The sequence below is a fragment of the Streptomyces sp. NPDC058877 genome, from assembly GCF_042742855.1.
Lineage (GTDB): Bacteria > Actinomycetota > Actinomycetes > Streptomycetales > Streptomycetaceae > Streptomyces.
This window is the reverse complement of the sequence record NZ_JBHYMF010000040.1, coordinates 1-47,699: the sequence shown is the minus strand read 5'-3', so window position 1 is coordinate 47,699 and position 47,699 is coordinate 1. Positions and strand designations below refer to the sequence as shown.

44 protein-coding genes and 1 pseudogene are annotated in these 47,699 nt (G+C 72.8%); 23 read left to right on the top strand and 22 right to left on the bottom strand.

Features of this window, described 5'->3' with window-relative positions; all coding sequences use genetic code 11:
• Positions 1-202: 202 nt before the first annotated feature.
• The gene (locus ACFW2Y_RS12650) at positions 203-1,420 is read right to left on the bottom strand and encodes a serine hydrolase domain-containing protein (RefSeq protein ID WP_384877069.1); all 1,218 of its coding nucleotides are present in this window, start codon (positions 1,418-1,420) and stop codon (positions 203-205) included.
• Positions 1,421-1,758: 338 nt separating this feature from the next.
• Here ACFW2Y_RS12650 and ACFW2Y_RS12645 point away from each other — a divergent pair, with 338 nt between their 5' ends.
• Complete coding sequence (locus tag ACFW2Y_RS12645) at positions 1,759-2,817, top strand: hypothetical protein (RefSeq protein ID WP_384877067.1); 1,059 nt, start codon at positions 1,759-1,761, stop codon at positions 2,815-2,817.
• A 51-nt stretch (positions 2,818-2,868) separates the two neighbouring features.
• Here ACFW2Y_RS12645 and ACFW2Y_RS12640 read toward each other — a convergent pair whose 3' ends face one another.
• Together ACFW2Y_RS12640 and ACFW2Y_RS12635 are read right to left on the bottom strand one after the other, a co-directional pair.
• Positions 2,869-3,489: a HEAT repeat domain-containing protein gene (locus ACFW2Y_RS12640; RefSeq protein ID WP_384877065.1), complete on the bottom strand. Its 621-nt coding sequence runs from the start codon at positions 3,487-3,489 to the stop codon at positions 2,869-2,871.
• A 34-nt stretch (positions 3,490-3,523) separates the two neighbouring features.
• Positions 3,524-3,937, bottom strand: coding sequence for a hypothetical protein (locus tag ACFW2Y_RS12635; RefSeq protein WP_384877063.1), 414 nt, complete (start codon positions 3,935-3,937; stop codon positions 3,524-3,526).
• Positions 3,938-4,849: 912 nt separating this feature from the next.
• On the opposite strand from ACFW2Y_RS12635, the gene ACFW2Y_RS12630 reads away from it, so the two are divergent.
• Positions 4,850-6,718, top strand: a complete 1,869-nt coding sequence (locus ACFW2Y_RS12630; RefSeq protein ID WP_384877073.1) for a potassium channel family protein — start codon at positions 4,850-4,852, stop codon at positions 6,716-6,718.
• A 308-nt stretch (positions 6,719-7,026) separates the two neighbouring features.
• Positions 7,027-7,284 carry an SHOCT domain-containing protein gene (locus tag ACFW2Y_RS12625; protein WP_384877061.1) on the top strand — a complete coding sequence of 86 codons (258 nt, stop codon included), beginning with the start codon at positions 7,027-7,029 and terminating at the stop codon, positions 7,282-7,284.
• Between the two features lie 133 nt (positions 7,285-7,417).
• Here the strand turns inward: ACFW2Y_RS12625 and ACFW2Y_RS12620 are convergent, their stop codons facing one another.
• The 3 genes from ACFW2Y_RS12620 to ACFW2Y_RS12610 all read right to left on the bottom strand — a co-directional run bounded on the left by ACFW2Y_RS12620 (position 7,418) and on the right by ACFW2Y_RS12610 (position 9,781).
• Positions 7,418-8,275, bottom strand: a complete 858-nt coding sequence (locus ACFW2Y_RS12620; RefSeq protein ID WP_384877059.1) for a universal stress protein — start codon at positions 8,273-8,275, stop codon at positions 7,418-7,420.
• Positions 8,272-8,952, bottom strand: a complete 681-nt coding sequence (locus ACFW2Y_RS12615) for a CBS domain-containing protein (protein ID WP_384877057.1) — start codon at positions 8,950-8,952, stop codon at positions 8,272-8,274. The genes ACFW2Y_RS12620 and ACFW2Y_RS12615 overlap by 4 nt, the downstream gene beginning before the upstream one ends.
• 151 nt (positions 8,953-9,103) lie before the next feature.
• Complete coding sequence (locus ACFW2Y_RS12610; RefSeq protein WP_384877055.1) at positions 9,104-9,781, bottom strand: CBS domain-containing protein; 678 nt, start codon at positions 9,779-9,781, stop codon at positions 9,104-9,106.
• A 170-nt stretch (positions 9,782-9,951) separates the two neighbouring features.
• On the opposite strand from ACFW2Y_RS12610, the gene ACFW2Y_RS12605 reads away from it, so the two are divergent.
• Positions 9,952-10,245, top strand: a complete 294-nt coding sequence (locus ACFW2Y_RS12605; RefSeq protein ID WP_384877053.1) for a DUF1918 domain-containing protein — start codon at positions 9,952-9,954, stop codon at positions 10,243-10,245.
• Positions 10,246-10,376: 131 nt separating this feature from the next.
• Here the strand turns inward: ACFW2Y_RS12605 and ACFW2Y_RS12600 are convergent.
• The 3 genes and pseudogenes from ACFW2Y_RS12600 to ACFW2Y_RS12590 form a co-directional block, all read right to left on the bottom strand.
• Positions 10,377-10,757, bottom strand: a pseudogene (locus tag ACFW2Y_RS12600) (IS1182 family transposase); the annotation flags it as partial.
• A gap of 264 nt (positions 10,758-11,021) precedes the next feature.
• Positions 11,022-11,597, bottom strand: coding sequence for a GNAT family N-acetyltransferase (locus tag ACFW2Y_RS12595; protein ID WP_384877050.1), 576 nt, complete (start codon positions 11,595-11,597; stop codon positions 11,022-11,024).
• A gap of 75 nt (positions 11,598-11,672) precedes the next feature.
• Positions 11,673-12,272 (bottom strand): CBS domain-containing protein, encoded by a 600-nt coding sequence (locus ACFW2Y_RS12590; RefSeq protein ID WP_384877048.1) that lies wholly within the window; start codon positions 12,270-12,272, stop codon positions 11,673-11,675.
• Positions 12,273-12,543: 271 nt separating this feature from the next.
• On the opposite strand from ACFW2Y_RS12590, the gene ACFW2Y_RS12585 reads away from it, so the two are divergent.
• Both ACFW2Y_RS12585 and ACFW2Y_RS12580 read left to right on the top strand, forming a co-directional pair.
• Positions 12,544-13,446 (top strand): universal stress protein, encoded by a 903-nt coding sequence (locus ACFW2Y_RS12585; RefSeq protein WP_384877046.1) that lies wholly within the window; start codon positions 12,544-12,546, stop codon positions 13,444-13,446.
• Positions 13,443-14,198, top strand: coding sequence for a helix-turn-helix domain-containing protein (locus tag ACFW2Y_RS12580; RefSeq protein ID WP_384877044.1), 756 nt, complete (start codon positions 13,443-13,445; stop codon positions 14,196-14,198). The genes ACFW2Y_RS12585 and ACFW2Y_RS12580 overlap by 4 nt, the downstream gene beginning before the upstream one ends.
• 208 nt (positions 14,199-14,406) lie before the next feature.
• Here the strand turns inward: ACFW2Y_RS12580 and ACFW2Y_RS12575 are convergent, their stop codons facing one another.
• Entirely contained in the window at positions 14,407-15,264 is an 858-nt protein-coding gene (locus ACFW2Y_RS12575) for a universal stress protein (protein WP_384877042.1), read from the bottom strand.
• A gap of 217 nt (positions 15,265-15,481) precedes the next feature.
• Here ACFW2Y_RS12575 and ACFW2Y_RS12570 point away from each other — a divergent pair, with 217 nt between their 5' ends.
• The 8 genes from ACFW2Y_RS12570 to ACFW2Y_RS12535 all read left to right on the top strand — a co-directional run bounded on the left by ACFW2Y_RS12570 (position 15,482) and on the right by ACFW2Y_RS12535 (position 22,223).
• A complete protein-coding gene (locus tag ACFW2Y_RS12570) occupies positions 15,482-16,387 on the top strand; it encodes a universal stress protein (protein ID WP_384877040.1) in 906 nt (301 codons plus the stop codon).
• Positions 16,384-17,367, top strand: a complete 984-nt coding sequence (locus tag ACFW2Y_RS12565) for a universal stress protein (RefSeq protein ID WP_384877038.1) — start codon at positions 16,384-16,386, stop codon at positions 17,365-17,367. The genes ACFW2Y_RS12570 and ACFW2Y_RS12565 overlap by 4 nt, the downstream gene beginning before the upstream one ends.
• Positions 17,368-17,461: 94 nt before the next feature.
• Positions 17,462-19,885, top strand: a complete 2,424-nt coding sequence (gene ppsA / locus ACFW2Y_RS12560; protein ID WP_384877036.1) for a phosphoenolpyruvate synthase — start codon at positions 17,462-17,464, stop codon at positions 19,883-19,885.
• A 2-nt stretch (positions 19,886-19,887) separates the two neighbouring features.
• Positions 19,888-20,073, top strand: a complete 186-nt coding sequence (locus ACFW2Y_RS12555) for a hypothetical protein (RefSeq protein ID WP_384877034.1) — start codon at positions 19,888-19,890, stop codon at positions 20,071-20,073.
• Positions 20,074-20,128: 55 nt separating this feature from the next.
• Positions 20,129-20,542: a CBS domain-containing protein gene (locus ACFW2Y_RS12550; RefSeq protein WP_384877032.1), complete on the top strand. Its 414-nt coding sequence runs from the start codon at positions 20,129-20,131 to the stop codon at positions 20,540-20,542.
• Positions 20,543-20,624: 82 nt separating this feature from the next.
• Entirely contained in the window at positions 20,625-21,083 is a 459-nt protein-coding gene (locus ACFW2Y_RS12545) for an Hsp20/alpha crystallin family protein (protein WP_384877030.1), read from the top strand.
• Positions 21,080-21,583 carry a flavodoxin domain-containing protein gene (locus tag ACFW2Y_RS12540; protein WP_384877028.1) on the top strand — a complete coding sequence of 168 codons (504 nt, stop codon included), beginning with the start codon at positions 21,080-21,082 and terminating at the stop codon, positions 21,581-21,583. The genes ACFW2Y_RS12545 and ACFW2Y_RS12540 overlap by 4 nt, the downstream gene beginning before the upstream one ends.
• A gap of 43 nt (positions 21,584-21,626) precedes the next feature.
• Positions 21,627-22,223: a hypothetical protein gene (locus tag ACFW2Y_RS12535; RefSeq protein ID WP_384877026.1), complete on the top strand. Its 597-nt coding sequence runs from the start codon at positions 21,627-21,629 to the stop codon at positions 22,221-22,223.
• Between the two features lie 99 nt (positions 22,224-22,322).
• On the opposite strand, the gene ACFW2Y_RS12530 is transcribed toward ACFW2Y_RS12535, so the two are convergent.
• The 4 genes from ACFW2Y_RS12530 to ACFW2Y_RS12515 form a co-directional block, all read right to left on the bottom strand.
• Positions 22,323-22,982, bottom strand: a complete 660-nt coding sequence (locus ACFW2Y_RS12530; RefSeq protein WP_384877024.1) for a DUF4389 domain-containing protein — start codon at positions 22,980-22,982, stop codon at positions 22,323-22,325.
• Between the two features lie 5 nt (positions 22,983-22,987).
• Complete coding sequence (locus ACFW2Y_RS12525) at positions 22,988-23,593, bottom strand: CBS domain-containing protein (RefSeq protein ID WP_384877022.1); 606 nt, start codon at positions 23,591-23,593, stop codon at positions 22,988-22,990.
• Between the two features lie 71 nt (positions 23,594-23,664).
• The gene (locus ACFW2Y_RS12520; protein ID WP_384877020.1) at positions 23,665-24,318 is read right to left on the bottom strand and encodes a CBS domain-containing protein; all 654 of its coding nucleotides are present in this window, start codon (positions 24,316-24,318) and stop codon (positions 23,665-23,667) included.
• 102 nt (positions 24,319-24,420) lie between these two features.
• Positions 24,421-25,848, bottom strand: a complete 1,428-nt coding sequence (locus ACFW2Y_RS12515) for an MBL fold metallo-hydrolase RNA specificity domain-containing protein (protein WP_384877018.1) — start codon at positions 25,846-25,848, stop codon at positions 24,421-24,423.
• A gap of 164 nt (positions 25,849-26,012) precedes the next feature.
• Between ACFW2Y_RS12515 and ACFW2Y_RS12510 the strand changes: the two genes are divergently transcribed.
• Both ACFW2Y_RS12510 and ACFW2Y_RS12505 read left to right on the top strand, forming a co-directional pair.
• Positions 26,013-26,801, top strand: a complete 789-nt coding sequence (locus ACFW2Y_RS12510) for an HAD family hydrolase (RefSeq protein WP_384877016.1) — start codon at positions 26,013-26,015, stop codon at positions 26,799-26,801.
• Positions 26,798-29,188, top strand: a complete 2,391-nt coding sequence (locus ACFW2Y_RS12505; protein WP_384877014.1) for a glycoside hydrolase family 65 protein — start codon at positions 26,798-26,800, stop codon at positions 29,186-29,188. Before ACFW2Y_RS12510 ends, ACFW2Y_RS12505 begins: the two co-directional genes overlap by 4 nt.
• A gap of 36 nt (positions 29,189-29,224) precedes the next feature.
• On the opposite strand, the gene ACFW2Y_RS12500 is transcribed toward ACFW2Y_RS12505, so the two are convergent.
• Positions 29,225-30,175 carry an Acg family FMN-binding oxidoreductase gene (locus ACFW2Y_RS12500; protein ID WP_384877071.1) on the bottom strand — a complete coding sequence of 317 codons (951 nt, stop codon included), beginning with the start codon at positions 30,173-30,175 and terminating at the stop codon, positions 29,225-29,227.
• A 61-nt stretch (positions 30,176-30,236) separates the two neighbouring features.
• Entirely contained in the window at positions 30,237-30,854 is a 618-nt protein-coding gene (locus ACFW2Y_RS12495) for a CBS domain-containing protein (protein WP_384877013.1), read from the bottom strand.
• Between the two features lie 249 nt (positions 30,855-31,103).
• On the opposite strand from ACFW2Y_RS12495, the gene ACFW2Y_RS12490 reads away from it, so the two are divergent.
• Genes ACFW2Y_RS12490 through ACFW2Y_RS12475 form a run of 4 tightly spaced genes read left to right on the top strand, consistent with a single transcriptional unit; the run spans position 31,104 to position 37,265 of the window.
• Positions 31,104-32,000, top strand: coding sequence for a universal stress protein (locus ACFW2Y_RS12490; protein ID WP_384877011.1), 897 nt, complete (start codon positions 31,104-31,106; stop codon positions 31,998-32,000).
• Positions 31,997-32,854, top strand: coding sequence for a universal stress protein (locus ACFW2Y_RS12485; RefSeq protein WP_384877009.1), 858 nt, complete (start codon positions 31,997-31,999; stop codon positions 32,852-32,854). Before ACFW2Y_RS12490 ends, ACFW2Y_RS12485 begins: the two co-directional genes overlap by 4 nt.
• Before the next feature lie 7 nt (positions 32,855-32,861).
• Positions 32,862-35,480: a cation-translocating P-type ATPase gene (locus ACFW2Y_RS12480; protein ID WP_384877007.1), complete on the top strand. Its 2,619-nt coding sequence runs from the start codon at positions 32,862-32,864 to the stop codon at positions 35,478-35,480.
• Positions 35,481-35,531: 51 nt separating this feature from the next.
• Positions 35,532-37,265 carry a GAF domain-containing protein gene (locus ACFW2Y_RS12475; RefSeq protein ID WP_384877005.1) on the top strand — a complete coding sequence of 578 codons (1,734 nt, stop codon included), beginning with the start codon at positions 35,532-35,534 and terminating at the stop codon, positions 37,263-37,265.
• Positions 37,266-37,335: 70 nt separating this feature from the next.
• Here ACFW2Y_RS12475 and ACFW2Y_RS12470 read toward each other — a convergent pair whose 3' ends face one another.
• The 4 genes from ACFW2Y_RS12470 to ACFW2Y_RS12455 form a co-directional block, all read right to left on the bottom strand.
• Entirely contained in the window at positions 37,336-38,022 is a 687-nt protein-coding gene (locus ACFW2Y_RS12470) for a response regulator (protein ID WP_384877003.1), read from the bottom strand.
• Between the two features lie 181 nt (positions 38,023-38,203).
• A complete protein-coding gene (locus ACFW2Y_RS12465; RefSeq protein WP_384877001.1) occupies positions 38,204-39,469 on the bottom strand; it encodes an MFS transporter in 1,266 nt (421 codons plus the stop codon).
• A 2-nt stretch (positions 39,470-39,471) separates the two neighbouring features.
• The gene (locus ACFW2Y_RS12460; protein ID WP_384876999.1) at positions 39,472-40,857 is read right to left on the bottom strand and encodes a GH1 family beta-glucosidase; all 1,386 of its coding nucleotides are present in this window, start codon (positions 40,855-40,857) and stop codon (positions 39,472-39,474) included.
• 106 nt (positions 40,858-40,963) lie between these two features.
• Positions 40,964-41,647, bottom strand: a complete 684-nt coding sequence (locus ACFW2Y_RS12455; protein ID WP_384876997.1) for a TetR/AcrR family transcriptional regulator — start codon at positions 41,645-41,647, stop codon at positions 40,964-40,966.
• Between the two features lie 220 nt (positions 41,648-41,867).
• On the opposite strand from ACFW2Y_RS12455, the gene ACFW2Y_RS12450 reads away from it, so the two are divergent.
• Positions 41,868-42,539 (top strand): helix-turn-helix transcriptional regulator, encoded by a 672-nt coding sequence (locus ACFW2Y_RS12450; RefSeq protein WP_384876995.1) that lies wholly within the window; start codon positions 41,868-41,870, stop codon positions 42,537-42,539.
• Positions 42,540-42,571: 32 nt separating this feature from the next.
• Positions 42,572-43,069: a DUF3291 domain-containing protein gene (locus tag ACFW2Y_RS12445; protein ID WP_384876993.1), complete on the top strand. Its 498-nt coding sequence runs from the start codon at positions 42,572-42,574 to the stop codon at positions 43,067-43,069.
• Between the two features lie 139 nt (positions 43,070-43,208).
• Here the strand turns inward: ACFW2Y_RS12445 and ACFW2Y_RS12440 are convergent, their stop codons facing one another.
• The gene (locus tag ACFW2Y_RS12440; RefSeq protein ID WP_384876991.1) at positions 43,209-44,027 is read right to left on the bottom strand and encodes an SDR family NAD(P)-dependent oxidoreductase; all 819 of its coding nucleotides are present in this window, start codon (positions 44,025-44,027) and stop codon (positions 43,209-43,211) included.
• Between the two features lie 125 nt (positions 44,028-44,152).
• The gene (gene katG, locus ACFW2Y_RS12435) at positions 44,153-46,339 is read right to left on the bottom strand and encodes a catalase/peroxidase HPI (RefSeq protein ID WP_384876989.1); all 2,187 of its coding nucleotides are present in this window, start codon (positions 46,337-46,339) and stop codon (positions 44,153-44,155) included.
• A gap of 347 nt (positions 46,340-46,686) precedes the next feature.
• Between katG and ACFW2Y_RS12430 the strand changes: the two genes are divergently transcribed.
• On the top strand, positions 46,687-47,481 hold the full coding sequence (locus ACFW2Y_RS12430) for a polysaccharide deacetylase family protein (RefSeq protein ID WP_384876987.1): 795 nt from the start codon (positions 46,687-46,689) through the stop codon (positions 47,479-47,481).
• The last annotated feature ends 218 nt before the right edge of the window (positions 47,482-47,699 follow it).

Sequence of the window (47,699 nt, the reverse complement as noted above, 5' to 3'; positions counted from 1 at the left end):
GGGTGCGGGAGCCGTCGCCCCGGATGCCGCGCCCCGGCGTGGACGTCCCCGCGGCGGGAGGGATCTCGACGGGCGGCTCCCGTGCCCTGCCCGGTGGCCTCGTACGCCCACCGCCCGGCATGCGGTGCACGGGCTTCGATGTTGCGCGAGCAGCGGCCGGTACGGGGGAGGGGGCGTCCGACTCCCTTCCCGCGGTGCTCCGTCAGGCGAAGAGCGGATGGCCCGGAGCCAGGGCGGCGGCGATGCGCGACGCCACCGTCTGTGCGGTGTTGCCCTGGGGGGACTCCGGTCCCGTGGTCGTTGCCACGGCGATCGCCAGACCCTCGGCGGGCAGGTAGGCCATCACTTCGCCGTAGCCGGAGAACAACGGATTCTGGAAGATCCAGCCGTCCTTGACGACCACCCCGAGTCCGTAGTGCGCCTCTGCGGTCTGCGCCCGGCACACCGTCGCGGGGCAGGTGGCGGTGGGGCCGCCCTTCCCGACGGTGCCCGGATCGAGGAGCGTCCGGTACGACGCCGGTGAGATCAACCGGCCCGTGCCGATGGCCTCGGCGGATCGGCCCAGATCACAGATGTCCGAGGTGAGCACCGCGCCCGGCGCGATGGTCCAGGAGGGGTTCCAGAAGGTGGACTCCTCGTACGTGCCTCGCTCGTCGGTGAAGGCGTGCAGCACGGGCCGCGGCATGGCGGGGGTGAAGGAGTTGCGGGTTTCCCGCAGGCCCAGCGGGCGGAAGACGCGCTGTTCGAGGAGCCGGTCCAAGCGGGTGTCGGTGATCCGCTCCAGTGCGGCGCCCAGGATCACGAAGTTGGCGTGGGAGTAGTTCCAGTTGGTGCCCGGCTCGTACCACAGCGGCTCCCCGGTCGAGATGGCGAGGAGTTCGCGCGGGCTCCACTGTCGGAACGGGTCCTCGTGGAGTGCGGCGAGGAAGCCGGGGTCGGTCACGTAGTCGTACAAGCCGGAAGTGGAGCTGCCGAGCATGCGCAGTGTGATCTCGTCGCCGTGCGGCAGCCGGGGCAGCCACCGGGACACCGGTGCGTCGAGGTCGACGCGGCCTTCGTCGACGAGTTGCAGCAGGACGTTCGTCAGATAGGGGATCGCCACCCCGCCGGCACGGAAGTGCATGTCGGTCGTGGCGGGCACTCCGGTCATCGACTCGCCGGCCGCCGTGGTGACGACCTCGCGCCCGTGCACGGTCACCTTGGCCAGTACGGCGTTCAGCCCCAGGTCCTTGCGGGTCTTCCGTACGAGGTGGGTGATGCGCGCCGCCTGTCCGTCGACGCCCCGGGGCGTCGACGGACAAGCACGGGGAGGGTGGGTGGTGGCGGTCCCGGCCGGTGGGGCGGAGAGGGCGGGGGCGGCGGCCGACACCAGCGCGAGGAGGGCGGCGGTGACCAGGCCGGCCGTACGGGTACGTGTCATAGCGGCACTCTGCGCGCCGTCCGCCCGGACCGTGCGGGGCGACACGCCCCGCTACCGTTCGGGCCGACTTCTTGGGGCCGAACGGCCGCAGGCCCCCGTGGCGACGCACGAGCCCATGCGGCCGGGGTCAGCCCACCGACGTCGCGTGGCCCTTGGGCGACGCGAAGTCCTGGGCGTGGGCGTCGTGCGGTGCCGCACCCTCAAGACGGATCGCGCGACATCCCGTGAGTTGCGCTGAGGGGTGCTGAGTCCACGACCCCGTGGTCAGGGGGTTCGTCTTCTCCCCGGCAGTTGTTCGCGGGCTGACGTGGCTTCGGGATTCCTGAAGCGTTCTCACCGTGTCCGATCGGTTCGCGATCTGGCTGAAGGTGAGGGGGCTCGGGTTGGCGCCGGCTGTCGTACGGGACCTGTGCGTTGTCCGGCCGTTGGCGACGGCGGAGGAGCTGGAGCGGTTCGAGACCGACGTGCTGGCGGGGTTCGTGCCGGCGCGGGCCTCGGCGGGGCCGGCGGACGGCACGGTTCGTGGGGGCGTCGGGCCCCTGGAGCAGACGCGGTCCTGGTTCGGCCGGCCGCTGTGGGAGATGGAGCCGTCTGACGCCGACGCGTCCTTCGGGAAGGTGCTGCGGGCTTCGCCGAGCGGCACCCGGCTGGGGCGCTCCCAGGCGCTGACCACGTACTTCCTGTTCCTGGAGCTGCGGCACAGGGCCGGGGTCCACCGGATGACCGGTCGGGTGATCGAGTGCCCGATCGACGAAATGAGCCGGCTGCGCGGGTCGAAGGACGCGGCGCTGCGGACTCCGCACGAGCCCGGCTGGAACAGGCCGCTGAACAGCGCCTTCGATGGAATCTGGTCGACCTGGACGCACCGGGGAGGGAATCATGAGCGAGTGACGTCGACCGAGGCAGCAGCAATCGCTCTCCAGGACCATGCCGCTCTCTGGAGCATGGGGGAAATCCGCGCGAGCGACGTGGTGAATGCCGCCTGTGGTGCGCTCGTCGCCGGACTCGACACCCCGGGCCTTCGCATGCTCGCCGCCTGCACGCGCGCCGAGGCGGACTACGACGTGCACGACCTGCTTCCCGCCGCACTCGACGAACTCGACCTCGCCTTCCATCCGGTCGGTAGCGAGGCCGGTCAGGAAGCCGCCGCCCGAGCCCTCGCACGCCGCGTGCTCGCCGGAGAGCTCACGCCCCGGGAGTTCGCCTTCCGGATCCACCAGCGCCACGGACATGACCTGCCCCTGACCGAGCGTCTCGCTGAGCTCGACGACGAGTACGACATCCTCGAATACGGCGACAGGACCGTGGACCAGGTCAATGCCGAGGTCACCGCGGAAGCCCGCCGCCTCGCAGTCCACCCCACGGATCCGGCCGAACCCACGGATCCGCCCGGCTGATGCACACGGACCGACCCGCGAGTTCCCGCCGAACCTGGGGTGCGGGGCCAGCTACAGAGGTCGGTGGGTGCCGTAGTTCCCGGCGAGGGAGTCAGTGGCGGCTTCGGCGACATCGGATCGGGGGCCGGTGATGCATGCAGTGAGGAAGTCGTGCACTCGCTGCCCCGTCCAGCCGGCCGCGGCGACTGCGGGCCAGAAGTAGATCCCGTCGTGTGGGGGTCTGGCTTCGACGAAGTCGAGGACGCGGGTCACGGTTTCCTGCTTCGGCACAAGTCGGAGCACGGCCACAGCCTGCAACGCTCCGCCCACAAGCGTCTCGTCACCGGTGCTCAGGCACCAGCCGATGGCCTCGTCGTGGGAGTGCTCCCCGTAGCTCAGCCGGACGATGGCATCACCCCCGGCCGTGTGAACCGCATGGAGGGTTTCGCGCTGAAGGACGAGGTCTCGCAGGTGGGGGAGGTCGGACGGGGAGCCGCAGGTACCGAGTGCCATCGTCATCTGGTACTGGGTTTCCCAGGTCCGCGAATCCCTCACCTCATTCTTCAGGGCTTCGAGCAGGGCAGGACCAGCGGACGGGTCGCCCAGCTTTCGAAGTCGCTTCGCGGCCGAGCGGCGCTTGGCGGAACTTGGGTCTTGAAGCTGACTGATCGCCTCAACGGCGTCGAGGGCCACGGTCTCCCCTCCTTGATGCGGACGTCACCGGACTCTATCCGGCGTCTCTGACGGTCCCACCGGGGTTTTCACCGGGCGAGGCCAGAAGCAGCTGACGGGCCGAGTCGGCGTGGCGCACGGCGATCTTCTCGTCGAGCCCGAAGACCTCGGCGAGGTGGAGCCGATCCGGACCCTGGGGCATTGTTTCTTCGAGCTGTCGGTCAACGTGGAGCCGCTCCAGCGTTGCGGCCTGTCCGCGCATCGCGGCGCTGATCCGGTGATTGCTGGCTCGGGTGGTCCTGTTCGCGGTCTGGTTGTTGATCAACAGGTGGAGGTTCGCCGTGTTCGGCCAGCGGGTGCGCCGGTGCTCCAGCCAGTCCAGCAACGGCTTCGGGGTGAGGTCGTCGAGGGGACGGACGCGGCCGGCGATGGCCAGCCACCGGTTGCCGATGTCGAAGTCTTCGAGCATGAGCGTGCCGATCTGGGCGACCCGGGCGGCGTGGACCGCGGCAAGAGCCAGGAGGGAGGCGCCCGTGCGGCGCCCGGTGCGTCGGTGCGCTGTGGCGAAGGTCGGGACCGCTCCTCGTCGTCGACGGACTCGTGCGCGACCCGCACGAGAACGCCCGTGCGCGTCGCGGCGTCAGGGTGGGGTGGGGAGGGCCGGCAGTGGGTGCGGTTCCTGAACGCTCGTTCAGTGCGGGGTTGTGCGGAGTGCTGTCCTCGGCGCGGCCCGAGGCTTCGACGACGACTCCCCGCGGTCCCGACGTTCCACGGTCCGGAGCAGGTCCCGCTCGGCCGGTCGGGCGCGGACCGCTTTGCCTGGAAGGGGCGGATGTCGTTCACGGCCTCCTGGGCCGCCGCGGAAGGAGACGGTGCGTCACCGGGCCGGACGTGGAACAGCGTTCGACGTTCGGCCGGTTGGCGCCCGCTCCCTGCCGTTGTTCCCGCGGTGGGGCGGAACGGCGCCGGCATGCGGCAGGGAGGAGCGCGGAAGTGTGCCGAGGACCTGTAGTGAACGCCCGTGCCGGCCGGTGGAACGATGGTGGGCAACAAGGGTGGTGGGGCTCCGGTGGGCTCCGCGCGGGTTGGTCTCCCGGTCCCCACAGGGCGGGTCCGGTGCTGGCCGTCCGGTGCGAAGTGGTCGCCTAAGAGCCGGAGTTCGTCACCAACGGGACGGGCCGTCGGGGTCGGGGCATCCCCGAGGCGCGGGGACGCACGGGGGGCGTCGCCCTCCACCCCGCAGAAGGGTGGTGACGGTCGAGGAGCAACGATGATCGACACTTGATCCGCCCGTGCCATCGGGCGGGTCCCATTCGACACCGGGGGAATCGTGACCGTGCTACCGCACCAGCACATCGGACAGCCACAGGAGGGCGGCCACATGGTCGTCTGCGGCGACGACGGTCTCGCACACCGTCTCGCCGCCGAACTGCGGGACGTGTACCGCCAGCGCGTCGTGCTCGTCGCCCCCGGCGACCCGGCCGGAGCGACCGGCCGCTCCGCCGTGCTGATCCGGGCGGCCCGACTGCTGCGTCGGACCGACGAGCCGGTCACCGGCGCCCCGCACCCGCGTGACGTCATGTCCTCCTCCCCCACGGAAGCGGCGCTGTTGCGGGCCGGAGTGGACCGGGCGGCGGCCCTGGCCCTGCTCTACGAGGACGACGAGACCAATCTGCGTGCCGCGCTCGCCGCCCGCCGGCTCAGCCCCGGTCTGCGGCTCGTGGTCCGCATGTACAACCGCAAGCTCGGGCAGCACCTGGAGGAACTCCTCGACCAGGCGGCACTGCTGTCCGGCCCCGAGAGCGACCGGGCGGTCCTGGACGCCTCCACCACCGTCCTCTCCGACGCGGACACGGCGGCCCCCGCGCTCGCCGCCACCGCCGTCGCCGGCACCAGCAAGATCGTCCAGGCCGACGGGGTGCTCCTGCGCGCCGCGGAACGCACCCCGCCCGGACGGGACGAGGTGCCCGACCCCGGCTTGTGCACCCTGGCCCTGCTGTCCTCCACCACCTCCGACCCCGCGGGTGCCGAAGGCTCGGAGTCCAGCGGCACCCAGGGACCCCTGCTCCTGCCCGACGACAGGGCCGTGGCGGGCGCCAGCGGTCGTGGCAGCGTGGTCCTGGAGACCGTCCGGTACGCCGGCCCCTCCCTGTCCTCCCGGCGTCGGGCACGTCGGGGGGCACCGCTGCGCGAGCTCTTCTCCAGCCGCCTGCGGTGGGCGCTCGTCGGCATCGTCGCCTCCGTGTTCGCGCTGACGCTCACCACCACGCTGCTCACCGATTCCGACCCCGTGCACGCCGCGTACATCACCCTGCTGGACCTCTTCGCGATCAACGATCCCGCGATCGACGCGTCGGTCACCCACCAGGTCCTCCAACTCCTCTCCGGGCTCGTCGGCCTCGCCCTGCTCCCCCTCCTCGTCGCCGGTGCCCTGGAAGCGCTCGGCACCTTCCGCGCAGCGGGTGCGCTGAGCCGCCCGCCCCGGGGCCTGTCCGGCCACGTCGTCCTCCTCGGCCTCGGCAAGATCGGCACCCGAGTCCTCGCCCGGTTCCGGGAGCTCGACATCCCCGTCGTCTGCGTCGAGGAGGATCCGGACGCCCGCGGCATCCCGCTGGCACGCAGCCACGGCATCCCCGTCGTCCTCGGCGACGTCACCGAGGACGGCGTCCTGGAAGCCGCCAAGATCCACCGGGCGCACGCCCTGCTCGCCCTCACCAGCTCCGACACCACCAATCTGGAAGCCGCGCTGTACGCCCGCTCGGTCAAGCCCGATCTGCGCGTGGCCCTGCGCCTCTACGACGACGACTTCGCCACCGCCGTCTACCGCACGCTGCGCGCCGCGCACCCGCGGGCCCTCACCCGCAGCCGGAGCGTCTCCCACCTCGCGGCGCCCGCCTTCGCCGGCGCGATGATGGGCCGCCAGATCCTCGGTGCCATCCCCGTCGAACGCAAGGTGCTGCTCTTCGCCGCCCTGTTGGTGGCCGGGCATCCCCAGTTCGAGGGCCGCACGGTCGCCGACGCCTTCCGTCCGGGAGCCTGGCGCGTCCTCGCCCTGGACACCGCCGCCCCCACGGCCCGCCGCCCCGACCTGGCCTCTTCGCACCAGGTCGGGGACGCCCCCCAACTGCTGTGGGACCTGCATCCCGGTTACGTCCTGCGCCCCGAGGACCGCGTCGTCATCGCCGCCACCCGTCGGGGGCTCGCCGAACTCCTGGGTGCCCCGTACCAGCCGGGCGCCACCACTTCCTGACCGACCCGGACCGGCCTCGTGCCCGCGTACGGAAGCGGTCGGGAGAAACGCGCCGGTGGTCCGGGGGCGCCCACAGACACCCCGGCGGCGCCCTGCCGTCGGTGGCCCGGGAGCGACGCGCTCGTTCCGGGCCGCGGAGACTCCCGGTCGCCGGCCGGACGGGGCCGGCCGAGACCGGCCGGCCTCCGGTCGAGGGCCGGTCGGCCCTGTGCCGAACGTTCCCGGCCGGGCACCTTGGAGGTGACGGCGGACCGGAGGCGGGGGTGCCCGACTCCCGCCCGGTCCGACGGCCGGGAGCGTGAGCGGCGATGATGTTCTGGTACGGCAACGGCATGAACGGATGGGGCTGGTTCGCCATGTCCGCCGGCATGGTGCTGTTCTGGGGGCTCCTCATCACCCTCGCGGTGATGTTCTTCCGCACCCTGGGCCGCTCCCCGGAGCGGCCGTCAGTGCCCCGGCCCACCGCCTCGGCCGAACAGATCCTGGGCGAGCGGCTGGCACGCGGTGAGATCGACGAGGAGGAGTACCGCCGGCGCCTGAAGACCTTGCGCGGGGAGGGACCATGAGCCCCGTGTCCGTCCGGGACGCCGGACGGCCGTCCGACCCGGTGACGGGGCCGGAAGGAGAGCACCGCCGGTCGGCCCGCCCCGGCCGCACGGTTGACGGGCGCCCCTCCCGTTCTGCGCATGCGGCACGCGTTCAGTCATGCGGCACGAGGGCCACGGGCACCGGGCTGTGGTGCACCACGGCGTGGGCCACGCTGCCGATGTGCGCACCGAGGGTCGAATGGCGGGTGCGCCGGCCCACCACCACGAGCGAGGCGCCCGCCGCCGCCCCGACCAGTTCGAGGCCGGCCGAACCGAGCACCACCCGGGCCTCGGTCCCGACCTCGGGGTACTTCGCGCGCCAGGGCTCCAGCAGGTCGTCGAGCGAGCGCTCGATCTCCGGGGCCACGGCGAGGCGGACGTCCGGGACCATGGCGGGGCCCAGGCCGGCGAACAGCGGAAGCTGCTGCGCGTACACGACGTGGATCGGGGAGCGGCGCCGCGCGGCCTCTTCGAAGGCGAAGCCCAGTACCGTCTCCACGGGCTGTCGGAGGTCGGTCCCGACCACGACGGGCCCCCGCGGAGCGGTCGCCTCGGCGCCCACCCGCACCAGGACGACGGGCCGCTCGGCGGCACCGGCGACCGTCAGGCCGACCGAGCCGACCAGATAGCCGGCCACGGCGCCGAGCGCCCGCGAGCCGAGGACCAGCAGTTCGGCGTCCTCGGACGCGCCGACGAGCCCCGGCACGGGACCCATCGGCAGCACCCGGGTGGTCACCGACAGACCGGGATGGTGCTCGTGCAGCTCACCGGCCGTGCGCGTCAACAACTCCTCCGCCCACGTGTCCTCGGACTCGTGCGCCACGAGCGACAGAACGGCCTCGGAGACCGGCTCCTTCGCGTACACCAGATGGACGCCGGTGCCCCGCAACAGCGCTTCCTCCGCGGCCCACTCCGCAGCGGCCTCCGCCTGGTCCGTACCGTCCAGGCCGACCACGATGCTCCGCGTCATGACCGTGCACCTCCTCGTCGGGTGTCGTCCACGTCGTACGCCAGACGGGTGGCGGAGACCGACACCACGCCGTCGACGGTCGCGGACATGCGCTCGATCGCCGGGATCATGCCCCGGAAGGGCAATGCACCGCTGAGCTCCACCCGCCCGTCGCGCACCTCGACGGCCACGGCTGACGGATCGATCCGCAGCGTCGCGCCGAGCACGTCCTCGACGATCTCCCGACGGATGTCCTCGTCCGAGCGGAGGAAGACGCCCAGCAGGTCCCGACGGCTGACGATGCCCACCAGCCGGTCCTCGTCGTCGACGACGACGAGGCGCTTGACGCCTTGGACCTCCATCAGCCGTGCCGCTTCCGCCGCGGTCCAGTCCGGACGGGCGCACACCGCGGGCGCGGACATCAGCTCTTCGGCCCGCGTCCCCTCCGCCTTCGCCCGCTCCCACGCCTCCAGGTCGGGAACGGCCGGCAGGCCGTCCGGCGCGGCGGCCTGGTCGGCCGTCTTGCGCAACAGATCACCCTCCGAGACGACCCCGACCACGCGGCCCTTCCCGTCCAGGACGGGAACCGCGGTCACCCGGTGCTGCGAGAGCGTGCGGACGACCTCCTTGAACGGGGTGTCGCCACGGACGCTCACCACCTCGCGGGTCATCAGCCGGTCGATCCTGCGGTGACGCATCACCCTCTCCTTCCGTGCGCGGACGCCGTGGCCCCGTCCGCCAGGCGGACGGGGCGGCCTTCCTCGGGGCCGAGGACCGGTGGGGCGCACCCGGTCACCTCTCCATCCTGGTCGGGGACGACCGGGGCCTGCCACCGCACCCGAGGGGCGTTCATCGGGGCGGTTCCACGTCGAGCGCGAGGTTGTCGTAGGCGTACTCGATCGATGGGTGCAGGGCGACGACTCCGTCGACCGAGCGACAGAGCCGGACGATCACGGGGATGTCCGCGCGCTCCTCGACCCGGCCCGTCAGAGTGACGACGCCGTCGTCGACGTCCACGCGGATCGTGTCGGGGGCGAGGCGCAGGGTGCCGGCCAGGACGTCGTGCTCGATCTCGTCGCGGATGGCCGCGTCACCGCGGAGGAAGGGCCGCAACAGGTCACTGCGGCTGATGACGCCGACGAGTCGACCGGTCTCGTCCGTGACGGGGAGCCGCTTCACCCCCTTGCGCTGCATCGTCCGGGCCGTCTCGACGAGGTTCCAGTTCGCCTGGGCGGTGACGGCCGGCGAGGTCATCAACTGGGCGGCCGTCTCGGCATCGGGCAGTCCCCGTTCCCGGGACAGCAGGCGGACGCCCGTCCAGCGGCCCTCCAGGTCGGGGAGCTCGGCGGTGGACCGCAGCAGATCGGCCTCCGAGACCACGCCGACGACGCGTCGCTCCGCGTCGACGACCGGCACCGCGGAGACGTCGTGATCGGCGAAGAGCCGGGCGATCTCCTTGAACGGAGTCGTCGGGGAGGCGGTGACCACGTCGTGCGTCATCACCTCGAAAACCGTGCGGTGCTGCATGACGGTCCTCCTTCCCGGGACGCCGTGGCCCCGGTAGCTCTCACCCTGCTGTGCGGGACCCGGCCCGGGGCAGTGCCGAACGGTCCCCTTCGGGGACTGTTGGCCCCTATGGAGGACGACCGTTCGGACGCACGCTGGAGGGAAGCGCGGTTCCCAGGAGGCGAGGGGCCATGACCACGACCGGAACCCGGCAGGACCGGGAAGGGGATCGAGCCGGCCGGGAGGAACACCCGGCGGGGCTGTGGGCCCGTGTCGGAGATCGGCTGATCGTCGGTGGCGCCACGGTCGGCGACGAGGGGCGTGACGGCGAGGTCGTCGGGCTGCACCATGCCGACGGCACCCCGCCCTTCGACGTCCGTTGGTCGGACACCGGCCGGGTCACGCTGGTCTTCCCGGGCCCGGACGCGCGGGTCCAACACTTCGCGCCGCACGGCACGCGGGCCACCAGGAGCGCGGGTCGGTGACAGCAGCTGGCCGAGTGGCCGTGAGTGGTGGGATCAGCCGCGGTCGTCCGGTCTCGGCTTGTGAGGCCGGGGTGGGTCTGTCCGTCAGGTGTGCGGCCTGGTCGGGCCGCGACGGGGCCGGGCCGAGCCGGTCAGCCGACCACGGCGGCGAGTCCGGCGGTTCTTGTGTGTCCGAAGACCTTGCGGAGGTTGTGGCAGGCGCCGCTCGCTGCGGGCGCCGTCTTCGCCGCGCAGGAGGAGCCGGCGGCCGTTCCGGCGGGTCATGATCTGACCGAAGACGGGTTCGCCGATGGCTTTTCGGCGACTGTGGGCGGCCTCGCCGGGCTTGGTCCGCAGCTTGCGGGCCATCCGGTCCTTCAGCGTGGCGTTCGCTGGCATCCGCCCACGCGGTGCGGCGGGACCTGTTCGTCGTGTGCCAGGCGCCCGGTGGATATGGACGTGTCGGTGCCGCAGACCAGTTGCCGGCGCCTCGCGGCGTCGGGATTGGCCCCGGAGCAATGGCCGGCGTCGACCGGGTCGGCAACGAACCGGGCGGGGTGATCCTCGGGCAGCCAGTCGTCCAGCGACGGAGGCAGCAGCAGGATCCGGTGCGGGTCGAAGGTTCGAAACGTCTTGTCCACCGCCTCCGGACCGCCTCCGGACGGCCTCCGGACCGTTTCCTCTCGACCGGCTCGGCCTCGAACGGTCCGTCCCCACCATGCATGTCGAGATCGTCTCGCGTGAAAGGCCGCGAGACGCCGGCGGGTCGTCCGCCGGCGTCTCGTGCGTGGTCGTGGTCAGCTTTGCTGACGGAAGTCCAGCATGGAGAAGACCTTGTCGTAGCGGTGTTCGCCGACGGCGACGAAGTCGGGCAGACGGCCGTATTCGGTGAAGCCCAGCGACCAGTAGAGGTGCAGGGCATGGGTGTTGTCGCCGCGGGCGTCCAGAGTGAGGACCTCGATACCCGTCTCCCGGGCATCAGCGATCAAGGCAGCGGTCAGCGCCCGGCCGATACCACGACCGTGAGCAGCAGCATCCACCGCGATCTTCTCAAGATCGGCGTGTGGCCGATGGGTCGGGCGGGCGTAGCGCAGCCAGTACCCCAACCCGACAAGCCGACGGTCGAGGTAAGCGGCCCGCAAGGCCGCATCTCCGGCCTGCACCGCAGAGATGACGCGGCCGAGGAGATCCGCCACCTCATCCCGCGAGGGCGGTTCGACCCAGCCCAGCGCAGCACCTCCACTGACCAGGTCCGCCAGGATCCGGTGGGCCGATTCCACGAACCGGACCTCCAGCTCCGGATCGGACGTCAGCTCCATGGCGTCAAGGATGGTTGGCTCAGCGGTCACACCGCTGGTCACGGCCCGATTCATGCCCCGCAGCCTAGGTCAGCCCAAGGCTCCGCGCTCCGGCCTCGACGGAAGTCGGTCCGTTACCGGCCCACGCTCCTAGGCGGCCGTGAACTCCGCCACCGCGTCCACCACACCGGGCACGGCCCGGGTCAGGCGCAGGGCCAGTTCGGCAGGAACGGACTGTGGCAGACGCCCGGCGAGCGTCACCGAGCCGTCCACGACCCGGACAACGAGCGCGGCATCGCCCCGGGGCAGCAGATGTGTGAGGAGTTCGTGGCGCACGTCCTCCGCGAGATCGGCGTCGGAGCGGAGGTAGACCTTCAGCAGGTCGCCCCTGCTGACCACACCGACCGGGCGCCCGTCCTCGTCCACCACGGGAAGCCGCTTGAGACGCCCCCGCCCCATCAGCCTCGCTGCCCCGGCGAGCGTGGCACCACGGGGAACGGTCACGGCCGGGGCCGACATCAGCCCGCCCGCCGTCACTGCTCCGGCACCGTTCGGCTCCCCGCCCGGGAGCTTTTCGAGCACGTCCGCCTCGGACACCACGCCGACCACCCGCCCCTCGGCCGACAGCACGGGAACGGCGCTCACGCCCCAGCGCCGCATGGACCGGACGATCTCCTTGACCGGTGCGTCGAGCCTGGCGGAGACCACCGCATGGGTCATCACGTCGTCGACGGTACGTGGATGCTTCATGACGGGCCTCCCGTACTCCTGTGCTCCCGTCCGTCGATGCGAGGGTGCCGCCGCCCGCCCCGGGACGACAAGGGCCGAACGGGGCAGCTCCGCATCCGAACGGCGTCGGCGCCGTCCCGGGAGCCTGCTGCCCGGCCCCCTTTCCGTGCCCCGCTTCCCGCGCCCGGTCCGGGCGGGCCGCGTCCTGGACCGATCGGCCCTAGCTTCCGAGCTCCGCGTGGTGCGAGCGTGGCAGGAGGTCGCCCTGTGACCCGGAAAGGCGGTGGGCCGGATGGAGCTGCCCCTGGTGGTGGGGGTCGACGGGTCCGACGCCAGCCTCGCGGCCGTGGACTGGGCCGTCGACGAGGCGGTACGGCACGACCTCCCCCTGCACATCGTGCACGCCTCGCTCTGGGAGCGGTACGAAGGAGTCGCACCGACCTGGAGCACGGCTCGCCCCTCGGGCCGGGTCCTCGCCGAGAACATCGCCGCCACCGCGGCGGAACGCGCCCGGAGACGAGCCCCCGACCTCGCGGTCACCACGGACGTCCGGGCCGAGGACGCGTCCCGCGCACTGCTCGACGCGGGCCCGGAGGGAACGCTCCTCGTCGTCGGCTCCCGGGGCCGCGGTGAGTTCGCGGACCTCCTGCTGGGATCCGTCAGCCTCCTGGTGGCCGCCCGCTCCCGCTGCCCGGTCGTCGTGGTCCGGGGGGACCGGTACGCCCTGGAAGCACGCCACGGGCGCGTTCTGCTCGGCGTCGGAGAGCACGACGTGGACGCGCCGGCCGTACGGTTCGCCTTCCGCGAGGCGGCGGTCCGGGACGCCGAACTCGACGTGGTCAGCGCCTGGCGACGCCCGGCCCACGAGCCGCGCGCCCATCCCCTGCTCAAGGGCGGCGGAGGAGCCCGCTCCGCGGAACGCTCCTCCGCCCTGCTGGAGGAAGCACTCGCTGCCCCGGCCGCGGAACATCCCCGGGTGCGCCTGCGCAGGAGCACGCTCGAAGGCCCCGCGCACAAGGTGCTCACCGAGCGTTCCGCCGCTGCCGACCTGTTGGTCGTCGGAGCCCGGCGCAGGGACGGATTCCTCGGACTTGAGCTCGGCAGGGTCGCCCACCGCGCCCTGCACCACGCCTCGTGCCCGGTTGCCGTCGTACCCCGGCGGCTTCCGGCGCCCACGGAAGGAGAGCAACGATGAACAGGGCCGATGACCGGCACACCCCGCACCCCTCGCACGCCGCGAGCGACCTGGGCCGCCGGGTGGCCGCGCGCCGCACCCAGTTGGGCCTGACCTGGGACGAGGTGGCGGCGCGCGCCGGCTCCACGCCCGGCTACATCGCCTATGTGGAGGAGCGGCTGCCCACGCCGGGAATCGAGTTCCTGGTCCGCCTCGCGAACGCCCTGGAGACCACGGTCCAGGACCTCACCGGGTACACGGCGGACCTCGCGTCCGGTGGGGCGACCGCCGGCTACCGGGCACGGATGGAAGAGATGGGCGAGGCCGAGTGCTGGGCACTGCTCGATGACCACGGCGTCGGCCGGGTCGCCGTCGAAGGGAAGGACGGGCTGGCGCTGTTTCCCGTGAACTATCAGGTCATCGACGGGGAGATCGCCTTCATGACCGCCGCCGACTCGTCCCTGGCCCGTGCCTCGAGGTCCGGCGCGGAGGTCGCCTTCGAGGAGGACCACCTGGACGAGGCCTTCAGCCAGGGGTGGAGCGTGCTCGTGGTCGGGCCGGCGCGCACGGTGTCGGACGAGGCCGCCGCGCAGAGGATCAAGGACGCCGTCCGTTCGACGCCGTGGGCGGGGGAGGGGCGGGAGACCGTGGTGACGCTCTCACCGCGTCGGGTGACCGGACGACGGATCCTGGTGCCGGGCGCGCCGGGCACGTCCCCCGGGCAGCCGGGCGGCGGTGCGGAAGGCGCGGCGAGGACCGGCTCGGGGAGTTGACCCCGAAGTCCTCGGCACCGGGCCCGTCCGGTCCTCGGAAGCCGGTCCCACCGGGGAACCGGTGGAGCAGTCCGAAACGAACCGTCCGAAACGAACCGTCCGGAACGAACCGGTGGGAGCCGTCCGAGACGCTGACGCCGCAGACACGGGCGTCTTCCCTCCGTGCGGTCCCGTCGCGCTCACGGTCCTCCGTACGGTCCCGTCGCGCTCACGGCAGGGGGACGATCGTGACGGGGGCGGGACTGTGGTGGATGACCGCGTGCGTCACATGGCCCAGGTGCGGCCCCAGGGGGACCTTGCGGTTCCGGCGTCCGACGACCACGAGGTGTGCGTCCCGAGCCGCCGCGACCAACTGGTACGCGGCCGAGCCCACCACCGCCTTGGCGGTCGCGTCCACGCCCCCGTACCGCTTCCGCCACGGTGCCAGCAGGTCGTCGAGGCCGCCGAGGAGGCGGTTGCCCAGCTCCTCCCCGATGCCCGGGTCCATGACGGCCGCATGGCCGTACGAGGCGGGAAGCGTCCAGCTGTACAGGAAGCGCAGCGGCAGATTCCTGCGGGCGGCTTCGGTGAACGAGAACGCGAGCAGGGCCTCGCACGGGTGGGAGACGTCCACCCCGACCACGATCCCGCCCTCGGGGGCCGCCCGGTCGTCCTCCGCCCGCACCAGGACGACGGGTTGTCGAGCCGCGCCGACGACGGCGAGCGACACCGAGCCGACGACGAAGCCGAGGACGCCGCCGAGCCCCCGCGAACCGAGGACGGTGAGGTCGGATTCGTCCGCCGCGGCCGTCAGTTCCTCGGCCGCCCGGCCGTGGGCCCGTTCGACGCGGACGTCGAGGTCGGGATGGTCCTTCCGGGCGCGGTCCGCCTCTTCCTGCAACAGCTCGGCTGCCCGTTCGGCCTGGGTGCGGGCGTACGGAAGCGGTACTTCCGGAGTGTTCGGCCATTCCTCCACGTGCACCAGCCTGAGGGGCACCTCGCGCAGCACCGCCTCCCCCGCCGCCCATCGTGTCGCGGCGAGGCTTTCTGCGGAGCCGTCCAGGCCGACGGTGACCTGCGCTGTCATGGCGCTCCTCCTCACGCGGGTCCCCTCCGTCCGGGGTTCGGACCGGCGGGGACGTCCAGGACCCCAGGGTGTCGCCGCTCCTGCACGCGTCAGCAGGGCCGGGCAGGTCGCGATGGGGACCGAACGGCCCATCCCGGGGAGGGCCGTAGCGGTGTCAGCGTGGAGGTGTCGCCTCGGGAGTGCTCCCGAGCCCCGGGCGTACCGCGGAGGTGGAGCCATGAACACCGAGATCCCCGTTCGACCGGAGCTCGGCGCCGTCGTCGTGGGGGTCGACGGGTCACCCGCCGCGCGCACGGCCGCGCTCTGGGCCGCCGACGAGGCGGACCGCCGGGGCCGGGCCTTGCACCTGGTGCACGCCGCAGACACCGACCGCCGGGCCCTCTACGCCACGGCCGAGACGCTCCAGGCGGTCCGCGAAGCCGGCCGGGACCTGCTGAACGACACCGTGAGCGCGGTGCAGGAACGGTTCCCGGACCTTGCCGTCACCAAGGAGCTGAGCCGTCAGGAGCCGGTCGCGGGTCTCCGTTCCGCCGCCGGCCGTCGGGGGACGATCGTGGTGGGGCACCGTGGACTCGGCGGTTTCTCCTCCCTGATGCTGGGTTCCGTGGGACTGGGCGTGGCGGCCCGGGCAGAGGTGCCGGTGATCGTCGTGCGGGGGGAGGGTGAGCGTCCCGACACGGGCTCCGTGACCGCGGCCGTGCACGACGCGGAGGACCTGGGGTGGTTGCTCCTCGCGGCGGCGGAGGCCGAGGCCCGCAAGGCGGCCCTGCGCATCGTGAGCGTCTGGAACGTGCTGGCCCACGTCGGAAGCGTCGCGACCATGCTCGACGACCTCGACGGGATCGCCCGGCAGCGCGTCCACGAGGTGAAGGAGCTCGCCGACCGCGTCCGTGACGCGTACCCGGGGCTCATCGTGGGGCACCACCTGGAGACGGGGACGAGCACGCCCGGCATCCTGATCGAGGCGAGCAGCCGCACCGACCTGATCGTGATGGGCCGTGATCACCGCCCGCTGGGGGTCGGGCCCTCCCTGGGACGCGTCGCGCACACCCTGATCCACCACGCGCACTGCCCGGTCGAGATCGTCCCGACCGCCTTCGTCCACCCGGGCGAGGAGAAATGAACGACGTGCTGGCGGGCGTCGATCCCCGCGACCTTTCGGTTTCGGCACTGATCTGGGCCGCCGACGAGGCCGCGCGCCGCGGACTCCGCCTGCGGCTGGTGGTCGCCGTCCCACCCGTGCACGAGCGGTTCTGGTACGACGCGCTCGCCCATCACGGCGCCCTCCGGATCCGCGCCGAGTCCGCCCTCGCCAATGCCGAGGACCTCGTACGGGACCTGCACCCCGGACTGCGGACCACGACGGAACTCGTGGCGGGGGCACCGGCCGCGGTGCTGCGGGAGGGGAGCGCGCACGCCGCACTCGTCGTCGTGGGATCGCGCCGCCTCGGTCCGGCGGCCGAGCTGCTGAGCGAGGGATCGGTGGTCGTGCCGCTGACCGCCCACGCCGATTGCCCCGTCGTCGTGGTCCGGTCCCCGGAGCACACCGCCACCCACCCGCCGACCCTCGTCGTCGGAGTGGACGGCAGCGAGGGGTGCCGGGAAGCCGTTTCGTTCGCGGTCCGGGAGGCCAGCCTGCGCGAAGCCCACCTGCGCGCGGTCTGGGTCTGGCCCCGCTCCCTCCGCCCGCACGGCGGTGAGGAGGAAGGCGCGGCCGAGCGCCGGCGCCTGTTGTCCGAGGCCGTCGCGGGCTGGGCGGAGCAGTACCCGGACGTCCGCATCACCGGAGAGGTCCTGCGGGGACACCCGGTCGAGCAGCTGGCCCACGCTTCCCGGGAAGCCCTCGCCCTGGTCATCGGGCGCCGGGGGCGCGGAGGCTACGCGGGCATGCGCCTCGGCTCGACGGTCCACGGCCTGGTGCACCGCGCCGAGTGCCCGGTGGTCGTCGCGCCGCTCCCGGAGCGGGAAGGACGGCGGGGCGGCCGGCCGCCGGCCGGAGGGCCCGGCCAGGGCCGGGGCGCCCCGGCCGACCCCGACACGGCACGGCGCGGGGTCGGGGAGCAAGACCCCGCCGGCCGTTCCGCCGAACCCTCGGAGAGGTGAGGACCCATGCGGTGCACCCCGATCGACCCCCTGACCCCCCACCCCCGGCGACCCGGCCGCCCGGCCCCGGCCGCATGGAGGAGGCCGGAGCACCATGGAGACGAGTAGGGAAACGAAGGAACGGGCTCCCCGCGTCCTCCCGTTCACCGAGTTGGGACGGGACGACGTGAGCCGCGTGGGCGGCAAGAACGCCTCACTGGGAGAGATGACCAACCGGCTCGGCGCCGCCGGCATCCGGGTCCCCCCGGGCTTCGCCACCACCGCGGACGCGTACGGGGAACTGCTCGACTCCCACGACCTCCGTCGCCGCGTCGCGGCACAGATCGACCGGCTGCACGCGGGTGCCCGACTCGACGAGGTCGGGGCGGCCATGCGGTCCCTCTTCCTCGCCGAACCGCTGCCCGCAGCCCTGCAGGACGCGGTCCTCACGGCGTACCGCCAGCTGGCCCGGGAAGCAGGGCGGGAGGACCCCGAAGTGGCCGTGCGCAGCAGTGCGACGGCCGAGGACCTGCCCGAGGCGAGCTTCGCCGGACAGCAGGAGACCTATCTGAACGTCCGTGGTGCCGATGCCCTGCTGGACGCCTGCACCCGCTGCTACGCCTCGCTGTTCACCGACCGGGCGATCGACTACCGCGAGCGGACGGGCTACGACCACCTCGCCGTCGCCCTGTCCGTCGGCGTCCAACTGATGGTCCGCTCCGACCTCGCCGGCGCCGGGGTCGCCTTCACCCTCGACCCGGAGAGCGGCTTCCCCGACGTGGTCGTGGTGAGTGCCGCCTGGGGCCTGGGGGAGACCGTGGTCAGCGGACGGGTCGACCCCGATGAGTACACGGTCTTCAAGCCGAGTGCCAAGGACCCCCGCCTCGACCCCGTGATCGACGTCCGTATCGGCAGCAAGCGGCTCAAGACCGTCTACGCGGACACCGGGTCGACGCGCACCGTGGACACCCCCGCCGAGGAGCGGAACCAACGGGTCCTTGACGATGCGGAGGTCCGTGCGCTGGCCGGCTGGGCGGTCGCCCTGGAGGAGCACTACGGCTGCCCGATGGATGTCGAGTGGGCCAAGGACGGTCGCACGGGCGAGCTCTGGATCGTCCAGGCCCGCCCCGAAACGGTGCAGTCGCGACGTCGCGGTGCGACGCTCACCCGCTGCCGGCTCACCACCGCTCCGGGGGAACCGCTCGTCGAGGGCATCGCCGTCGGCGAGGCGATCGGCCAGGGCCCGGTGGTCGCGCTGGACGCCCCCGTGGACCTCGACCGGTTCCCACCGGGGGGCGTCCTGGTCACCTCCGTCACCGACCCGGACTGGGAGCCCGTCATGAAACGGGCCGCGGCCATCGTCACCGACCACGGCGGCCGGACGTCCCACGCGGCCATCGTCAGCCGTGAGCTCGGCGTCCCCGCCGTGGTGGGCACCGGAGACGGCACCCGGATCCTGCGGGCGGGCCGAGAGGTGACGGTCTCCTGCGCCGAAGGAGACAGCGGACGCGTCTACGACGGCCTGCTGCCCTACGAGGAGACCCTGACCGACCTCGCGGAACTGCCCGCCACCAGGACCCGGGTGATGCTGAACCTCGCCGACCCCTCGGCCGCGTTCCGCTGGTGGCGGCTGCCCGCCGACGGCGTGGGGCTCGCTCGCCTGGAGTTCGTCGTCGCCCACCAGGTGAAGGTCCACCCGATGGCCCTGTTGCACCCGGAGCGGCTCGACGCGCAGGACCGAAAGCTCGTCGAGCGGATCACCGAAGGGCGGCGCGACCGCGGACAGTACTTCGTGGACCGGCTGGCCCACGGCATCGCCCGCATCGCCGCCTCGCGTTGGCCGGCACCCGTCGTCGTGCGCACCAGCGACTTCAAGACCAACGAGTACGCCAAACTCCTGGGAGGCCGCCCGTTCGAACCGGACGAGGCCAATCCCATGATCGGTTGGCGCGGGGCGAGCCGGTACTACAGCGACGGTTACCGCGAGGGCTTCGCCCTCGAATGCCGCGCGCTGCGTCGGGTGCGCGACGGGATGGGACTGACGAACGTGATCGTCATGATTCCCTTCTGCCGCACCCTCGACGAGGCCGACCGCGTGCTCGCGGTGATGGCCGGAGAAGGGCTGGTGCGCGGCGAGAACGGGCTCCGGGTCTACGTCATGGCCGAGATACCGTCCAACGTCGTCCTGGCCCGTGAGTTCGCCGAACGCTTCGACGGGTTCTCGATCGGCAGCAACGACCTGACCCAGCTCACCCTCGGCGTCGACCGGGACTCAGAAGCCCTCGCCCACGTCTTCGACGAGCGGGACCCGGCCGTCGTCCGCAGCATCAGGACCCTCGTCGCCCGGGCCCACGAGGCCGGCCGTCCGGTCGGGCTCTGCGGGCAACGGCCCAGCGATGACCCGGCGTTCACCGCGATCCTGGTCGATGCCGGACTCGACTCGATCTCGGTGGCACCGGACAGCTTCGCCGCGGTCAAGGGGCACGTGGCCCGGGCCGAGTCGACGCGGGGGAACGCCCCCGTACGGAAGGAGGAGTGACCATGCCCAGGAAGACACGGCACCGGGTCGTCCGGGACGCCGAGCCGCCGGCCCGGCGCGGGCGACGGACGCCCGGGGGAGACCCGTCGTCCGGGCGGGGCGGGACCCGCCAACGGTTCCCGGAGGCGCCGGCCGGGCGACCCGGCCGTCCGGTCCAGACCGTCCGGGTGTCGGCGCTCTTCCTCTGAACCGCAGTGCTTGGACCGGGACGACCAACAGGGGGGCGGAAAGGAGAACGAGACCATGACCACGGCGAGGGACATCATGCACACCGGTGCGAGCTGTGTGCAGGAGAACGAGACCCTGGTGGACGCCGCACGCCGCATGAGCGAACTGGACGTCGGCGCACTGCCCATCTGCGGGCCGGACAACCGGCTCCACGGCATCATCACCGACCGGGACATCGTGGTGAAGTGTCTGGCCAAGGGCAAGGACCCGGCGCGGATGACCGCGGGGCACCTCGCCCAGGGCAAGCCGATCACCGTGGCCGCCGACGCGGACAGCGAACAGGTGCTCCGCACCATGCAGGACCACCGCATCCGGCGGCTGCCCGTGATCGAGGACCACCGCCTGATCGGCATGATCAGCGAGGCAGACCTGGCCCGCCACCTCCCGGAAGAACGGGTGGGGCACTTCGTCGAGGAGATCTGCTGCTGACGGCATCCAGGCCCCGGTGGCCGTCCTCACCGACCCGGACCCGTGGCGACCCGCCGGGGCCCCGCACACGAGGAGCAGAACGATGACCACAGGCAAGGTGGAGCGCAGGCACAGCCTCTTCCCGGACTTCAACGACTGGTTCGGCAGGGAGTTCCCCGGGCTGCCCGGGTGGCGGCCCGGCGCGGCGGCCCACTCCATTCCCGTCGAGGTGAGCAGCGGCGACGGCGCGTACGTGCTCCGGGCCGAGCTCCCGGGAATGGACCCCGAGCACGACATCTCCATCACCGTCGACGACAACCTCATCACGGTGAGCGCGGAGCACGGCGAGAGCACGGAGGACAAGGAGCACTCGGAGTTCCGCTACGGATCGTTCCGCAGGACCGTCCGGCTCCCGGCCACGATCCCCGCCGACGACGTCGAGGCGTCGTACGCGGACGGCATCCTCACCGTGCGCATCCCGATGCCGGACGAGACGGCCACGACCGGACGGAGCATTCCGGTGAAGCGCATCGACACCACGAGCGGAGGCGAACGGGCATGAACCGCAAGCGGGTCCTGGTCGCCTACGGCAGCAAGCACGGCGCGACCAAGGGAATAGCCGACGAGATAGGCCGGACGCTCCAGGCCGACGGCATCGACGCCGTCGTCCTGCCGGCCGACACCGTCAGCGACGTCAGCGGCTACGACGGCGTCGTCCTCGGCGGAGCCCTCTACGCGGGCCGGTGGAACGGCAAGGCGCGTCGCTGCGCCCGGCGCAACGCCGAGCAACTCCGCCGACGACCGGTCTGGTTGTTCAGCAGCGGTCCCGTCGACGACTCGGCCGAACGGCACGACATCCCACCCGTGCGCGGCGTCGCCCGGCGGATGAAACGGCTCGGCGCGCGGGAGCACATCACCTTCGGCGGTGCCGTGACCGCCGACAACCCCGACCTGATCGCCCGGTCCATGGTCCGTCACGGCAAGGGCGGGGACTTCCGGAACCCGGCACGGATCCAGGAGTGGGCCCATCACATCGGGACCGACCTCGGCACCACGAGCTGACCGGCGACACGGTCCCGCCGGCCGATCCACCCGGAGGTGTGTCATGCACCGTCACACGCCGCCGGACCCGGGACGCATTCCGTCCGGGAGGGTTCCCGGCGGGCGCGTCGCACTGGTCCTGGTCCTGGTGATCGCCCTGGCGTGCGGCGCCGTCGCCGCCGTGAGCCTGTGGAACACCGGGGCCAGGACCGACCGTGAACTCGCCCTCCACCGCCACCAGGTCTCGGCCACCACCACGGGGCCGGCCGAGGCCCCGCCCGCCACCGCCCGCTACGGCGCGGCCCCGAGGGCCGTCGCACCGGCGGTCTGGCAGTACCCCGAGAACGTCCGCCGGTCCGGGTCGATCCACGTCCCCGCCGGGACGCCCCCCGAGCACACCGTGACCATCTGGGTCGACGACACGGGCACCCCTGCCCGGCCCCCGGGCGGTACTGCCGACCGCGCACTGACCTCGCTCCTGGGCGGAAGCCTGGCCACGGCCGCCGTCGGAGCGGCCGGAGCGGGCCTGCTCGTCCTGGCCGGCAGGAGTGCCCGAACCCGTCGGTTCGCGGCCTGGGAACAGGAGTGGGAGCAGGTCGAACCCGAGTGGTCGGGACGGCTCCGGAGGCCGGGCGGACCGCCGGAGGGCGATGACGAGTGACCGCCCCGCCCCGGAATCGGCTGACCGTCCCGCCCCGGAATCGGCTGACCGTCCCGTCCCGGAGCAGGACGACCGTCCCGCCCCGGAACGGCGAAGCCCTCAGCGGGAGTCGCCGGAGGCCGGTTCCGCGCCGCCCTGGTCGAGGCGGAAGGGCGGGTAGACGTCCGTCATCAGGCTCGCGTAGGCGGCGACCCGCAGGACCCAGCGGTTCAACCCGACGACCAGGTCGAACAGGTCGCGCGGATACCGCTCGGTGAAGGCCACGGCGAAGCCGGCGATGAGCGCGAGCAGGGTGATCAGGCCGCCGCTCCACCAGCCGCCGCGCATGCCTCCGGTGAGGAAGACGAGCACCAGGTAGTGGGGGACGGCGAGCAACCACCACTTGACCAGGACCAGCGAGCGGGACAGCCGCTTCGGGTAGGCGATGTCGAGCCGTGCCGGATAGTCCGGTTCGGGCCCCAGGCTGAAGGGCGGGTAGCGGTCGGTCCCGAGGGCTCCGTACGCGTAGTACGCGACGCGCCAGGACCACCGGAGCACCCCGAGGTTGAAGTCGAAGAGGGCCCGCGGGTAGCGCTCGGTGAAGAGGATGGCGAAGAAGGCGATCACCGTCACCACGAAGAACGCGATCCAGAGGAAGAACAGCACGATCCAGTGCGGAATCACCAGGATCCACTTGACCAACCAGAGCCAGCGGGACAGCCGGCCGTCGAGTTCGGCCGTCACCGCCACGGGAGCGGACGGGATGCTCGGGGTGTTCATGGTCGTCACTTCCTCGTCGGTTCCTCGTCGCCGTACGCGAGTCGGTCGACGACCCCCACGACGCCGTCGACGCTGTTGCAGAGCCTGAGGAGCACGGGCACGATGCCACGGCGGTCGACCGTGCCGCTGAGCGTGACCTTGCCGTCCACGACCTCCACCGACAGTGCGGAAGGGCTCAGCCCCAGGGTGTGGGTGATGACGTCCTCGACGATCTCCTCCTGGATCGCCCGGTCCCGGCGCAGGAACAACTGCACGAGGTCGCTGCGGCTGAGGACGCCCACGAGCCGTCCGTCGTCGTCGACCACGGGCAAGCGCTTGACCTTGGCGCGGTCCATCACCCGGGCGGCGCGCACCGCGCTCCAGTCGGGCCGGGCGACCACGGCGGGACTCGTCATGAGCGCGCCCGCCGTGTCGGGTCCGGCACCGGCCGAGCGGCGGCGCACGAGGTCCGCTTCCGAGACCACGCCCAGGGGACGGTTCGCCCCGTCCACCACGCACACGGCGGTGATGTCGAACTCGTCCAGGAGCCGGGCGATCTCCTTGAACGTCGTCCCCGGAAGGACGCTGACGGCCGTGGGGGTCATCAGATCCGCGACGCTGCGGTGCCTCATCGCTCGCCATCCTCTCTTCTCGTCACCCCTGCCCGTCCCCACCGGCCCGGGAGCAGCGGTGCCGGCCCAGGCTATGTCCGGTCCTCGGCGGTGAGCTCGCACCGCACGTCCACGACCCCTTCGACGGCCCGGGTGAGGCGGACCGCGAGCGGCACGCGCGCCGTGTCGCGGATCTCGCCGGACAGGGTCACGACACCGCCGTCGACACGGACCTCCACCTGCCGGTGGGAGAGGGGAAACAGGTGCTCGACGACCTCGCGCCGCACCTCGGCGGCGAGGTCCTCGTCCGTACGGAGGAAGACCTTGAGGAGGTCGGCCCTGCTGACGATCCCCTGGATGGTGCCGCTCGCGTCCACGACCGGCAGCCGCTTGACCCGACGGGCGGCCATGAGACGGGCCGCCCGGGGAAGGGACGCACCCGGATCGACGGTGACGGCGGGCGAGGTCATCAGGTCCTCGGCCCGGCGAGAGCCGGCCTTGGCCGTGGCCTTCCCCCGGTGCAACTGCTCCACGAGGCCGGGGCGGTGGTCGTGGAACTCCTCCTTGAGGAGCAGGTCCGCCTCGGAAACCACCCCGACCACACGGCCTTCGCCCTCGATGACCGGTACCGCGGTCACCCCCCACCGCTCCATGGCGGCGACGATCTCCTTGAACTCCGCCCCGGGCTGGACGGCGACGACCCTCTTGGTCATCACGTCGGCGACGGTGAACGGCTGGTCGCTCATGGCCCGCTCCTGTCCTCCTGCTCCTCTTTCCCCCAGCGTCCTGTACCGGGCCGGACGCCGGGAGGGCCGCGCAGGGCACCTCCGGGGTCCGAACGGCCCGGGTCAACGGACGAGGACGGCCTCGCCGGAGCGCGGGACGACGGCCGTCCAGCCCAATTCGTGGTCGATGCGGTCGCGCAGGGCGACGGACGCGGTCGGTTCGCCGTGCACCAGGTAGGTGGTGTGCGGCGGAGGAGCGCCGCGCAGCCAGTCGACGATCTGCTCCGCATCGGCATGGGCCGAGAAGTGCGGAACGTCGGCCACCTCGGCCCGTACGGGGACGTACTCGCCGAACATCTTCAGCGTGCGCACCCCGTCCACCAGGTCCCGTGCGCGGGTGCCGGCCGCGGCGAAGCCGACCACCACGACGGCGTTGCGGGGATCGGGGAGCAACCTGCGCAGATGGTGCAGGACCCGGCCGCCGGTGGCCATGCCGGCCGAGGAGACGATCACGGCGGGACCCTCGACGTGGTTGATCTCGATGGACTCCTGCACCGTCCGTGCGGCGAGGAACGGCTCCGGCCTCAGCGCCGCCTCGCCCTCGGCGAGGATCTCCGGCCGAAGCTCCGCGGAGCCCTGTCGCACCGCCTCCCGGTACACGTCGAGCGCGGCCAGGGCCATCGGACTGTCCACGTACACCGGGACCGACCGCGGCAGGACGCCGGTCTCGCGCAGCCGGGTCAGCTCGTGCAGGACGACTTCGGTGCGGTCGATCGCGAAGGCGGGGATGACGACGGTGCCGCCCCGGGCGAGGGCCCGTGCGATCACGGCGGCGAATTCCGACCTCGCGGACGCCTGGTCGTGCCGCCGGTCGCCGTACGTGGACTCCAGCAGCAGCACGTCCGCACCCGAGAACGGCTCGGGCGGCAGCAGCAGCGGGTGGCCGGGCCGACCGAGGTCGCCGGAGACCGCCAGGGCGTGCCCGTCCTCCAGGGTCAGGTGCGCCCACGCCGAGCCCAGGATGTGGCCTCCGTGGTGCAGCCGGAGCCTGGTCCCGGCCATGACCTCCACCTCGGCGCCCACCGGCACCGGGTCGAAGAACGCGAGCGTCTTCTCGACGTCGGAGTCGTCGTACAGCGGCTTGGCCGGGCGGTGCTTCGACCAGCCGTGTTCGTTCGCGTGCCGGGCCGCCTCCATCTGGAGCCGCGCGCTGTCGCGCAACACGATCCCGGCCAGCCGGGCCGTGGCCGCGCTGGTCAGGATCGGCCCCCGGAAGCCCTGGCGGACGAGGCGGGGCAGATAGCCGCAGTGGTCGAGGTGGGCGTGGGTGACGACCACGGCGTCGACGTCCGCCGCGTCCCGGGCGAACCGCTCCCAGTTGCGGCGGCGCAGAGCCGCGAAACCCTGGAAGAGTCCGCAGTCGAGGAGGATCCGCGCATGGTCGCTCTCCACCAGGAACTTGCTTCCCGTGACCGTACCCACCCCGCCCAGGAAGCTGAGCAGGGCCGGTCGCGGCGTCACGGGCGCCGTGCTCGGGGTTGCCTCGGACATGACCGGCCCTCCTTCGGAACGCCCACCTGGTCCCACCCTCGCACGCGGACCGGACCCGCCCGGAGAGTCCGTACGGGCCCCTCCCGGGGGCCGACCGGCCCATGCGCGGGCGGACCGCGACCGGGGGGCACCGCGGCGACGGGAGCGGCGGGCCGGTGGGCCCCGTGAAACCGCCCGTCGCACCGGGGCCGGGCCGGAGTTCCCGCGCCGGTCCGCCGCGGGCCCTCGTCCTGGACACGGACGGCGTGCTCCTCGACTCGGCCGGTCTGCACGCGGCGGCCTGGAAGGCCGCGCTGGACCCCTGTCTGGAGGCGGTCGCGGACGGCGAGCAGCCGCCCTTCGACGCCGATGCCGAGTACCGCCGGTTCGTCGACGGCCGGCCCCGCTACGAGGGGGCAGCGGCCGTCCTCGCGGCCCGGGGCCTCGGGCTGCCCGCCGGAACGCCCCGCGACCCGCCCGGATGCGCGACCGTCTGGGCGGTGGCGGCGCGCAAGGAACGGGCGTTCGTCGACCTCGTCCGTACCGAGGGCGTCCGCGCCTTCCCGGACGCCCGCCCCGCCCTCACGGCGCTCCGCTCGGCAGGAGTGCCCTGTGTCGCGGTGTCCGCCTCCCGGCACGCCCGTGCACTGATCCGTGCCGCCGGGCTCGCCGACCTCCTCGCCGGGATCGTGGACGGGGAGGACGCCGCCCGGCTGGGCCTCGCCGGCAAGCCGGATCCGGCGTTGTTCCTGAGGGCCGCAGCCCTCCTCGGCCTCCGCCCCCCGGAGACCGCGGTCGTCGAGGACGCGCTCGCCGGAGTCGCGGCGGCGCGCCGCGGCGGCTTCGGCCTGGTCGTCGGCGTCGACCGCACCGCACCCCGGAGCGCGACCGCCCCGCTGCGCCGACAGGGCGCCGACCTGGTGGTGCCCGATCTCGTGACGCTGGTCCGGAGCATATGGAGCGACCGCGGATGACCCACGACTGGACCTGGAGCTACGACCACTACGACCCGGGACGCGAGCCCCTGGTCGAAGCCCTCTGCACCCTCGGCAACGGCCGGTTCGCCACCCGGGGCTCCGCACCCGAGTGCGCCGCCGGAGGCGCCCACTACCCGGGCACCTATCTGGCCGGCTGCTACGACCGGCGCACTTCGGTCGTCGCAGGAGAGCGGGTCGAGAACGAGGACCTCGTCAACCTCCCGAACTGGACGCTGCTGCGCTACCGCTGCCTCCCGGACGACGGGCCTCCCGGCGACTGGTTGACGCCCGACGCAGCCGCACTCCGCCACTCCGACGTGCAACTCGACCTGCGCTCAGGGGTGCTCACCCGACGCCTGTTCTTCGAGGACGCCCGCGGACGGGGCCTGCGGGTCAGCCACGTCCGCGTCGTCCACATGGGCGATCCCGGTCTCGCGGCCCAGCACAGCCTGTTCCGCGCCTACGGCTGGCGCGGCTCCGTCGAGGTGCAGTCCCTCCTCGACGGCACCGTCACCAACGCCGGGGTCGAGCGCTACCGGCACCTCGACGGGCACCACCTCACCCACGTCCGGGCCGGGTTCGAACCCGGTGGAACGGCCCGGCTCTCCTGCCGCACGACCGACCCCGGCGTCACGATCGCCCTGGCCGTGCGGACCACCACCCACCCCGAACGGCCCGCGTGGGAGACCGCCTCGGCGGACGGCACCGTGCAGACCTACCGCCTGCCGATCGTGCCCCGCCGGTCGGTGACCGTCGTGAAGACCCTGGCGCTGTGCACCTCGCTGGACTGGCCGGCCGCCGACCCGCTCGCCGCGGCCGTCGACGCCATCGAACAGGCCCCGGCCTTCCCCCGGCTCCTGGCCGCCCACCGGGCGGCCTGGCGCCGCGTGTGGGAACAGGGCGAACTCCACGTGCCCGGGGAGGCGGGACGCATCCTGCGCCTGCACGTGTTCCACCTGTTGCAGACGCTCTCCCCGCACACGGCCGACCTCGACGTGGGCGTCCCCGCACGCGGACTGCACGGCGAGGCCTACCGGGGGCACGTCTTCTGGGACGAGCTCTTCGTGCTGCCCTACCTCGACCTCCACTTCCCGGAAGTCGCCCGGGCGCTCCTGATGTACCGCCACCGCCGTCTGCCGGCGGCCCGCGCCGCGGCCCGTGCCGCCGGCGAACGGGGAGCCATGTACCCCTGGCAGAGCGCGAGTTCGGGACGCGAAGAGACCCAGGAGCTCCACCTCAACCCGCGCTCCGGCCGCTGGCTGGCCGATCACTCGCGGCTCCAGCGCCACGTCGGCTCCGCCGTCGCGTACAACGTCTGGCGCCATGCCCAGGCCACCGGCGACCGGGGGTTCCTGCACTCGGCCGGTGCGGAGATGCTGCTTGAGGTCGCCCGCTACTGGGCCGGCACCGCCGCCTACGATCCGGCGCTCGACCGCTACCGCATCCGGGGGGTCGTGGGGCCCGACGAGTACCACGACGCCTACCCCGGTGTGGTGACCCCCGGCATCGACGACAACGCCTACACCAATGTGACGGCCGCCTGGGTGCTCGCACACGGCCTCGACCTGCTCGACGAACTGCCCGGGGCCCGCCGCTCGGAGCTGGCGGAGCAACTGTCGCTCGACGACGACGAACTCGCCCGCTGGGAAGAGGTGTCCCGTCGCCTGTACGTTCCGTTCCACCAGGGGGTGGTGAGCCAGTTCGAGGGGTACGGCGACCTGGCGGAGCTCGACTGGGACGCCTATCGGGCCCGGTACGGAGACGTCCGGAGGCTCGACCGGATCCTGGAGGCCGAGGGGGACACGGTCAACCGCTACCAGGCGTCCAAGCAGGCCGACACCCTCATGCTGGGCTACCTCTTCCGGGCCGAGGAGCTGTACGGACTCTTCCGTCGGCTCGGTTACCCGCTGGACGACGAGACCTGGCGCGCGACCGTCTCATACCACCTGCGGCGCACCAGTCACGGATCCACGCTCAGCAGCCTCGTCCACGGCTGGGTGCTGGCCCGGCAGAAGGGCGCCGACGCCTGGCGCCACTGCGAGGAGGCCCTGCTCGCCGACGTGGCCGACGTCCAGGGCGGGACGACGGGCGAGGGCGTCCACCTCGGTGCCATGGCCGGCACGATCGACCTCGTCGAACGCGGGATCACCGGCCTGGAGACGGGACCCGAGGGACTCAGGGTGGCTCCGGTGCCGTTGGCCCAGATCCCGCGGTTCGCCTTCACCCTGTGCGTCGGCCGCCACCGGGGGGTGCGCCTGCGGTTCCTGCCCGGCCGGTTGGCCGTCCGGGTGCCCCACTCACCGGCGGGCCCGCTCACCGTCGTCCTCCCCGGCGACCGCCGACTCGCGGTCGAGCCCGGCCAGGAGCGCTGGTTCCGGCTGTGACGGGCTCCGCCGCCAGGAGAGGACCGGAGGGGAGGATCAGCTGAAGGCGAGCACCTCGGAGACGGGCCGACGGGGCGTGGCGCGTCCCCGGGGGCCGTAGCCCAGACGGATCACCATGTGGACGAAACCGATCGTCGAACCCGGATCGCGGGCGTCGGAACGGAGCTCGGGCCACTCCAGCGGTTGGGACATGAGCGACGTGGCGAGACCGTCCAGCGTGGCCTGCAGGAGGACCCGCTGCATGGCCTGGCCGGCCCTCAACCAATCCTCCTGACCGTCGCCGACCGTCCCGAGCAGCGCGATCTGAGGCGCCTTCTCGAAGCGCGCCGCGGCACGATCGGGGACCTGGCGGGGGGTGCCGAAGTTCCTGACCGGGGAGGTCACGTCGTACTGCCTGGGCCCGAAGGCGTACGCGGGGATGCCCTCGGTGTCGGGCCCCTCCCCGGCCGCGCCCGTGCGGGTCCAGGCCGCGATCTCCGCGCGCACGGCCTCGTCCGCGGCCTCGAACAGTTCGGAGGCGTGCACGAGGCCCATGACGGTGTCGGTGTGCCACGCCCCCGGCACGACGAGCCGACACCCCTCCAGCAGGGCCGCGGCACGGAGACCGTCGGTCACTTCGGGCGGAATCCGCTCCTCCGTGAAGGGGAAGCGGCTGGTGTGCCGCTGCCCCAGGGCCGGGTGGAGCACCCCGAGGTCGCCGTCGGCGCCCTCGGGACCGTCGAAGCGCACGTCGGCGAGGTGCCAGGGGTCGTCCGCAGAAGGCAACAGCCGCACCACCGGCCGGAGGCCCCGGTGCGCGGCGGAGACCCGGAGGCAGAACAGGGCGGCACCGCAGCCCAGGTGGAGGGCGCGGTGGGAGGGGTCCTCACGCGGCATGGCGCGCTGAGGATCGCCGTACAGCGCGACGGTCCCGGTGTCCGTCCCGGCGACGAACTTCCAGGGCTGCGCATTGTGCATCGAGGGGGCCGTGACGGCGTCCTCGACCATCGAGGTCACGAGCGGTCGGGTCAGAGCGGTGGGAGACACGGTTCGTCCTGTCTGAGGTCGGTCACCGGGAGAGGGGGGCCCGGCTGGGCGAAGCGGGACGCCTGTCGTCCTCCTGGAAGGACAACCGGTCCACGACGGCGACCACCCCGTCCACCCTCTCGGCGAGTTCGACGAGCACCAGGGCTTGGCTCCGTCGCCTGATCCGCCCGGAGAGCGTCGCCACGCCGTCGAGGACGTGCACGTCCACCGCGTCCCCGGACAGCTCCATGGCCCCCGCGAGGACGTCCTCGCGGATGCGGCGCCGCACCTCCGCGTCCGGGCGGAGGTAGACGCAGAGCAGGTCGCGGCGGGTCACGATGCCGACCAGGCGTTCCTCCTCGTCGACGACGGGGAGGCGTTCGACTCCGCGGCGCACCATCAGCCGCGCCGCGTCCGCGACCGTTTCCTCGGCGTGGACCGTGACGGCCGGACTCGTCATCAGCTCTCCGGCCGTCAGGTCGTGGCGGGCCAGGAGGTCGCTCTCGGACACGACGCCCACGACGCGGTCGTCCCCGTCCACGACGGGAACCCCGCTGATGTCGTTCTCGGCGAGCATCTTCACCACGTCCCTGAACGACGTCGCGGGAAGGGCGGAGACCACGCCGTCGGTCATCAGGCCGCCGACCTTCATGTGCTTCATCGCCACACCTCCTTCTGAGGGGGGCGGACGGTGCGCCGTCCCGCGTCACCACCCTCCGACGCGCGACCCGGCTCCGGGAGGGGCCGAACGGCCCACCGTCAGGCCCGAACGGACTCGATGCGCACCCCGTCCGGAGGGGGGACCTTTGGCCCCGTCGTTGGCCCCAGCGGCCCTCCGACCACCGGTGCCCGGATGCCAGGGTGGGGGCATGCCCCCGGAAGCGCCGCCCGGACCGCACGAGGAGGAGCCATGGACGGATCCACCCCCCGTCCCGGCCTCGGCAGGGTCGTCGTCGGTGTCGACGGATCGCCTTCCGCCCGCACGGCGGTGACCTGGGCGGCGGCGGAAGCGGCCGTGCGGCGCAGCCCCCTCTGCCTCGTCCACGCGGTGGACGCGCCGACCGCCTTCCTGCCCCCCGGCGAAGGCGACGGGGCCCGCCGAGCGGGGCGGGAACTCCTCGACCGGACCGCCGAGACGGTCATCGTGCACCATCCCGACCTGACGGTCGTCACCGAACTCGCCGACGGAGCGGCCCCGGGCTGTCTGCGCCGCTCCGCCGCCCGGACCGGCACCGTCGTCGTCGGACACCGGGGCGTCGGCGGTTTCTCCGCGCTGCTGCTCGGATCGGTCGCCCTGGAGGTGGCCGCTGCCGCGACCACGCCCGTCGTGGTGGTCCGCGGGGGCGCGGAACCGACCGGGGCCGGAACCGTCCTGGCCGCGGTCAGGAACGAGACCGACCTGGGCTGCGCCCGGGCGGCGGCGCGCGAGGCCCTGCTGCGGAAGGTCCCCCTCAAACTGCTCCACGTCTGGGGAACGCCGCTTTCCCTCGGCTCGCGGACCGCGGGGCACGGCGATGACGAGGAGGCGGCCCGCCAACACGTCCGGGTGCTGGCCACGGTCTCCGAACGGATGCGCGAGGAGTTCCCGTCCTTGAGCCTGCACACCGAGGGCCGCCGGGACCCCAGTGTGCCCGGTGCCCTGGTCGACGCCTCGGACCGGGCGGGCCTCCTGGTCGTCGGTGGCCGACGGGCGCCCGGGTACCTCGGGCGCACCCTGGGACGGACCACGCTCAGCCTGTTGCAGCACGCCCACTGCCCCGTGGATCTCATCCCGCGGCACGGGCCCGGACACGGGAGCACGTCATGACACCCACCATGGACCGACGCGCCGTCGTGGTCGGCGTCGACCCGATCAGGACGGGACGCCTCGCCCTCGCCTGGGCGGCCGACGAAGCCCACCTGCGCGGAGCCGACCTGCGTCTGGTCGTCGCCGTGCCGCCGCGGCACGACGTGCGGCACGTCGACGACACCGCCCGGCACCGGGCCCAGCGTCAGAACGCCACCGAGGCCCTCGGCTCCGCCCTGGTCTGGGTACAGAACCGGCAGCCGGGAGTCAGGGCCACCTCCGCCCTCCTGGACGGTCCTCCCGCTGGAGTCCTGTCCGGACTGTCCGACGACGCCGACCTGATCGTGCTCGGTTCCCGTCACCTCAGCCGCACCGAGGAGTTCCTCAGCGCCGGCTCCCTGGTCGTCCCGGTCACGGCGACGGCGCGTTGCCCGGTGGTCGTCGTGGGCGACGTGGAGCACACCACCCAGGAGACCCCCTATCTGGTCGTCGGCGTCGACGGCAGCGCCTCCTCACGCACCGCCCTGGCCTGGGCCTTCGAGGAGGCCGACCTCCGGCGCTGCGCCCTGCGCGCCCTTGCCGTCTGGCAGCCGCCCGTCTTCACCGTGCAGAGTGACGTGCTCTTCCACGCCGAACGCCGTCTGCTCTCGGAGACGACCGTGGGGTGGGCGGAGAAGTACCCCGACGTCCGCCTCACCCACGAGGTGCTCCTCGGTTCCCCCGTCGAGGTGCTCGCGGACGCCGCCGAGCACGCCCTGGCCGTCGTCGTCGGCCGGCGGGGGCACGGCGGATACTCGGGGATGCGCGTCGGCTCGGTCGTCCACGGGCTGCTGCACCGTGCGCATTGTCCGGTGATCACCGTCCCCGCCCGGTGAGCAGGCCATGACCGCATCGGAGGCGGACCGGACCTTCGCGCCGGGGCCGGACGCGGCGGGCCTCTCCGAGGCGGAAGCCGCACGCCGGCTCGCCGACACCGGCCCCAACGAAGTGACCGCAAGGAAACCCGTACGGCTCCACCGGCGCGTCCTGGCCCAGCTGACCGATCCGTTGATCATGGTGCTCCTCGCGGCCGTCGCGCTGACGCTCGCGATCGGCGACCATCCCGATGCGATCGTCATCGGCGCGGTCGTCCTCGTGAACACCACCGTCGGCGTGGCCCAGGAGATCCGGGCCGACAACGCCGTCGCCGCCCTCTCGGCCCTCACCGCGCCGCACGCCCGTGTCCGGCGGGACGGTGTCGTACGCGACCTGCCGGCGGCGGCGGTCGTCCCCGGGGACGTGCTGCTGGTCGGCGAGGGCGACGTCATCGCGGCAGACGCCGAGCTCGTCGAGGCGTCCGCCCTCCTCGTGGACGAGTCCATGCTCACCGGTGAGTCCGTACCGGTGGACAAGGAGGTCGGCACGGCGCTGAACGGGGGCACGGTGGTCGTGCGGGGCCGGGGCGTGGCCACCGTGACGGCGACGGGGGCCGCCGGAGCCCTCGGCCGCATCGCGACGCTGCTCGACGAAGAGCGCGAGCCGACCCCGCTGCAGCGCCGCCTCGCGGCACTCGGACGGGTCCTCGCGGTCGTGACGCTGGCCCTGTGCGTCCTGGTCTTCGCCCTCGGCCTGGTGCGGGGACTTCCGCTCGGCACGATGGCGGTCACCGCCATCAGCCTGGCCGTGGCGGCCGTTCCCGAGTCCCTCCCCGCCGTCGTCACCCTCGCCCTCGCCCTGGGGGCCCGGCGGATGGCCGCCCGACACGCCCTGGTCCGGCGTCTGCCGGCAGTGGAGACGCTCGGATCGGTGTCCGTGCTCGCCACCGACAAGACCGGCACCCTGACTCGGGGGCGCATGGTCGTCGAACGGGTCTGGACACCGTTCGGGAGCGTCGACCCGTCCGGTGCGGAACACGAGCCGCCGGAGGTGCCGCCCCGGGGCGGGGGACCGGTGTCGGCGGACGGACCCCGGCCCGCGACGGAACTGCTGACCGTGACTTCCCTCTGCAACGACGCGACGCTGCGGCCCCCGGACGACGGAGCGTCGGGGGGAGGCGGAACGGCCCTGGGCGATCCGATGGAGGTCGCCCTGCTGGCTGCCGCGACCGCGATGGGCTGCCCCTCGAAGGAGGAACTGGCGAGGACCCGGCCGCGGATCGGGGAAGCCCCCTTCGACAGCCTCCGCAGGCGCATGACCACCGTGCACTCGGCCGGTGGGGGACGGGTGCTGGTCTGTCTGAAGGGCGCCCCCGAAGCCGTGCTGGACCCGGCCGTGCTGAGTGACCCCCCGGACGCGCTCGCCGCGGCACGGCAGGAGGCCGCACGGCTGGCCGCACGGGGGTACCGCGTGCTCGCCGTCGCCTCGGGCGTACGGGACGACCTCCCGAGCCCGGTCACCGCGGCGGAGGCGGGACTCGCGCTCCTCGGCCTCGTCGCGCTCAGCGACCCGCCCAAGCCGAACGCCGCCGCCACGCTCGCCTCCTGCCGGGCTGCCGGCATCACCCCGGTCCTCATCACCGGTGACCATCCGGCGACTGCCCGGGCGGTGGCGTCCCGGGTCGCGCTCCTGGGCGGCTCCGAGACGGACGACCGGGTCCTCACCGGTGCGGACGTGGCCGCGGGCCGCGTCGCCGACCTGACCTCGGTACGGGTCTTCGCCCGCACCGACCCTCAGCAGAAGCTCGACATCGTGGAGGCGTGGCGCGCCCGGGGCGCGGTCACCGCCATGACCGGCGACGGGGTCAACGACGGTCCCGCCCTGCACCGCGCCGACATCGGCGTCGCCATGGGGGCCCGCGGGACGGAGGTCGCACGACAGGCCGCCGACCTGGTCCTCACCGATGACGAGCTGTCCACCGTCGTGGCGGCCGTCGAGGAGGGGCGACGCGTCTACGACAACATCCGGCGCTTCCTCGTCTACGGAATGGCGGGAGGCGCGGCCGAGGTCCTCGTCATGCTCGTCGGCCCCTTCCTGGGGCTGCCGCTGCCCCTGCGGGCGGGACAGATCCTGTGGATCAACCTCCTGACGCACGGCCTCACCGGTGTCGCCATGGGTGCCGAACCAGCCTCCCCGGGGACGATGCGGCGTCCGCCCCGCCCGCCGGACCAGCACGTCCTCGGCGGCGGAGCGTGGCAGCGGCTGCTGGTCCTGGCCGGAGTCGTCACGGCGGGCTCCCTCGCCGCCGCGCTCGGTGCCCGGGCCCTCGGCCGCGACTGGCAGAGCGTCCTCTTCCTCGCGCTCCTCGCCGCACAGCTGGGCGCCGTCCTGGGACTCCGCTCCCGACTTTTCACCCGAAAGAACCCCTTCCTCCCCCTGAGCGTTCTCGCCTCGGCCCTACTGGCCCTGGCCGCGCTGTACGTGCCCTTCCTGAGCTCGGTCCTGGAGACCGTCCCCCTCGACGAGGCGGGCGTCGGGCTCGCCGCCACCTGTGCCCCGCTCGGCTTCCTCACCGCGCGATCCGTCCGCACCGCCTATCGCGGGGACGGCTCGGCTGGAGCATCGCGGACACCCGAACTACGGTGAAGGGGCTTCTGCCCGGCGAGGGCCGTGCGTGCGACGTGGCCGGAGGTGGCGATGGATCGGGAGAGCCCCGGGCCGGGCGACAGCAGGCTCCCGCGGCTGAAGTTCGACGAGCTGCTCGACGAGCTGCAGGTGCGCATCGACGAGGTGCGGGGTACCAGGGACCGGCTCAACGGACTGCTCGAAGCCGTCATGGCCGTGGGCAGCGAGCTCGACCTGCCCCAGGTGCTCAGGGGCATCGTGGAGGCGGCGGTCACCCTCGTCGACGCCGGGTACGGGGCACTGGGCGTCATCGGCGACGATCGGAAGCTCTCGGAGTTCGTGACCGTCGGCATCGACGAGGAGCTGCGGGCACGGATCGGGGACCTGCCCTCGGGCCATGGCCTGCTCGGCGAACTGATCCGCAATCCGCACCCCCTGCGCCTGCCCGAACTGTCCGAGCACCCCGCCTCGTACGGTTTCCCGCCGCACCACCCGCCGATGCACTCCTTCCTGGGCGTTCCGGTCCGTGTCCGTGACGAGGTCTTCGGCAACCTGTACCTCACCGAGAAGCGGAACGGGGTCGACTTCGACGCCGAGGACGAGGCCGTGGTGACGACCCTGGCCGTTGCGGCCGGCATCGCGATCGACAACGCCCGCCTGTACCAGGAGGGCAGGCTCAAGCAGCGCTGGCTCGCCGCGAGTTCCGACCTCACCAGCGCCCTGCTGTCCGGGGCGGAGGAGGCCGAGGTCCTCGAAGGGATGCTGGAGCAGGCGGTGGACATCGCGGGGGCGGACACCGGGGTGTTCGCCCTGATGGGTTCCCGGGGCGAGCTGAGGGGGTCGCTCGCCCGGGGGGAGGGGGCCGAAGCACACCGGGGCCTGGTGCTGCCCAGCAGCGAGGGCACCCTCGCCGCGATCGCCCTCGCGGAGGAGGGCCTGGTCACGGTCGCCGACGTGGAGAACGAGCCGCGCATCACGGTCCAGCGCGACCAGTGGAAGGGCTTGGGCCCGGCGGTGGCGGTCACGGTGGGCACGAAGGAGCGGTTGAGCGGCGTCCTGATCCTCGCGCGCCGCCGCGAGCGCCAGCACTTCACGGTCGCCGAGACCACTGCCCTGCCGGGGTTCGCCGGACAGACGGCACTGGCGCTCGAACTGGCGGACCGGCGTCGGGAGGCGGAGCAGATCAGCCTCCTGGAGGATCGCGACCGCATCGCCCGCGACCTGCACGACCTGGCGATCCAGCGGCTCTTCGCGACCGGCATGACCCTGCAGAGTACCCGCAGGTTCGTGGACCACCCGGAGGCCTCGGACCGGTTGGGCCGGGCGATCGATGACCTCGATGCCACCATCAAGATCATCCGGTCGACCATCTTCGGCCTCCGGGAACACGACGCTCCGGGCAGTGCACCGAAGCTGAGGAGCCGGGTGGTCAAAGCCGTGGACGAGGCCATGGTCACCCTCGGATTCACCCCGGCGCTGCGCATGGAGGGCCTGCTCGACACGGACGTGCCCCCCGAGACGGCCGATGAGGTGATCGCCGTCATCGGCGAGGCCCTGAGCAATGTGGCCCGGCACGCTCGGGCGCACCGGGCCGAGGTGTCCGTGGTCTGCGACGGGGGCGTCCTGGCGGTCGAGGTGAGCGATGACGGGGTCGGCATCCCGCCGAACGGTCCCCGGAGCGGGCTGCGGAACCTCCTGGAGAGGGCCGAGCAACTGGGCGGCACCCTGACGGTCCGGGCGCGGGGCGAGCCGGTGGGCGGCACGGCGGTCGAGTGGCGGATCCCGCTGTCCACCGGGCGGAGCTGAGGGCCGGACCGGCGGCTGTGCCCGCTGGCCTCCACTGGCCGCCGGCCCCCGACGGGGGAGGCCGGAGTCCCTACCCTTCCTCCGCTTCGTGCTCGTGGGCCTGCGCGGCGATCACGGCGGCCTGCACGCGGCGCTCCACCCCGAGTTTGCCGAGCAGCCGTGAGATGTGGTTCTTGACGGTCTTCTCCGACAGGTAGAGCCGCTTCGCGATCTGCCGGTTGGTGAGCCCCTCGCCGATCAGGTCGAGGACGGACCGTTCCCGCTCGGACAGCACGGCGAGCCGCTCGTCCTCGGGCTGTCGCGCCGGCTCGGGGTCCCGCAGGGAGCGCATGAGCCGGGCGGTGGTCGCGGGGTCCAGCATCGATTGTCCGCTCGCCACGGTCCGTACCGCCGACACGAGGTCGGCCCCCTTGATCTGTTTGAGGACGTAACCGGCCGCTCCCGCCATGATCGCGTCGAGCAGTGCTTCCTCGTCGTCGAACGAGGTCAGGATCAGACAGGCCAGTTCGGGCATCCGTGAGCGGAGCTCCCGGCAGACGGAGATCCCGTCGCCGTCCGGCAAGCGCACGTCGAGGACCGCGACGTGCGGGCGCAGCGCCGGCCCGCGGGCGAGGGCCTGTTCTGCCGTGGCCGCCTCTCCGACCACTTCCAGGTCGGGTTCGTCGTCGATCAGGTCCCGCAGACCCCGGCGCACGACCTCGTGGTCGTCGACGAGGAAGACCCGCGTCGGTCCGGCGGCGGTCGGCAGATCGGTCATGGTGCTTCCCGGGGTCGGTGGGTTCCTGCCCGCCCCCATGAGGATTGTCCTCCATCCCCGCCCCCCATGGGTACCGGAATCCGTCCGGATGCCGCCTGCGGGGCACGGACGGGCCGGCCGGTCGTCCCGGCCCCGGGGTCGTCCTCGGCTTCGTTCGGGAGGGTGCGGAACGCAGCCGGGGTCAGTTCACACCGCGGATGCGGCCGACGAGGAGGCCGCCGAGGAGGATGGCCAGGGCCGCCGCGGCGTACAGGCCGGTGTAGCCGCCGAGGTGGGCGATGACCGGTGCGGCGACGGCCGGGGCGAGGACCTGGGGGCCGGAGTTGGCGATGTTGATGACGCCGAGGTCCTTGGCGCGGTCGACGGCCTTCGGCAGCACCTGGGTGACCAGGGCCTGGTCGACGGCGAGGTAGATGCCGTAGCCCCCGCCGAGGACGGCGGCGGCGGCGAGGGCGGCCGGCCAGGTGTGGAACAGGGCGAGAGCCAGCGCGGCGGCTGCCATGATCAGGGAACAGAGGACGACGAAGCCCTTGCGCCGCCCCACCCGGTCGGACAGGGCACCCACGGGGACGGCGGTGAGGGCGGCGCACAGGGTGTAGACCGCGGTCAGGACCAGCACCCCGGTGCCCGGGTCGCGGTGGTGGACGGCATCGGAGAGGAAGTAGAAGAGGTAGAGGGTGCCCAGGGCGTTGCCGAGGTTGATCAGGAACCGGCTGAGCCAGGCCCAGCCGAAGTCGGGGTGCTGCCGCGGGCTCACCCAGAACGAGCGGGCGAAGGCGCGGGAGTCGAAGGCGGGGCGCAGCGCCCGGGGCAGCGGCGGTTCGGCGTGGAACAGCACGAAGGGCAGGGCGAGCACCACGGTGAGCACGGCGAGGACGGCGTAGCCGGACCGGACACCGGTGACGAGCAGGGTGGTGACGAGCGCTCCGAGGACCAGCCCGAAGGACTGCATGAGGCCGGTCCAGCCGGAGACCCGGGCCCTTTGGTCGAGTGGCACCCGGTCGGCGATCGGGGTGGCGACCCCGGCCAGCATCGCGTTCAGGCCGGCTTGCGCCAGGCACCAGCCGAGGGCGACGCCCGCCACCGTGTGCTGGGTGGCGGTGATCGCCAGCCCCGCCGCCCCGGCGAGGGCACCGCCGAGGATCCAGGGCCTGCGGCGGCCGAACCGGCTGGTGGTGCGGTCCGACCACGCGCCGGCGATCGGGTTGGCGAGGACCGCGATGAGCGCCCCGAGCCCCGTGACGAGCGACAGCGCGGTGTTCTTGTCCTGCGGGGAGATGTGTTCGAGCTGGAGCGGCAGCAGGACCTGTATGGGCGTCATGAAGGCCATGAAGACGGCGAGCGTGGCCAGCGAGAGACGGGCCGTCCAGCCGGCCGTGACCGGGACGGTGGGCTCGGCGAGGACGGCGGTGAGGTCCGCCGCCGCTGCTTCCGGGGCGCGGTCCACGGTCACTCCGTCGCTCTGGACCGCTGGGAGGCGATCAGGTCGCGGTACCACGCGAAGCTGGCCCGTGGCGTGCGGAGTCCGGTGGCGAAGTCGACCTCGACGAGCCCGAAGCGCTGGTGGTAGCCCTCCGCCCATTCGAAGTTGTCGAGCAGCGACCAGGTGAAGTAGCCGCGCACGTCGACCCCCAGGGCCTGGGCACGGGCCACTGCGGCGATGTGTCCGGAGAGGTAGGCGATCCGGTCCTGGTCGTCCAGCCCCGCGGGTTGGGAGCAGCCGCTCTCGGTGATCCACACCGGGGGAAGGGCGCTTCCGTAGCGGGTGCGGAGGCCGGTGAGGAGCTCCGTGAGCCCTTCGGGAACCACGGGCCAGCCGAAGTCGGTCCGGGGGTAGTCCTCCTGGGGCTCGGTCAGGTCGAAGGGGAGGCCGGAGGCGGGGTCGGCCGGAGCGGTGACCCAGGTCGGGTTGTAGTAGTTGATGCCGAGGCCGTCCAGTGGAGCGGAGATGGTGGCCAGGTCCCCGTCGCGCACCACTCCGCCCCAGCTCGGATCGGGCATCCCGTAGGCCGAGAGGTCGGGGTAACGGCCCAGGAGGACGGGGTCGTTGAAGAGCCGGTTGTGCAGGACGTCGTAGGCCGAGGCCGCGGTGCCGTCCGCGGCCGACCGGGCGTCCGGGCGCAGGCGGACGGGGGTGCAGTTGTTGGCGATCAGCACCTGCCCTTCCGGGACGGCGGCCCGCAGCGCGGCGGTGGCGAGGCCGTGGCCGAGCAGTTGGTGGTGGGCGACCGGCAGCGCGTCGAGCAGCAGGGCACGGCCCGGGGCGTGCACGCCGAAGCCGTAGCCGAAGGACATGTGCACGAAGGGCTCGTTCAGGGTGATCCACCGGCGGACCCGGTCGCCGAGCCGATCGGCGACGACGGCTGCGTACTCGGCGAACCGGTGGGCGGTCGAACGGTCCAGCCATCCGCCCCCGTCCTCCAGGGCTTGGGGCAGGTCCCAGTGGAAGAGGGTGGGCGTCGGCTCGATTCCGGCCGCGAGCAGCGCGTCGACCAGGCGGTCGTAGAAGTCGAGCCCGCGCGGCTCGACCCGGCCCGCACCGGTCGGTAGGACGCGCGGCCAGGAGATCGAGAAGCGGTACGCGTCGAGCCCGAGCCGGTGCATCAGCGCGACGTCCTCGTCGAACCGGTGGTAGTGGTCGCAGGCGGTGTCGCCGGTGTGCCCGTCGCGTACGGCCCCCGGGCGCCGTACGAAGGCGTCCCAGATGGAGGGGCCCTTGCCGTCCTGCTCGGCCGCGCCCTCGATCTGGTACGCGGCGGTCGAGGCGCCCCAGGTGAAGCCGGAGGGGAGCCGGGGGAGTCGTGCGGCATCGGTGGAGTGGGTGGTCACGGGCACCTGCCTTCGATCGGTGATGCGGGAGCTGATCACCTTCGACCGCCGGCGTGCGTGCGGCCCGCCGTCCGAAGTGGGCCGCACCGTAACATGAACTTCTGTTCATGTTCTATGGGTGGGGAGGCGCTCCGGAGCGGTCTTCCGCGGCCGTCAGTCGGTCGTGCAGGTCCTCCCAGTAGGCGTTCAGCATCCGCTTGAGCTCGTCCACCGTCTCCAGGTCCGGTTCCCCCTCGTTCCTGAATGCTTCGTGCAGCACGGCGTTGGCCGCCCACACCGCCATCCGGGTCGCCCGGCGCACCCGCTCACCGCCCGGTGCGCCGAGCAGGTGCTCGACGATGCGCTGCAGGCCTTCGGCGATGAGGGCGTTGCTCGCCTCGTCGGCCCGTGCGAGTTCCGGGCTGAGGTGCCGTCCGGTCCAGAGCACCATGCCGCCGGGCTGGGACCGGAAGACCTCGGCGTAGACGTCGACCATCGTGCCGACCAGATCGGTCAGTTCGCCCCCGACGGCCCGCTCCACGAGCCCGTCGATGGCGGTTTTGAAGGCCGTCAGGTACTGCTGGCCGAGGGCGTCCACGACCGCGCTCTTGTCGGGGTAGAACTGGTAGATGCTGCCGATCGGCACGCCCGCCTCCTCGGCGATCCGCCGGACGGTCAGCGCCTCGTACCCCTCCCGGGACAGGAGTCGGTCGGCCGCCGCGAGGACGGCCTCGACCCGGGCCCTGCTGCGTGCCTGCTGCGGCCGTCTCCGGATGCGTGCCCGCGCGCCGGGTTCCGGTTTCGTCGCTTCCGTCACGGCTTGCTCCCCGTCGTCCGATGGGGGGCGAAGGTAGCACGCGGCCGTCTGGCGGGCCGGTGTCCAGGAGTTCGCCGGGGCGCTTCCCGACGCCGGGCCCCGGTCCCGCGGGCGCCGCGCCGTGTCGGGGGTGCCGCACCGGGGTGGGGGTGCCACACCGGGGTGGGGGCGCCCCCCACGGCCTTCTATCGCCCATTCCCGTCGTTCTTAGAATGGGTGGGTGAAGGACATCGATGCGATCGCGGTGCTGCAGGATCCGGTGCGGCGCCGCCTGTACGAGTACGTGGCGGCCCAGGGGCGCGAGGTCGGGCGCAACGAGGCCGCCGAGGGGGTCGGGGTGGCGCGCACCCTGGCCGCCCACCACCTGGACAAGTTGACCGAGGCCGGGCTGTTGCAGAGCGGCAGTCGTCGGCTGACCGGACGGTCGGGGCCCGGGGCGGGTCGTCCCGCCAAGGTGTACGTGCGGGCTCCTGGCGAGCGGTCGGTGTCGCTGCCCGGGCGCGACTACCGCACCGCCGCCGAGCTGCTCGCCGAGGCCGCCGAGGAGGCCGGGCTCGATGCCGGGCTCTGTGCGGCGGCGCGCCGGCGGGGAGAGTCCCTGCGCGGTGGGGCGGCTCCCTGCGAAGGGCTGGAGGAGGCCGTGGAACTGCTGGCCGCCCGCGGTTACGAGCCGTACGTGGAGGTCGCCGAAGGGGACGGCGCGAGCGCGGTCCGGCTGCGCAACTGCCCCTTCCACGCGGTGGCCGAACGCTTTCCCCCGCTCGTCTGTGGCATGAACCTCGCGCTGCTCGACGGTCTGCTCGGCACGGACGGTCCCGTGCGCGCCCGGATGGACGCCCGGCCGGGAGAGTGCTGTGTGGTGGTCGAAGCTTCTAAAAACAATAATCATTGACATAGAAAATCGAGTCGTGCTGGGATGAACCCATGACCGCACCCGCGCACGCCTTCCACCTCGCCCAACTCAACGTCGCCACCCTTCGGTACCCCCTCGACGACCCGCGCGTGGCGCCGTTCGTGGAGCTCCTCGATCCGGTCAACGCCGCCGCTGACGGAGCCCCCGGCTTCGTGTGGCGACTCGTCGGGGAAGGGGACGACGACGCCACCGGCCTGCGCCCGCTGGGAGAGGACGTCATCGTCAACCTGTCGGTGTGGGAGACCCCGGAGGCCCTGTGGGACTACGCGTACCGCAGCGGTCACCTGGACGTGATGCGCCGGCGTCGCGAATGGTTCGAGCGGCACGTCCGGGCGCACCTGGTGCTCTGGTGGGTGCCCGCCGGGCACGTGCCGACCGTCGCCGAGGCCGTGGCGCGGTTGACCGAGCTGCAGGAGCGGGGGCCGTCCCCCCGCGCCTTCACCTTCGCCTCCCCCCACACCGCGGCCGAGGCCGCGCAGGAGTCGGGGGCGGGGCCCGCCCCGGTCTGAGCCCATGGCCCGGGGCCGACCGATTCCCCGTGTCGGCCGGTCCCGGGGTCGTCGACCACGGTTCCCGCGGGCTGCGGCCGGTCGCGACCCCGGCGCCCCCGACCGGACGCGCCGCCCTCCGGTACGGGACCCATGGCGGTCACCTCCGGTCGATCAGGTCCCGGGTCAACCCCATCAGGCGCTCGCGCGCCTCGCCGTCGTAGGCCTGCTCGTGGGCCCGCGTGTCGTCGAACCGGTCGAAGTAACGCCCCGTGACCGTGGCCAACTCCGGATCCAGCAGCAGTCGCACGGTCGGGCGAACGCCCTCTTCGGTGCTGGTGACGGGGGTGAGGCCGTAGGCGCGGACCCCGGCCGTGTCCATCAGGTGGGCCGGGTGGAGGGCGTTCACCGTGACGCCGCTGCCCTCCAGCTCGGCGGCCAGCTCGAAGGTTGCCATGATCATCGCCAGCTTGCTCCGGCAATAGGCGCGCAGGCCTTCGTAATCGCGCTCCAGCATCACGTCGTCGAAGTCGATCTCCTCCTGTCCGATCGAGGCGACGTTGACCACCCGAGCCGGCGCCGAGGCGGTGAGCAGCGGCAGCAGGCCGCGGGTGAGTGCGTACGGCGCCAAGTGGTTGACGGCGAAGCGGAGTTCGTACCCCTGGCCACTCAGCTCGCGCAGGAGCGGCTGTGACCCCCCTCCCGCCACCGCATTGTGGACGAGGCCGTTGAGGTGCGGTTCCGTCGCCCTGATCCGGGCGGCCATCGCATCGACCTGGTCCAGGTCGGAGAGGTCGGCGACATGGGTGCGGACGGTCGTGCCGGGCCCGGCGGCCCGGACCTCGGTGGCCACGGCCTCCAGGCGTTCGGCGTTCCGGCCGTGCAGGAGGAGGGTGCCGCCGAGGGGCGCCAGGTCGAGCGCGAGTGCGTGCCCCATGCCCTGGGTGACGCCGGTGATCAGAGTGGTGCGCTGGGTCATGGCCACCACGCTGGCACTCCCGGCCGTCCCCCGGGAGTGGGTGCTGCACCTGGTGTTGGCACCACCAGGCTGAGGACGTGCCGGTCCGGCCGACCGAAGCGGCCGACCGGACCGGCGGGCCGTGATCAGCGGAGGTCGAACCGGTCGAGGTTCATCACCTTGTCCCAGGCGGAGACGAAGTCGTGCACGAACTTCTCGCCGGCGTCCGCGGAGGCGTACACCTCGGCGAGGGCCCGGAGCTGGGAGTGCGAACCGAAGACCAGGTCGACGGGGGTGGCGGTCCACCGCACCCGGCCCGTGGTGCGGTCCCGTCCCTCGAAGACGTTCTCCTCTGAGGGGGACGCCTTCCACTCCGTGCCCATGTCGAGCAGGCCGACGAAGAAGTCGTTGGTCAACGCCTCCGTACGGTCGGTGAAGACGCCGTGCGACGACTGCTTGAAACCGGTGCCCAGCGCTCGCATGCCGCCGATGAGCACGGTCATTTCGGGGGCGGTCAGCGTCAGTAGATTGGCGCGGTCCAGCAGCAGCGTCTCCGGGGACAGCTTCTCGCCCGGCCGCAGGTAGTTGCGGAATCCGTCCGCCCGGGGTTCGAGGACGGCGAACGACTCCACGTCGGTCTGCTCCTGCGAGGCGTCCGTGCGCCCCGGCGCGAACGGGACCGTGACGTCGTGCCCGGCGTTCTTCGCGGCCCGTTCGACGGCTGCGCACCCGCCCAGCACGATCAGGTCGGCGAGGGACACCTTCGTCCCGCCGCCCGAGCCGTTGAAGTCCTCGCGGATCCCTTCCAGCACCTCGACCGTCCGGGTCACCTCGGGCAGGTCGTTGAGCTCCCAGTCCTTCTGCGGCGCGAGCCGGATGCGGGCGCCGTTGGCCCCGCCGCGCTTGTCGGTGCCGCGGAAGCTCGCCGCTGACGTCCAGGCCGTGGTGACCAGGTGGGACAGCGGAAGCCCCGCGTCGAGGATCCTGTCCTTGAGGGCGGCGACGTCGGCCTCCCCGACCAGGTCGTGGTCGACCGCGGGGACGGGGTCCTGCCAGAGCTGCGGCTCGGGGATCCACGGTCCGAGGTAGCGGGAGAGGGGCCCCATGTCGCGGTGCAGCAGCTTGTACCAGGCCTTGGCGAAGGCTTCGGCGAGCTGGTCGGGGTTCTCGTGGAAGCGCTTCGCGATCGGCGCGTAGACGGGGTCCATCCGCAGGGAGAGGTCCGTCGTCAGCATCATGGGCGCGTGCCGCTTCGACGGGTCGTGCGCGTCCGGCACCGTGCCCTGTGCCGAGGCGTCCTTCGGGGTCCACTGCTGGGCACCGGCGGGACTGGTCGTCAGCTCCCACTCGTACCGGAACAGATGGTCCAGGTAGCCGTTGTCCCAGGTCGTCGGTTCCGTGGTCCACGCCCCTTCCAGCCCGCTGGTGAGCGCGTCGGCCCCCGTGCCGCTGCCGTGGGTGTTCCGCCACCCCAGGGCCTGCTGCTCCATGGGGGCGGCCTCGGGCTCCGGGCCGATGTACTGCGGGTCGACTGCGCCGTGGCACTTGCCGAAGGTGTGGCCGCCGACGATGAGCGCGACCGTCTCCTCGTCGTCCATCGCCATGCGGCCGAAGGTCTCCCGGATGTCCCGAGCGGCGGCGACCGGGTCGGGGGTGCCGTTGGGCCCCTCCGGATTGACGTAGATCAGACCCATCTGCACGGCGCCGAAGGGGCCGGTGAGCTCACGGTCGCCGCGGTAGCGCTCGTCCCCGAGCCAGGTGTCCTCCGGACCCCAGAAGATCTCTTCGGGCTCCCAGACGTCCGGGCGTCCGAAGCCGAAGCCGAAGGTCGTGAAGCCCATGGACTCCATGGCGCAGTTGCCGGCGAAGACCAGCAGGTCGGCCCAGGAGATCTTGCTGCCGTACTTCTGCTTGACCGGCCAGAGGAGCCGGCGCGCCTTGTCGAGGCTGGCGTTGTCCGGCCAGCTGTTGAGCGGTGCGAAGCGCTGTGCGCCGCTGCCGCCGCCGCCCCGGCCGTCGGCGATGCGGTACGTCCCCGCGGCGTGCCAGCTCATCCGGATGAAGAGGGGCCCGTAGTGGCCGTAGTCGGCGGGCCACCATTCCTGGGAGTCCGTCATCACCGCGAACACGTCGCGCTTCAGGGCCTCGACGTCGAGGCCCGCGAACTCCTTCGCGTAGTCGAATTCCTCGCCCATCGGGTCGGACAGGGGCGAATGCCGGTGGAGGACCTGAAGGTCCAACTGGTTGGGCCACCAGTCCGCGTTCGTCATGGGGCGGTTGTCGGCGGGAGTGGGGGAGGGGATCGCCGGGTTCTCGCTGTCGCTGCCGGGCACGGGGGTCCTTCTTCCGCTCGTGGGGACGGTTTCGGCGTCCGTCATGGTCGCTCACGGCGGGCCGCGCGGGCGTGAGAACACGCAGGGCTCCACCCGGTCGACATATCTGGAAAGGGAGAATTTTCCATGGGGGCAGTGGTGCCCCGGCCGCATGGACGGGCCCGTCGTGGTCGACGGGGCGGACGGAGCGCGGGGCGGTGGCCCGGGTTCCGGCCCCGTCGGCGGCCGGGGGGCCGTCCGAGGTGCAGCTCCTCCTGGAAATGGACCGGGATGTGATGAAACCTTCCGGCTCTTCGAGCCGTCCTCTCACGAGGGAGACGGTCGCAACCGACGGGGAGTGGGATTTCATGGGGCAGGGCAAGTACACCGCGCACATAGCCGTGGTGGCTTCGGCGGTGGGGCTCAGCGCGGCGGTCTGGGGGGCCACGGCGCTGATGGACCGCGGGGCGAGCGCGAGGCCGGGGGGAGCTCCGGCGGTGGAGGCTCCTGCGGCGAAGCCCGAGGTGCCGGCCCCGGTGCGGCCGGTGAAGGTGCCCCGGGCCATTGCGCACGCCGCCGAAGCGGGGGGCGCGGCGGTGAACATCACCATCGACGACGGGCCCGACCCCCGCTGGACGCCCCAGGTGCTCGACGTCCTCAAGCAGTACGACGTCAAGGCCGTGTTCTGCATGATCGGTCCGCAGGCCCGGCAACATCCGGACCTCGTCAAGCGGGTCGTGGCGGAGGGCCACCGGCTCTGTGACCACACCATGACCCACGACACCACGATGGACAAGAAGTCCGTGGCCTATCAGGAGCGGCAGATCCTCGAAGCCAAGGAGCTGATCGAGGAAGCCGCCGGCGGCGTCGAGGTCGAGTACTACCGGGCGCCGGGCGGTGCGTTCACCCCGGACAGCCGACGGATCGCCGCGGCTGCGGGCATGCGACCGCTGGGCTGGAACGTGGACACCAAGGACTTCGAACTGCCCGGTACGGCCTCGATCGTCGGCACCGTCAAGAACGAGCTGCCCAACGGGCCCACGATCCTCTTCCACGACGGCGGCGGTGACCGCAGCCAGACCGTCGCGGCCCTGCGCCAGGTCGTGCCCTGGCTGAAGCAGCACGGACACTCCTTCAGCTTCCCCGTCCGCACGACCCCCTGAGCGCCGCGACCGGCGCGCGTGCCCCGCGCGCTCGATGCTCCGGGGCCGGGGCGGCACCGCTCGCCGGGGCCCGTTCGGGCGGTGCGAGGGGGCGGACGCCGTGTCTTCGAGCAGGTCGACGCGTTGGGGGAGTGTGACCTCTACACGACGCATCTCCTCGCTCCTCGCCGTTGCCGCCGCCTTCTCGTGTCTCGGCGCGTCCGCCGCGCACGCGGCGG

Bases quoted from the DNA above. Each gene is read 5' to 3' on its own strand.
- ACFW2Y_RS12550 (WP_384877032.1), top strand. From the start codon at position 20,129: ATGACCACGGCGAGGGACATCATGCACACCGGTGCGAGCTGTGTGCAG.
- ACFW2Y_RS12585 (WP_384877046.1), top strand. From the start codon at position 12,544: ATGGAGCTGCCCCTGGTGGTGGGGGTCGACGGGTCCGACGCCAGCCTC.
- ACFW2Y_RS12590 (WP_384877048.1), bottom strand. From the start codon at position 12,272: ATGAAGCATCCACGTACCGTCGACGACGTGATGACCCATGCGGTGGTC.
- ACFW2Y_RS12440 (WP_384876991.1), bottom strand. From the start codon at position 44,027: ATGACCCAGCGCACCACTCTGATCACCGGCGTCACCCAGGGCATGGGG.
- ACFW2Y_RS12650 (WP_384877069.1), bottom strand. From the start codon at position 1,420: ATGACACGTACCCGTACGGCCGGCCTGGTCACCGCCGCCCTCCTCGCG.
- ACFW2Y_RS12540 (WP_384877028.1), top strand. From the start codon at position 21,080: ATGAACCGCAAGCGGGTCCTGGTCGCCTACGGCAGCAAGCACGGCGCG.
- ACFW2Y_RS12575 (WP_384877042.1), bottom strand. From the start codon at position 15,264: ATGACAGCGCAGGTCACCGTCGGCCTGGACGGCTCCGCAGAAAGCCTC.
- ACFW2Y_RS12615 (WP_384877057.1), bottom strand. From the start codon at position 8,952: ATGCGTCACCGCAGGATCGACCGGCTGATGACCCGCGAGGTGGTGAGC.
- ACFW2Y_RS12430 (WP_384876987.1), top strand. From the start codon at position 46,687: ATGGGGCAGGGCAAGTACACCGCGCACATAGCCGTGGTGGCTTCGGCG.
- ACFW2Y_RS12570 (WP_384877040.1), top strand. From the start codon at position 15,482: ATGAACACCGAGATCCCCGTTCGACCGGAGCTCGGCGCCGTCGTCGTG.
- ACFW2Y_RS12580 (WP_384877044.1), top strand. From the start codon at position 13,443: ATGAACAGGGCCGATGACCGGCACACCCCGCACCCCTCGCACGCCGCG.
- ACFW2Y_RS12485 (WP_384877009.1), top strand. From the start codon at position 31,997: ATGACACCCACCATGGACCGACGCGCCGTCGTGGTCGGCGTCGACCCG.
- ACFW2Y_RS12565 (WP_384877038.1), top strand. From the start codon at position 16,384: ATGAACGACGTGCTGGCGGGCGTCGATCCCCGCGACCTTTCGGTTTCG.
- ACFW2Y_RS12630 (WP_384877073.1), top strand. From the start codon at position 4,850: ATGGTCGTCTGCGGCGACGACGGTCTCGCACACCGTCTCGCCGCCGAA.
- ACFW2Y_RS12470 (WP_384877003.1), bottom strand. From the start codon at position 38,022: ATGACCGATCTGCCGACCGCCGCCGGACCGACGCGGGTCTTCCTCGTC.
- ACFW2Y_RS12475 (WP_384877005.1), top strand. From the start codon at position 35,532: ATGGATCGGGAGAGCCCCGGGCCGGGCGACAGCAGGCTCCCGCGGCTG.
- ACFW2Y_RS12520 (WP_384877020.1), bottom strand. From the start codon at position 24,318: ATGAGCGACCAGCCGTTCACCGTCGCCGACGTGATGACCAAGAGGGTC.
- ACFW2Y_RS12610 (WP_384877055.1), bottom strand. From the start codon at position 9,781: ATGCAGCACCGCACGGTTTTCGAGGTGATGACGCACGACGTGGTCACC.
- ACFW2Y_RS12490 (WP_384877011.1), top strand. From the start codon at position 31,104: ATGGACGGATCCACCCCCCGTCCCGGCCTCGGCAGGGTCGTCGTCGGT.
- ACFW2Y_RS12505 (WP_384877014.1), top strand. From the start codon at position 26,798: ATGACCCACGACTGGACCTGGAGCTACGACCACTACGACCCGGGACGC.
- ACFW2Y_RS12620 (WP_384877059.1), bottom strand. From the start codon at position 8,275: ATGACGCGGAGCATCGTGGTCGGCCTGGACGGTACGGACCAGGCGGAG.
- ACFW2Y_RS12595 (WP_384877050.1), bottom strand. From the start codon at position 11,597: ATGAATCGGGCCGTGACCAGCGGTGTGACCGCTGAGCCAACCATCCTT.
- ppsA (WP_384877036.1), top strand. From the start codon at position 17,462: ATGGAGACGAGTAGGGAAACGAAGGAACGGGCTCCCCGCGTCCTCCCG.
- ACFW2Y_RS12480 (WP_384877007.1), top strand. From the start codon at position 32,862: ATGACCGCATCGGAGGCGGACCGGACCTTCGCGCCGGGGCCGGACGCG.
- ACFW2Y_RS12545 (WP_384877030.1), top strand. From the start codon at position 20,625: ATGACCACAGGCAAGGTGGAGCGCAGGCACAGCCTCTTCCCGGACTTC.
- ACFW2Y_RS12625 (WP_384877061.1), top strand. From the start codon at position 7,027: ATGATGTTCTGGTACGGCAACGGCATGAACGGATGGGGCTGGTTCGCC.
- ACFW2Y_RS12500 (WP_384877071.1), bottom strand. From the start codon at position 30,175: ATGGTCGAGGACGCCGTCACGGCCCCCTCGATGCACAATGCGCAGCCC.
- ACFW2Y_RS12530 (WP_384877024.1), bottom strand. From the start codon at position 22,982: ATGAACACCCCGAGCATCCCGTCCGCTCCCGTGGCGGTGACGGCCGAA.
- ACFW2Y_RS12515 (WP_384877018.1), bottom strand. From the start codon at position 25,848: ATGTCCGAGGCAACCCCGAGCACGGCGCCCGTGACGCCGCGACCGGCC.
- ACFW2Y_RS12555 (WP_384877034.1), top strand. From the start codon at position 19,888: ATGCCCAGGAAGACACGGCACCGGGTCGTCCGGGACGCCGAGCCGCCG.
- ACFW2Y_RS12605 (WP_384877053.1), top strand. From the start codon at position 9,952: ATGACCACGACCGGAACCCGGCAGGACCGGGAAGGGGATCGAGCCGGC.
- ACFW2Y_RS12445 (WP_384876993.1), top strand. From the start codon at position 42,572: ATGACCGCACCCGCGCACGCCTTCCACCTCGCCCAACTCAACGTCGCC.
- ACFW2Y_RS12525 (WP_384877022.1), bottom strand. From the start codon at position 23,593: ATGAGGCACCGCAGCGTCGCGGATCTGATGACCCCCACGGCCGTCAGC.
- ACFW2Y_RS12535 (WP_384877026.1), top strand. From the start codon at position 21,627: ATGCACCGTCACACGCCGCCGGACCCGGGACGCATTCCGTCCGGGAGG.
- ACFW2Y_RS12495 (WP_384877013.1), bottom strand. From the start codon at position 30,854: ATGAAGCACATGAAGGTCGGCGGCCTGATGACCGACGGCGTGGTCTCC.
- ACFW2Y_RS12635 (WP_384877063.1), bottom strand. From the start codon at position 3,937: ATGCTCGAAGACTTCGACATCGGCAACCGGTGGCTGGCCATCGCCGGC.